General features: G+C 30.4%; 42 protein-coding genes and 1 other RNA gene. 3 read left to right on the forward strand and 40 right to left on the reverse strand.

The genetic code is table 11. From position 1 onward, the window contains the following. Positions 1–94: 94 nt before the first annotated feature. On the reverse strand, positions 95–544 hold the full coding sequence (dtd, locus tag DWZ53_RS08575) for a D-aminoacyl-tRNA deacylase (protein WP_118433510.1): 450 nt from the start codon (positions 542–544) through the stop codon (positions 95–97). 78 nt (positions 545–622) lie between these two features. Here dtd and DWZ53_RS08580 point away from each other — a divergent pair, with 78 nt between their 5' ends. Then, on the forward strand, positions 623–1,885 hold the full coding sequence (locus DWZ53_RS08580) for a replication-associated recombination protein A (protein ID WP_118433512.1): 1,263 nt from the start codon (positions 623–625) through the stop codon (positions 1,883–1,885). 4 nt (positions 1,886–1,889) lie between these two features. Here DWZ53_RS08580 and miaA read toward each other — a convergent pair whose 3' ends face one another. The 20 genes from miaA to gpsB all read right to left on the reverse strand — a co-directional run bounded on the left by miaA (position 1,890) and on the right by gpsB (position 21,600). Beyond that, positions 1,890–2,810 (reverse strand): tRNA (adenosine(37)-N6)-dimethylallyltransferase MiaA, encoded by a 921-nt coding sequence (gene miaA / locus DWZ53_RS08585; protein WP_118433514.1) that lies wholly within the window; start codon positions 2,808–2,810, stop codon positions 1,890–1,892. Beyond that, complete coding sequence (mutL, locus tag DWZ53_RS08590; RefSeq protein WP_118433516.1) at positions 2,810–4,618, reverse strand: DNA mismatch repair endonuclease MutL; 1,809 nt, start codon at positions 4,616–4,618, stop codon at positions 2,810–2,812. Before mutL ends, miaA begins: the two co-directional genes overlap by 1 nt. Before the next feature lie 4 nt (positions 4,619–4,622). Further along, the gene (mutS, locus tag DWZ53_RS08595) at positions 4,623–7,136 is read right to left on the reverse strand and encodes a DNA mismatch repair protein MutS (RefSeq protein WP_118433518.1); all 2,514 of its coding nucleotides are present in this window, start codon (positions 7,134–7,136) and stop codon (positions 4,623–4,625) included. 56 nt (positions 7,137–7,192) lie between these two features. Further along, positions 7,193–7,681: an outer spore coat protein CotE gene (gene cotE / locus DWZ53_RS08600; protein ID WP_118433520.1), complete on the reverse strand. Its 489-nt coding sequence runs from the start codon at positions 7,679–7,681 to the stop codon at positions 7,193–7,195. Positions 7,682–7,737: 56 nt separating this feature from the next. Beyond that, positions 7,738–9,249, reverse strand: coding sequence for an IMP dehydrogenase (locus tag DWZ53_RS08605; RefSeq protein WP_118433522.1), 1,512 nt, complete (start codon positions 9,247–9,249; stop codon positions 7,738–7,740). Between the two features lie 72 nt (positions 9,250–9,321). Next, entirely contained in the window at positions 9,322–9,660 is a 339-nt protein-coding gene (locus DWZ53_RS08610; RefSeq protein WP_118433524.1) for a YlbF family regulator, read from the reverse strand. Next, positions 9,638–11,086: a tRNA (N6-isopentenyl adenosine(37)-C2)-methylthiotransferase MiaB gene (gene miaB / locus DWZ53_RS08615; RefSeq protein WP_118433526.1), complete on the reverse strand. Its 1,449-nt coding sequence runs from the start codon at positions 11,084–11,086 to the stop codon at positions 9,638–9,640. Before miaB ends, DWZ53_RS08610 begins: the two co-directional genes overlap by 23 nt. A gap of 84 nt (positions 11,087–11,170) precedes the next feature. Then, entirely contained in the window at positions 11,171–11,416 is a 246-nt protein-coding gene (locus tag DWZ53_RS08620) for a hypothetical protein (protein WP_118433528.1), read from the reverse strand. A 64-nt stretch (positions 11,417–11,480) separates the two neighbouring features. Beyond that, complete coding sequence (locus tag DWZ53_RS08625) at positions 11,481–11,741, reverse strand: stage V sporulation protein S (RefSeq protein ID WP_118433530.1); 261 nt, start codon at positions 11,739–11,741, stop codon at positions 11,481–11,483. A gap of 59 nt (positions 11,742–11,800) precedes the next feature. Continuing rightward, the gene (locus DWZ53_RS08630) at positions 11,801–12,589 is read right to left on the reverse strand and encodes a TIGR00282 family metallophosphoesterase (RefSeq protein ID WP_118433532.1); all 789 of its coding nucleotides are present in this window, start codon (positions 12,587–12,589) and stop codon (positions 11,801–11,803) included. Positions 12,590–12,631: 42 nt separating this feature from the next. Further along, on the reverse strand, positions 12,632–14,188 hold the full coding sequence (rny, locus tag DWZ53_RS08635; protein WP_118433534.1) for a ribonuclease Y: 1,557 nt from the start codon (positions 14,186–14,188) through the stop codon (positions 12,632–12,634). 141 nt (positions 14,189–14,329) lie between these two features. Then, entirely contained in the window at positions 14,330–15,352 is a 1,023-nt protein-coding gene (gene recA / locus DWZ53_RS08640; RefSeq protein ID WP_118433536.1) for a recombinase RecA, read from the reverse strand. 42 nt (positions 15,353–15,394) lie between these two features. Further along, positions 15,395–15,850 carry a CinA family protein gene (locus DWZ53_RS08645; protein WP_118433538.1) on the reverse strand — a complete coding sequence of 152 codons (456 nt, stop codon included), beginning with the start codon at positions 15,848–15,850 and terminating at the stop codon, positions 15,395–15,397. Beyond that, positions 15,850–16,443 (reverse strand): CDP-diacylglycerol--glycerol-3-phosphate 3-phosphatidyltransferase, encoded by a 594-nt coding sequence (gene pgsA, locus DWZ53_RS08650; RefSeq protein WP_118433540.1) that lies wholly within the window; start codon positions 16,441–16,443, stop codon positions 15,850–15,852. The genes DWZ53_RS08645 and pgsA overlap by 1 nt, the downstream gene beginning before the upstream one ends. Continuing rightward, a complete protein-coding gene (locus tag DWZ53_RS08655; RefSeq protein ID WP_118433542.1) occupies positions 16,443–17,420 on the reverse strand; it encodes a RodZ family helix-turn-helix domain-containing protein in 978 nt (325 codons plus the stop codon). The genes pgsA and DWZ53_RS08655 overlap by 1 nt, the downstream gene beginning before the upstream one ends. A gap of 183 nt (positions 17,421–17,603) precedes the next feature. Further along, positions 17,604–18,749 (reverse strand): lactaldehyde reductase, encoded by a 1,146-nt coding sequence (gene fucO / locus DWZ53_RS08660; RefSeq protein WP_118433544.1) that lies wholly within the window; start codon positions 18,747–18,749, stop codon positions 17,604–17,606. A 108-nt stretch (positions 18,750–18,857) separates the two neighbouring features. Further along, a complete protein-coding gene (locus DWZ53_RS08665) occupies positions 18,858–20,189 on the reverse strand; it encodes an MATE family efflux transporter (protein ID WP_233541871.1) in 1,332 nt (443 codons plus the stop codon). A 119-nt stretch (positions 20,190–20,308) separates the two neighbouring features. Next, complete coding sequence (locus DWZ53_RS08670; RefSeq protein WP_118433548.1) at positions 20,309–20,851, reverse strand: TetR family transcriptional regulator; 543 nt, start codon at positions 20,849–20,851, stop codon at positions 20,309–20,311. A gap of 84 nt (positions 20,852–20,935) precedes the next feature. Further along, positions 20,936–21,261, reverse strand: an RNA gene (gene rnpB, locus DWZ53_RS08675) — RNase P RNA component class B. A gap of 6 nt (positions 21,262–21,267) precedes the next feature. After that, positions 21,268–21,600 carry a cell division regulator GpsB gene (gene gpsB, locus DWZ53_RS08680; protein ID WP_118433550.1) on the reverse strand — a complete coding sequence of 111 codons (333 nt, stop codon included), beginning with the start codon at positions 21,598–21,600 and terminating at the stop codon, positions 21,268–21,270. 148 nt (positions 21,601–21,748) lie between these two features. Here gpsB and recU point away from each other — a divergent pair, with 148 nt between their 5' ends. Both recU and DWZ53_RS08690 read left to right on the forward strand, forming a co-directional pair. Next, positions 21,749–22,336 carry a Holliday junction resolvase RecU gene (gene recU, locus DWZ53_RS08685; protein WP_118433552.1) on the forward strand — a complete coding sequence of 196 codons (588 nt, stop codon included), beginning with the start codon at positions 21,749–21,751 and terminating at the stop codon, positions 22,334–22,336. Further along, complete coding sequence (locus tag DWZ53_RS08690) at positions 22,337–25,015, forward strand: transglycosylase domain-containing protein (protein ID WP_118433554.1); 2,679 nt, start codon at positions 22,337–22,339, stop codon at positions 25,013–25,015. Between the two features lie 53 nt (positions 25,016–25,068). On the opposite strand, the gene nth is transcribed toward DWZ53_RS08690, so the two are convergent. The 19 genes from nth to DWZ53_RS08790 all read right to left on the reverse strand — a co-directional run bounded on the left by nth (position 25,069) and on the right by DWZ53_RS08790 (position 41,257). Beyond that, positions 25,069–25,722, reverse strand: a complete 654-nt coding sequence (gene nth / locus DWZ53_RS08695; RefSeq protein ID WP_118433556.1) for an endonuclease III — start codon at positions 25,720–25,722, stop codon at positions 25,069–25,071. Further along, a complete protein-coding gene (locus tag DWZ53_RS08700) occupies positions 25,715–26,299 on the reverse strand; it encodes a DnaD domain-containing protein (RefSeq protein WP_118433558.1) in 585 nt (194 codons plus the stop codon). Before DWZ53_RS08700 ends, nth begins: the two co-directional genes overlap by 8 nt. Before the next feature lie 8 nt (positions 26,300–26,307). Beyond that, positions 26,308–26,787 carry a PepSY domain-containing protein gene (locus DWZ53_RS08705; protein WP_118433560.1) on the reverse strand — a complete coding sequence of 160 codons (480 nt, stop codon included), beginning with the start codon at positions 26,785–26,787 and terminating at the stop codon, positions 26,308–26,310. A 108-nt stretch (positions 26,788–26,895) separates the two neighbouring features. Further along, complete coding sequence (locus tag DWZ53_RS08710) at positions 26,896–27,609, reverse strand: zinc metallopeptidase (RefSeq protein WP_118433562.1); 714 nt, start codon at positions 27,607–27,609, stop codon at positions 26,896–26,898. 59 nt (positions 27,610–27,668) lie between these two features. Beyond that, on the reverse strand, positions 27,669–27,941 hold the full coding sequence (locus tag DWZ53_RS08715; RefSeq protein ID WP_118433564.1) for an HU family DNA-binding protein: 273 nt from the start codon (positions 27,939–27,941) through the stop codon (positions 27,669–27,671). Positions 27,942–28,017: 76 nt separating this feature from the next. Next, complete coding sequence (gene spoIVA, locus DWZ53_RS08720) at positions 28,018–29,490, reverse strand: stage IV sporulation protein A (RefSeq protein ID WP_118433566.1); 1,473 nt, start codon at positions 29,488–29,490, stop codon at positions 28,018–28,020. A gap of 80 nt (positions 29,491–29,570) precedes the next feature. Next, positions 29,571–31,001, reverse strand: a complete 1,431-nt coding sequence (gene pyk / locus DWZ53_RS08725; protein ID WP_118433568.1) for a pyruvate kinase — start codon at positions 30,999–31,001, stop codon at positions 29,571–29,573. 46 nt (positions 31,002–31,047) lie between these two features. After that, positions 31,048–31,563 carry a spore maturation protein B gene (locus DWZ53_RS08730; protein ID WP_118433570.1) on the reverse strand — a complete coding sequence of 172 codons (516 nt, stop codon included), beginning with the start codon at positions 31,561–31,563 and terminating at the stop codon, positions 31,048–31,050. After that, positions 31,556–32,125 carry a hypothetical protein gene (locus DWZ53_RS08735; protein WP_118433572.1) on the reverse strand — a complete coding sequence of 190 codons (570 nt, stop codon included), beginning with the start codon at positions 32,123–32,125 and terminating at the stop codon, positions 31,556–31,558. The genes DWZ53_RS08730 and DWZ53_RS08735 overlap by 8 nt, the downstream gene beginning before the upstream one ends. Continuing rightward, the gene (locus DWZ53_RS08740) at positions 32,118–33,116 is read right to left on the reverse strand and encodes a D-alanyl-D-alanine carboxypeptidase family protein (RefSeq protein ID WP_118433574.1); all 999 of its coding nucleotides are present in this window, start codon (positions 33,114–33,116) and stop codon (positions 32,118–32,120) included. The genes DWZ53_RS08735 and DWZ53_RS08740 overlap by 8 nt, the downstream gene beginning before the upstream one ends. A gap of 136 nt (positions 33,117–33,252) precedes the next feature. Then, positions 33,253–33,423 (reverse strand): hypothetical protein, encoded by a 171-nt coding sequence (locus DWZ53_RS11225; RefSeq protein ID WP_199589170.1) that lies wholly within the window; start codon positions 33,421–33,423, stop codon positions 33,253–33,255. A 106-nt stretch (positions 33,424–33,529) separates the two neighbouring features. Then, positions 33,530–34,747 carry an iron-containing alcohol dehydrogenase gene (locus DWZ53_RS08745; protein WP_118433576.1) on the reverse strand — a complete coding sequence of 406 codons (1,218 nt, stop codon included), beginning with the start codon at positions 34,745–34,747 and terminating at the stop codon, positions 33,530–33,532. Between the two features lie 101 nt (positions 34,748–34,848). Beyond that, the gene (locus DWZ53_RS08750) at positions 34,849–35,751 is read right to left on the reverse strand and encodes a LysR family transcriptional regulator (RefSeq protein ID WP_158568222.1); all 903 of its coding nucleotides are present in this window, start codon (positions 35,749–35,751) and stop codon (positions 34,849–34,851) included. A gap of 193 nt (positions 35,752–35,944) precedes the next feature. Further along, positions 35,945–36,265 carry a hypothetical protein gene (locus tag DWZ53_RS08755; RefSeq protein WP_118433580.1) on the reverse strand — a complete coding sequence of 107 codons (321 nt, stop codon included), beginning with the start codon at positions 36,263–36,265 and terminating at the stop codon, positions 35,945–35,947. Continuing rightward, on the reverse strand, positions 36,234–36,572 hold the full coding sequence (locus tag DWZ53_RS08760; protein ID WP_118433582.1) for a hypothetical protein: 339 nt from the start codon (positions 36,570–36,572) through the stop codon (positions 36,234–36,236). Before DWZ53_RS08760 ends, DWZ53_RS08755 begins: the two co-directional genes overlap by 32 nt. A gap of 80 nt (positions 36,573–36,652) precedes the next feature. Continuing rightward, positions 36,653–37,654, reverse strand: coding sequence for a type II toxin-antitoxin system antitoxin SocA domain-containing protein (locus DWZ53_RS08765; protein WP_118433584.1), 1,002 nt, complete (start codon positions 37,652–37,654; stop codon positions 36,653–36,655). Positions 37,655–38,114: 460 nt separating this feature from the next. Then, positions 38,115–38,777, reverse strand: coding sequence for a UDP-N-acetylglucosamine pyrophosphorylase (locus DWZ53_RS08775; RefSeq protein ID WP_118433588.1), 663 nt, complete (start codon positions 38,775–38,777; stop codon positions 38,115–38,117). Between the two features lie 13 nt (positions 38,778–38,790). After that, positions 38,791–40,263, reverse strand: a complete 1,473-nt coding sequence (locus DWZ53_RS08780) for an LCP family protein (protein WP_118433590.1) — start codon at positions 40,261–40,263, stop codon at positions 38,791–38,793. A gap of 445 nt (positions 40,264–40,708) precedes the next feature. Next, complete coding sequence (locus DWZ53_RS08790) at positions 40,709–41,257, reverse strand: hypothetical protein (RefSeq protein WP_118433592.1); 549 nt, start codon at positions 41,255–41,257, stop codon at positions 40,709–40,711. Positions 41,258–41,306 lie beyond the last annotated feature (49 nt).

Consider the following 41,306-nt stretch of genomic DNA (forward strand, 5'->3'; position numbering starts at 1 on the left):
AGTGCTCGTTTATACTACCATCTTTTCTTGCCTTTGTAAAGTGTTTTTTAATATTTTTCTATATTTATTTTACTTAATAAAAACAATCTATCAATTATAATATTTCATCACTATCTAAAATAATTGTTGTAGGTCCTGCATTGACCAAAGTTACGTTCATCATAGCACCAAAAACACCTGTTTCTACATGAATACCATGATTTTTGACTTCTTCATTAAAATAATCATAAAGAGGTTTTGAAATATCTGGTTTGGCTGCTCTTAAAAAACTAGGTCTTCTCCCTTTTTTACAATTAGCATATAAAGTAAATTGCGAAATTGATAAAATTTCACCGTTAACATCTTTTAAAGATAAATTAAGTTTTTGATTTTCATCTTCAAATATTCTTAAATTAACTAACTTATCAACCATTTTTTTCACGATTTCTTTATTATCATCTTGAGTAATTCCTACCAGTACCATAAATCCATTATTAATTTGCCCATTAATCTTATTGTCAATCTCTACTTTACTATTTAATACTCTTTGAACGACTAATCTCATAATCCATCCTACCTTTTATTTTTTAAAAATGATATAATTATTATATCTAATTTTTTATATAAGAGAAAGGAATTTTTTATGTCTACTCTAGCTTATAAAATGAGACCAACATCTTTAAATGATATTATTGGTCAATCTCATATTGTTGGTGAAAATGGAATTTTTACACGTTTCGTTGAAAAGAAACATCCTCTATCAGTGATATTATATGGTCCACCAGGATGTGGTAAGACAACACTTGCTATGGCATTAGCTCATGATTTAAATATTCCCTATCGCATATTTAATGCTTCAACGGGTAATAAAAAAGAAATGGATGCTATTGTTGCAGAAGCTAAATTATCAGGAACACTGTTTGTTATTATAGATGAAGTACACCGTCTTAATAAAATGAAACAAGATAATTTACTTCCTTATGTTGAAAGTGGTTTATTAATTATTGCTGGGTGTACAACTGCTAACCCTTATCATTCAATTAATCCAGCCATTCGTTCTCGTTGTCAAATTGTTGAAGTCAAACCACTCACAAACAAAGACATTATTACAGGACTTAAAAATGCCCTTATTAGTGACAAAGGACTTAAAAATGAATTTTCCTGTGATCAAGAAGTGTTGGACTATATCGCAAGAATTTCTTCAGGAGATATTCGCTTTGCTTATAATTGTTTAGAATTATGCACAATTATATGTCAAGATCAGCACATTAAAAGTGAAGATGTTAAAAACGCCATACCAAATGCAAATGGTCAATTTGATAAAGATGAAGACCAGTATTATGATACTTTAAGTGGGTTACAAAAATCTATTCGTGGAAGTGATCCTAATGGTGCAATGTATTACTTAGCTAAGTTAATTGAATATGATGATATTGACTCATTAGAAAGACGTGTCATCACTTGTGCCTACGAAGATATTGGACTTGCTAACCCAAATGCATGTATGCGTACAGTCATGGCTTTTCAAGCCGCTAAAGTTATAGGTTTTCCTGAAGCTCGTATTCCTATTGCAAGTGCTATTATAGATTTATGTTTATCGCCTAAATCAAAATCAAGCGAAAACGCTATTGATAATGCTCTAGCAAATCTTAAATCACAGCCATTAAAAGCACCTCAATATTTAAGACTCACACCTGTAGGTTTACAAGTAGATGAAACTTACCCTTATGATCGTCCTGAGCTGTGGGAATACATTCAATATTTACCAGATCAAATTGCCCACCAACAATTTTATGTGCCATGGATGACAAGTCAATATGAAAAAGCTCTTGCGCAAAATTATCGTCGTATTTTACAACATGGTAGAACAAATGAAATAAAAAAATTAATTCATTCAAAAAAATAATGTCCTATAAATAAAAGGACATTATTTTTTTATAAACATTATCTATTGTTTCTTCAAAACAATTGAGGTTAACATCAAACCAATGAACAGGTACTTGGTTTTTAAACCAAGTATATTGTCTTTTAGCATATTGTCGTGAATGTTTTTTTATTAATTCTATCGTTTCTTCTTTTGATTGATGCCCTTGATAATAAGCAAACCACTCCTTATATCCTATTGCCTTCATACTCTGAAGATCTTGAGAATAACCTTTTTTCATGAGATTATCAATTTCACCCAAGAGTCCTTGTTCCACCATCAAATCAACGCGATGATTAATTCTTTGATAAAGCACTTCTCGATCTAGTGTTAATCCAACAAAATAAGCATCATAGAGTAAGCAATGTTCTTGTCTAGCAATCATTTCACTCTTTTTAGTTCCCGTACTTTCATAGATTGCTATAGCACGTAACACTCGCTGACGGTTATGGGGATGTAGTTGCTCTGCACTTTCTTGATCTATTTTTTTTAAATACTGATAAAGTTGATCATCACTATAGTGTTGATATTTTTCAATATAATAACTTTGATCAAGGGGACTTTCACTAAATTCATAATCATAAAGTGCTGCTTTAATATAAAGTCCTGTTCCACCAACAATAATAGGAACTTTGCTACGACTAGAAATATCATGAATACATTTTCTTACTTCATCTTGAAAATCCTTAACACTATAATTTTCATCTGGTTCTTTAATATCTATTAGATAATGAGGAATACCGTCCATTTCTTGTGAAGTAACTTTAGCTGTACCAATATCCATTGATTTATAAATTTGCATAGAATCGCCACTAATAATTTCACCATTGATTCTTTTAGCTAATTCTACAGACATTTTTGTTTTTCCAACCGCAGTTGGTCCTACAATTACAATGACTTTTTCCATTATACAACCCTCTTAAATAATTTTTCTAATTCATAAGCAGAATAATGAATAATTGTTGGTCTTCCATGAGGACAAACATAAGGATTATCACATCGCATTAAGTTATCAACAATAGTTTGCATTGCCTCAATAGAAAGATGACTATTCCCCTTTAATGATGCTTTACAGCTCAATGTTGCAATCGCATGTTCTTGAAGAGCAATAACATCTATTTGATTATGATGAATGACCTGATTCATTAAATCTTCAATAAATACATATTCATCTATATTATTCATCCACATTGGTAATTTTCTAACAATGAAGCCTCCACCATATGGTTCGACATCAATTCCTACTTGTTTTAACAAATCTTTTCTTTCTTCTATAATCATACATTCACTCAATGGGTATTCAACTGTAATAGGAACTAATAAGTCTCTCATTGTTAAATCTAAATTTTTATATTTAGCTAAGAAATATTCATAGTTTACTCTTTCTTGAGCAGCATGTTGGTCAATGAGATACATACCACTTTCATCTTCACCAACAATATAAGTTCCGTGAATTTGAGCCTTCACAAAAATTTTCTTTTTCATCTGTTTTAATGGTTGATGAATTGGTTTTTCAATTACCTTTTCTTCTTTTATTTCTTCCTGATCTTCATGATAAGTTTCTTTAGCTTCATGAATTACAGGAGGTTGAACATATTCGACTTGCGAAATAAATTCCTCTTTTTCTTTTATAGAAACAGGTTCAACAAGATCTTCTTGAAGATAATTAATATTGAGATCTAATTGTTCACTTTGAGGCTTATACACCGGTTTTTCTTCTACTTGATATGTCTGATTCACATTTTCCAAAGCTCTACAGATTCCTTGATATATCAAATCTCTAAGTTGATACTCTTTAGAAAATTTGACTTCTAGTTTAGATGGATGAACATTAACGTCTACCAAATAGGGATCAATTTCAATATCAATAACAGCTATGGGATAACGATTATCAGCCAAATATTTTCGATATGCTTTATTAACACTATCTATCGTAATTTGATTTTTTACGACACGATGATTAACCATTGTTACAATATGATTTTTATTTGCTCGATTGACTTCAATTTTGCCAATATATCCACTAATAGAAAATTCTTGATCTTCAAATTTTACAGGTATCATATTTTTTGTTACTGATAAACCATATATTTGATTAATAACTTCCAACAATTGACCATTGCCATTTGTCTTAAAAATCATTTTTTTATTATGTAATAAACTAAAAGCGATATGAGGATAAGATAATGCTAATTTTTCAACATAATTTTGAATATGAGCAAACTCTGCTTGCATAGATTTAACATATTTTAATCTTGCAGGAACATTTTGAAACAACTTTTCAACTTTAATAGTAGTTCCTTGTTTTAAATCACTTTCTTGTAAAGAAATATATTTTCCAAATTCATAAGTGACAATTGTCCCTTGATGACCATCACTTGTTTTTAATTCAAAATGACTAATCGATGCAATAGAAGGAATAGCTTCTCCTCTAAAGCCTAATGTTTGAATACAAAATAAATCCTGATCATCTTTAATTTTACTTGTTGCATGGCGCAAAAAGCATAACTTAGCATCTTCCTGATCCATTCCTAAACCATTATCACTTATTTGAATAAGCTGTAAACCACCATCTTCTATTTGAATATCTATTTTACTACTTTTTGCATCAATACTATTCTCTACTAATTCTTTAACAACATTAGCAGGTCTTTCAATAACCTCTCCAGCTGCAATCTTATTAGCTAGAACTTCATCTAATTGTTTTATTTTCATTTATTTACCTCTTTTGATCATTCAATTTTTTTAATTCAATTAAAGTTGATAGGGCATCAAGAGGTGATAAAGCCATAGGATCAATATTATCTAAATATTTTTCCACTTCACTTTCTTTAACAACTGTTTTAACAACCTCTGGTTGACTTAAATGATGTTCAATATTATTTTCCTCTAATGCATCTAATAAATGATCTGCACGTTCTAACACATTTTCAGGTAAATGCGCTAAGCGAGCAACATTAATCCCATAAGATTTATTAGAACGTCCTGGTTTGATTTGATAATGAAACACCAGTTTATCATGATCAACACTCGCACTAGCATGAACATTTTGAATACCCAAGTTCTTATCTTCTAAGAAAGTCAATTCATGATAATGAGTAGAAAATAATGTCATACATTTAATATGTGTGGCAATATATTCAACCATTGACTGAGCAATAGCCATTCCATCAAAAGTAGCAGTTCCTCTACCAATTTCATCAAATAGAATTAAAGAATTTTCACTAGCAAAACGTAAAGCATTATTGGCTTCTAACATTTCTACCATGAAAGTAGATTGTCCACTAATTAAATCATCACTTGCGCCAATACGGGTAAAGATTTGATCAAAAATAGGTAAAGTTGCATAATCTGCAGGAACAAAACTACCAATTTGTGCCATCACGACTATTAAGGCAACCTGACGCATATAAGTTGATTTACCACCCATATTAGGTCCTGTAATCAACATAACTGGATGATCTTTATCAATAAAAACATCATTAGCCACATAACTTCCATGACTCATTACTTTTTCTATAACACCATGTCTTCCTTGTTTAACTTCCAATTTTTTATTTTGATTGAAAACAGGACGAACATAATTATTTTCACTAGCAAGCATGGCTAAAGATTGATAAACATCGATTTGAGCAATAACTTTAGCGACATCTTGTATCATATGAACATCTTTTTTTATTTGATTTCTTACATCATTAAAGATAACATATTCTAATTTTTGGATTTTATCTTGAGCTGATAAAATTTTATTTTCCATATCTTTTAATTCAGGTGTAATAAATCTTTCAGCATTTGATAAGCTTTGTTTTCTTGTATAAGCAAATTCATCTTTAATTAAAGATAAGTTTCCTTTTGTTACTTCAATATAATAACCAAAAACACGATTATAACCAACTTTTAATCCTTTAATACCTGTCTTTTCACGTTCCTTTTGTTCAAATTCAACGAGCCATTGTTTACCATGATCTCTTAAATATCTTAATTCATCTAATTCATTTGAAAAACCTTCTTTAATAATTCCTCCTTCTTTTACAACTAAAGGTGGATTATCAATAATAGCTTGATCTATTAATTGAGTAATATGTGATAAATCAACCAATTGTTCAGCTAATCGATTTGTTAGAGGTTCATCTAAAGATAATAACTGGTTTTTCAATTCTGGAACAACTTTTAAAGAAGCACTAATCCATTTTAAATCACGAGCATTAACATTACCAAAAGCAATACGACTTGATAATCTTTCTAGATCATAAACATCTTTTAAAATTTCTTTAATGCTTTCTCTTTGAATAAATTGTTGAGTAAAAATCTCTACAATATCTAATCTTTGTTCTATAGTTTGTAAATTAAGTAAAGGACGATCCAAATAGTTTTTTAATAAACGGGAACCCATAGCACACTTCGTTTGATCTAATAACCAAAACAAAGAACCATATTTATCATGATCACGTGCATTAGCAGTCAATTCTAGTGATTTTTTAGTATATAAATCCATGGTCATATAATCTTCATTTTTAACTTCTTGGATCATTTGTAAGTGTTCCAAATCTCTTTTTTGTGTTTCTAAAAGATAATTAAGCAATAGAGAAGACACTTTGATTTGTTTTAGATCATGAATATTTTTAAACATATTTTCATAACGATCATTAAACTGATCATTTTCATAATAAGAAACCATCATATTATCAAACTGTAAACTTTCACTAGGTAAAACAACAATTTCTTTAACATCCATTGATGTTAATTGATTTTTAAGAGCATGTTCATTTTTTTCAATATTCACAACTAAAAATTCACCCGTTGTAATATCACAAAAAGCGATCACGTATTGAAAATCAAAAGTCATCATACTTGCTATGTAATTATTTTTATTCTTTGTCATCGATTCATCAAAAATCGTACCTGGTGTAATAATTTGTACAACACCACGTTCAACCAATCCTTTTTTACTTGGATCACTTAACTGTTCAACAATAGCCACACGATGACCATTATCAACCAATTTTTGAATATAACCACTAGCTGAATGAAAAGGAACCCCACACATTGGTACCCTTTCTTTAGCACCTGCATTTTTACCAGTTAAAGCTAATTCTAATTCTTTTGAAACCGTAATTGCATCATCAAAAAACATCTCATAAAAGTCTCCTAAACGGAACATCACAATATCATGAACATGTTCTTCTTTTATTTTTAAATATTGCATCATCATTGGACTATATTTTGGTTTCATTTTACTACCTCTTCTTTCAATACTGCCAACATTATAACATAGAAAGACATATCTTTCTATGTTATAAAATCGGTATTCACTTTGATTTCTTGATCTGAATCATTGACTATATTCTGCTTATTTTCTACCATAATCGTCGTTTCTCCTATGATTTTTAAAGCTAATTCTTTTTCTATCTCTAATTCAATGATTTGTTTATTTAAGTTAGCATGAATACACTTAGGTATTTTTTGACAGCTTACTTTTAATTCATCTTGATTATTTAATATATGCCCTGAACAATTTAAGTCTATCATTTCTTGGTACTGAACTACTTTCTTTAATAAATGGCTATCATTTAAATAACTATACCAGACATGCATTTCTAAGCTACCATAAATAATTGGTTTCCCTTTTTCAATTTTAGCTTCAAAACAATGATTACAAATCCAGCATCCTAATATTTTGTCAATATGTTCTACTTCAAAATGATATTTATCTACTGATCTTTTATGTCCCTTAGCAATCGTTGCTTTAGTCATAATTTCAAATATTTGATTCGACATATCATCACCCTTTATAACTTTATGTCTTAAAATAAAAAAAAGACTTCTAAGAAGTCTTAATTTTTATGTTGATTGTTTGATGAGTCTTTTAAGACAACATCATGAGCTCCACCTTCAACAATACTTGTTGAAGAAACAAGTGTAATTTTTGCTTTTTCTTGTAATTCTGGAATTGTAAGAGCACCACAGTTACACATTGTATGTTTAATCTTAGATAAAGTTAATCCTACGTTATCTTTTAAACTTCCAGCATATGGTACATATGAATCAACACCTTCTTCAAAAGAAAGTTTTTGATCTCCACCCATATCATAACGTTGCCAGTTACGAGCACGAGCAGATCCTTCTCCCCAGTATTCTTTCATATATTGACCATTAATACTTACTTTATTTGTTGGAGATTCATCAAATCTTGAGAAATATCGTCCTAACATGATGAAATCAGAACCCATTGCAAGTGCAAGAGTCATATGATAATCATGAACAATACCACCATCACTACAGATAGGTACATAAATTCCTGTTTCTTTAAAATATTCATCACGAGCTTTAGCTACTTCAATAGTTGCAGTTGCTTGACCACGTCCAATTCCTTTTTGTTCACGAGTGATACAAATAGATCCTCCACCAATACCAATTTTAACGAAATCAGCACCAGCTTCAGCTAAAAATCTAAATCCATCAGCATCAACTACGTTACCAGCTCCTACTTTAACTGTATCCCCATAGTTTTCTCTAATCCAATCAATAGTCATTTTTTGCCATTCAGAGAAACCTTCTGATGAGTCAATACATAATACATCAGCACCCGCTTCTACTAATGCAGGAACACGTGTTTCATAGTCACGAGTATTAATTCCAGCACCAACAATATAACGTTTATTTTCATCTAATAATTGGTTTGGATTAGATTTTCTTGTTTCATAATCTTTTCTAAACACAAAGTAATGCAATCTTTGTTCATCATCTATAATTGGTAATGCATTTAATTTGTTATCCCAGATGATATCATTACATTCTTTTAATGATACCCCGATATGACCACAAATTAATTTATCAAAAGGTGTCATAAAATCAACAACTTTTGTATCCATTGAAAGACGTGATACACGATAGTCTCTTCCTGTAACAACACCAATTAATTTACCATTTGCACTTCCGTCTTCAGTAACAGCCATTGTAGAATGACCTGTTTTTTCTTTTAAAGCAATAACATCAGCTAATGTAGATGTTGCTGATAAATTAGAATCACTTGGTACAAAACCTGCTTTATAATTTTTAGCACGTCTTACCATTGCTGCTTGACTTTCTACGCTTTGTGATCCATAGATAAAAGAAACCCCACCTTCTTTAGCTAAAGCCACTGCCATATTATCATCAGATACAGCTTGCATAATTGCAGAAACTAATGGAATATTTAATGATAATGTTGGTTCTTCCCCTTTTTTGAACTTAACTAATGGTGTTTTTAAACTTACATTTTTTGGTTGACACTCTGCTGAAGAGTATCCTGGTACTAATAAGTATTCATTAAATGTGTGTGATGGTTCATCAAAATAAAATGCCATTTTTGTTCTCCTTTTCTTATATTTTGTAAATTTCTATAAATTATAATTTTAGTTATTTCATATGTCAATAGTTTATTTCATTAATTGCCCATTTATTGATGTATTTATTGTTTGTAATAATTCATTTAATTCTTCTTTTAAATATAGACTATTGACAACTAAAGGATGATTTTCAAATGATGATCTTAATTCTTGATATTCTTCAATTGTTTGATAGACAGAATCATCTTGCTTTGCTTTTTGATTAACAATCTTTTTTTGTAATACTTTAATTTGTTTTTCTAACTCTTGTAGTTCTTGATGACAAGCAAGTTCTTTTTCAATTTTTTGATATTCTTTGACTAAATCCAAATTTAATATTTCTTGATTAAGTGCTTGAGCCAAAGTATCAATCTTGTTCAATTTGTTCACCTTTTAAAGCCCATGTTTTAGCTTCAGTTACTTTAACCATGACTCTTTTACCAATACAATCTGGATTTCCTTTAAAGTTAATTAATTTTTGATGTTTTGTATATCCTGTAAGCATTTGTGGATCACGTTTAGATGGTCCATCAACTAAAACTTCGACTTCTTGATTTAAGAATCTTTGATTTTGTTTCAATGCTTTTTCATTAACAACTTCATTTAAACGATATAAGCGTTGTTCTTTTTCTTCTAATGGAACATTATCTGCCATTTTGGCTGCTGGTGTTCCAGCACGAGGTGAATAAATAAAAGTATAGGCTAAATCATATTCACACTCTTGATATAAAGATAACGTATCTTCAAATTGTTCTTCTGTTTCATTTGGGAATCCCACAATGATATCAGTTGTAATTGCACAATCAGGAATTTCTTCTTTAATTGCATGGAATAATTCTAAATATTGTTCACGACTATAACGACGCCCCATTAATTTTAATACCTCATCATTTCCTGATTGAACAGGTAAATGGATAGCAGGCATAATATTATCATATGAAGCTATCATATGAATCATATCCTTTGAAAAATCCCAAGGATGACTTGTTGTAAAACGAATGCGAGGAATACCTGTTTTAGCTACTGCTTCTAGTAATGAAGCAAAAGATGAACCATCGTCTAAGTCTTTTCCATAACTATTCACATTTTGACCAAGTAAAGTCACTTCTTGATAACCATCTTTAACTAATTGGTTGACCTCTTCAATAATGTCATCCATTAAACGTGAACGTTCTTTCCCACGTGTATAAGGAACAATACAATATGTACAAAACTTATTACATCCATACATAATATTAACCCAAGCTTTATGTTTGCTTGCTCTTGTTACTGGTGTATCTTCGATCACATCACCTTCTTTAGACCATACTTCAACGACCATTTCTTTATTAAACATTGCTTCTTTTAATAATTCTGGTAATCGATGAATGTTATGAGTTCCAAATATTAAATCAATATGGGGATGTTTTTGTAAGATACGTTGAATGACAACTTCTTCTTGTGCCATACAACCACATAACCCAAAGATCAAATTAGGATTTTTCTTTTTTAAATTTTTTACATATCCTACTTTACCAAATACCTTTTCTTCTGCGTTTTCTCTGATTGCACATGTATTTAATAAAATAACATCAGCTTCTTTAATTTCTGTTGTTGGCTGATAAGCCATCATTTCTAAAATACCTGATAATGTTTCACTATCTCTTTCATTAGCCTGACAACCATAAGTATGAATGTAGTATTTCTTTCCTTTACCTACATTTACCATTTCTTGAGGGATAAAAAAAGCATCATGTATATGATGAACATCTTCTCCTCTTCTTTTTTTAGCCTCTTTTAAATTAGGCCCTTTAAAATATTGACTATAATCTTTCATTTTTTCACCACTTTTCTAGACTATTATATACATATTTAAATTTAATTTCCATAAAAAAATAAGGACTTAAGTCCTTATTGTTGATTAACCAAAGAATCCGTCTGGTTGAATTGAGAAATATAAAACTGCACCATCAGGTGTTTTTTTGAATAAACCTTTGCAATAACTTGCAGCTTCATCAGGTGTTAATTCAGTTTCACATTCGATTTCTGCTTTAATTCCTGTTTTTTTGATGAATTTACATTTTACTTTATCATCTTCATATCCATCGAAAAAGTCGATTAATTTTTGTGTTTGTGCTGTTTGCATTAATAATTTACATTTTGCCATAATATAACCTCCATCTAGCAATTACATTATACCTTTATTAATCAAAAAAATAAACCGTTTTCATTCATTTTCTTTCTAATAATAAACGAATTGCTGTGATTTGCTTGTCATCAACCATTAAATCATGAAATGAAGGAATACAAATAAGTTCTTTTCCTGTTGGTACGATATATCCCCTTGCTATAGCAATGGCCTTAACAGCTTGATTTAATGCTGCTGCACCGATAGTTTGAATCATTAATGATTCTTGTTCTCTCATTAAAGAGGCAATAGCTCCGGCTACATGATTAGGTATAGATGAAGATGATACTTTTATTATTTCCATATTTTTTCCTCCTATCACAGTATATGAAACGAGATGTTAAATATGAAAAAAGTGCATCTTTAAGATGCACAGTAATGATGATCATCATTAATTAAGATACGTTCTATAGAAACTGGACGGTTATCATCATTAAATTCTATAACTACACCAGCAAATTGTCCTGAATTATCAGACATTTTAAAAGGAGCATGATACCCTCTCATCTTTAAAATAACACTATCTAAATCACAACCTAAACTACTTAAATACGCACCTGTCATGCCAACATCAGAAATAAAGGCTATTTTTTGATCAATAATTCTTTCATCTGCAGTTTGAACATGTGTATGTGTTCCCAGTAAAGCACTCGCTTTATCTTTAGCATAATAAGCTAAAGCAATCTTTTCACTTGTTGCTTCACAATGAGCATCAATAATATGAATATCTTGTTCCATATTTAAAAACTCATCAAAACGATCAAAAGGATTTTGATAACGATTATCCATAAAAACACAACCTACTAAATTCGTCACTCTTATCTTTTTACCTGAAACATCAAATACCCTACTGCTTATACCAGGTAAAACAGCAGATTTATTATAAGGGACAATTAAACGATCAGCTTCATCAATATAATCTAATAATTCTTTTTTATCAAACGTATGATTTCCCATTGTCATACAATCAATTCCTTGAAAAGTAAAGAAATCATAATGTTTTTTGATAAGTCCTTTGCCATGACTGGCATTTTCCACATTAGCAATTGTAAAATCTATACGATAGTCTTTTTTTATACGATACAAGTAATCTTCAATCATTTCACGACCAATAGAACCAACGACATCACCTATAAATAATACTCTAACCATTTTAAACCTCCCATAAAAATAGGATTAACAAAATTGTTAATCCTATTTAGCTATTTCACTTGCACGAACTTCACGAATCACAGTCACTTTAATATGTCCTGGATAAGTTAATTCTTCTTCTATCTTTGTCTTAATATCACGGGCAATCTTATGACTTGCAATATCATCCACTTTATCTGGTTTAACAACGATACGCACTTCACGACCTGCTTGAATAGCAAAGACTTTATCAACACCATCAAAACTTTTAGCCATAGCTTCAAGTTTTTCAAGACGTTGAATATAATTTTCAATTGTTTCACGACGACTTCCTGGTCTTGCTGCTGAAAGCGTATCAGCTGCCGCTACTAAAATAGAAATCACACTTGTTGCTGGAACATCACCATGATGCGATTCAATCGCATTAACAATAGTTGGATGTTCACCGTGTTTTTTAGCAAATTTAGCACCTAATTCAACGTGGCTTCCTTCCATTTCACGATCCATAGCTTTACCAATATCGTGTAATAATCCAGCACGTTTAGCCATTTGTTGGTTTAAACCTAACTCTGCTGCCATAATTCCTGCTAAATGAGCAACTTCTAAAGAATGTTGTAATGCATTTTGACCAAAACTTGTACGATATTTAAGTTTACCAATTTGCATAATAATATCTTTATCAATTTTAGAAATTCCTAATTCAAAAACAGCATCTTCTCCTGTTTTACGAATATGTTCATTTAATTCTTTTCTTGTTTTTTCAACAACTTCTTCAATTCTTCCTGGTTGAATACGTCCGTCACGAATTAATGTTTCTAATGACAAACGAGCAATCTCACGACGAATTGGATCAAAACAAGAGATTGTAATTGCTTCAGGTGTATCATCAATAATTAAATCAGCACCAGTAGATTGTTCAATCGCTTTAATATTACGACCTTCACGACCAATAATACGCCCTTTCATTTCTTCACTAGGTAATGCAACAACACATACAGTTTTTTCCACTACCTCTTCTTGGGCATAACGATTAATCGCATTAGCGATAATGTCCCTTGAAATCATTGAAGCTTTACTTTTTGCTTCTTCTTCTTGTTCTTTAACATAGGCTGCCATTTCTAAACTAATTTGTTGTTCAACCTGTTTAAATAACTCATCTTTGGCTTCACTTGCTGACATAGCAGCAACCTTTTCTAACTCTGATACTTTAGAGTCTATTTTTTCCTTTAATTCAGCCTCTAATTTATCTATTCCAGCTTCTCGATTATTTAATTGTTTAACTTTTTGTTCTAAAACATCTTCCTTACCTTGAACTGCAATATCTCTACGCTCAATACCTTTTTCGCGTTCTAATAATTTGTTTTCTAGTTCTGTAATTTCATGTCTTTGTTCTTTAACTTCTTTTTCTGCTTCTAACTTTAATTCATAAGCCTGTGTCTTAGCATCAAGTATTGCTTCTTTAACAATATTATCTGCCTTTGAATTTGCATCATCAACAATTTTTGCTGCTGATACATTTGCTTTTGATATTTTCAATTTTGTATAAGCAAAATAAATTAAAAATCCAGCGATCACAGCTGAAACATAAGATAAAATAGTGGGTAACGACATATTTGGCATTTTTAACCCTCCATTTTCAAATATGTTTATTCAATCATTTGAATCTGTGTGCAAGGCACAATAATATTGTATAATATTTTACCATTATTTACAATGAAAACTATTTTCTAACAAGATGAAAAAATGATTAGAACATCAATTCTAATCATTTTCTTCTGTTTGATTAATTGAAGCTTTAATCGCTTCTGTTATTTCTTCCATTATTTCTGGATGTGTAGATAGGAAGTTTTTCGCATTTTCACGACCTTGACCAATCTTTTCACCCTTATAAGCATACCAAGCACCAGATTTATCAACAATATCTTTATCAACTGCTAAATCAAGAACTTCACCATCACGAGAAATTCCTTTACCATAAATGATATCCACTTGTGTTGTTTTAAATGGTGGCGCTACTTTATTTTTAACAACTTTAATATTCACTTTATTACCGACTACTTCTGTACCATTTTTGATTTGTTCACTACGTCTAATTTCTACTCTTACCGAAGAATAGAATTTTAATGCTCGTCCACCTGTTGTTGTTTCAGGATTACCAAACATAATACCAATCTTTTCTCTTAATTGGTTAATAAAGATAATGGTACAATCTGTTTTATTCATCACCCCTGATAACTTACGTAACGCTTTAGACATTAATCTTGCCTGTAATCCCATTTGATTATCTGACATTTCCCCATCTAATTCAACTTGAGGAACAAGAGCCGCAACTGAATCGACAACAACTAAATCAATCGCTCCCGAACGAACTAAAGTTTCAGCAATTTCTAAACCTTGTTCACCACTATCTGGTTGTGACAAAATTAATTCATCAATATTAACTCCTAAATTTTTAGCATATACAGGATCTATTGCATGCTCTGCATCAATGAAAGCAGCACGACCTCCTTGTTTTTGTACTTCAGCAATAGCGTGTAATGTAAGTGTTGTTTTCCCACTTGATTCAGGTCCATAAATTTCAATAATTCTACCTTTAGGATATCCACCTATTCCAAGGGCTAAATCTAAAGTTAAAGAACCAGTTGGAATAACGTCTACATCAATTGCACTACGATCACCAAGTTTCATAACAGAACCTTTACCAAATTGTTTTTCAATTTGTTTAATTGCTGCATCTAAAGCCTGTTGTTTTTTTTCTTCTGCTTTATCTATTTTTTCTGCCATATAAATTCCCTCCTATCTTTATATACATAAAAAAAATGAAAATTACTTTAATTTTTCAATAATTTTTTTAATTGCAAAGTCAATTGCCTGATTAGCAATATCACTTCGACTTCCTTTTAAATTTAAACCATATACAAATAATTCATCTTTCACTCTTAAACCAACATAAACTTCCCCAACCGGTTTATTTTCCATCGCATCAGGTCCAGCATTTCCAGTAAAAGATACACAAACATCACTATTTAATATAGCTTGACCATTAATAGCCATTAAAGAGGCAATTTCTTTTGAAACGACTCCATATCGTTCAATAACTTCATGTTCAATACCTAAAAGACGTTCTTTAGTCACACTTTGATAAGTAACTAAAGAACCCTTATAAACCTTAGAAATGCCAGGAATACTTCCTAGCATTGATGCAAATCGACCGACAGTAAAACTTTCTACTGATCCAATCGAAATATTCTTTTGTATTAAAATTTGTGCTAATTCATCCATCACATTGACTCCGTTAACATTTCTCTATTTTGAATAAAATAATCAATTCCACTAATAATTGAAATAGCACAAGCTATCCAAACTAAAATTTGATCAACAGGAATTGAAAAATATGAAAATGGAAAATTACATAACAATACAGCACATAAAGAAACCATTTGTGTAGCTGTTTTTAACTTTCCTAACTTTCTTGCTGCTATAACGATTTGTTTATTAGCCGCGACTAAACGAATCGCATCAACAATCGTATCTCTAGAAATCATAATAATCGGTACAATAATCGATACTCTTTGATCACTCGCTAAAAGCAAGAAAATAGTATTAACTAATAACTTATCAGCAATTGGATCAGCAAACTGTCCAAAAGTCGTAATCATTTTTTCACGACGAGCTATCTGACCATCAAAATAGTCAGTAATTGAAGCAACAATAAAAATAACTAAAATAATAATATTAATTAATGAAATTGAAGTATTAGCAAGATGATAAACAGGAATATGAATTCCTAGTGTATTATATGGGAACATATATATAATCACGAGTAAAGGAATCAGTAATACTCTTGTTACCGTTAATTTATTAGGTAGATTCATTATTTAACCAAGTTAAGTTTCAACTGTGCATTATTAGAAGTATAATCACTATCTTCTAATGGGATTTGTTGATCATTAATATAGAATCGATGTCCCCTATTAAATCCAAGTTTTAAATTCAAATTTTGAAAATCTGCAACATTAAATGTTAATTCAACAGTTTCTGGATCAGCATTCATTGAATTACTTGTATTATTTGAATTATAAATACGTGATTCAAACTCTGAATAATCTGCACCATTGACTTGTAAACTTGCCCATGAACGTCCTACAAATTCAAATTTAACTTTAAATGTTTGAGCACCTTCAGGTAATTTAAAATCATAATTCATAGATGCTGTTTTTGTAATTTGAACAGTTTGATCAGTTGTATCTGTTTTTTGTTTTGTTTGAGTATCTTTTTTAGTTGTTTTCTTCTTTGCTTTTTTCGTTGTCACATTGCCTTCTACAGTTGTATCGTTTGATTTATTAAATGTAGACGTATCATTTTGTTTTGTTGATAAAACAGCAAACCAAATCACAGCAATAATCGCTACAACTAAAATAGCTACAATACCATATTTAACAAAACGCAAAATGTAATGATCTTCATATACACCTTTTTTGCGATGAACAGGTTCTGGTTTTGGTGCTTGCATATTTTTAAAAGTATCAGACATTTTATCAACAAATGTCGTACCACCTTTTTTATCTTGTTCTTCTTTTTCCTTCTCTTTTTGTTTTTGTAAATCTTCTAATTTTAATTCTTGAGTTAAAGCAATATATTCATCAGCAATACTAGCATCAATATCTAAATAACGCGCAATTTTTTTAAGATACATTTTTACATATTGTTCATCACCAGTGAACTTATCAAAAGCACCTGCTTCTATATCTTTAATAATTGTGGTTGAAATTAAAGTAGCTTGCGATAATTCTTCAATTGTAACGCCTTTGGCTTGGCGGCCTGCTTTAATTTTTTCGCTAACCTTTTCCACAAAGACATCCTCCTTTTCATATCAACTTCATAAACACATTAAATTATATCATAAAAGTGTCATTAAACAATCACTAATTATAATATATTTTTACCTATTATCAATAGATTATATGCATCTTTTTAATTTATAAAATAAAAAAGGTGACTTGCTTTTTACAAGTCACCTTAAAACGAACTATTATTATAATAATGATTGGTATAATTCTTTGATTTCTTCAACTGAAGTATCTCTTGGATTACCTGGACAGCAAGCATCAGCTAATGCTGATTCACTTAAGAATTGTAAATCTTCTTCTTTAACAATTTCTTTTAAGTTAGCAGGAATACCAACATCTTTTGATAATTGTTTTACTGCATCTACAGCTGCTTGACGATATTCTTCTTGAGACATACCAGTTGTATCAACACCCATTGCTTCAGCAATATCTTTATATTTAGTTCCAGTATATGGAGCATTGTATGCCATAACTGTTGGTAAAATAATAGCATTAGCAACACCATGAGGAGTATCATATAAAGCTCCAAGTGGATGAGCCATTGAGTGAACAAGTCCTAAACCAACGTTAGAGAATCCCATACCAGCAACATATTGACCTAAAGCCATACCTTCTCTACCTTCAGGTGTATTATCAACTGCACCTCTTAATGATTTAGCAATAATTTCAATTGCTTTAATATGGAACATATCAGATAATTCCCATGCTCCTTTAGTAATATATCCTTCAATAGCATGAGTTAAAGCATCCATACCTGTTGCTGCAGTTAATCCTTTAGGCATTGATGACATCATATCAGGATCAACGAAAGCCACAACTGGAATATCATGTACATCAACACAAACCATTTTACGATCTTTTTCTACATCTGTAATAACGTAGTTAATTGTAACTTCTGCAGCAGTTCCAGCAGTAGTAGGTACTGCAAAAATTGGAGTACATGGATTTTTAGTTTCAGCGACACCTTCAAGACTTCTTACATCGCTGAATTCTGGGTTACGATCAATGATTCCTACAGCTTTAGCAGTATCCATTGAAGAACCACCACCAATAGCGATCATATAATCAGCACCAGCATCATGTAATGCTTTAACACCATGTTGTACATTTTCAATAGTTGGATTTGGTTTAATATCACTATATACTTCATAATCAAGACCTGCTTGATCTAATAAATCAGTCACTTTTTTTGTTACTCCAAATTTAATTAAATCAGGATCAGAACAAACCATTGCTTTTTTAAATCCTCTTGCTTTTGCTTCTACAGGAATAGATTCAATTGCTCCTTTTCCATGATAACTTGTTTCATTTAATACAAATCTGTTAGCCATTTTTTATTATCTCCTTTGCTCTTTATCTATCTTCATTCTACTGTCATGTGAAATAAAAAACAAGTTACAAATAAAGGCAAGTGTCACATTTTTTATAACCGCTATCATTTATTTTTTCAATTGACAATAATAGCGTTGATAAAAAACAAAAGAAACGATACCAGCTAAAGCTTCACCTAAAACAAGAGCAATCCAAACTCCAGTAATCCCCATAATATGTACAAGTAAATAAGCTAAAGGAACACTCACAATAAGTTGTCTTAAAAGTGTAATAATTAAAGATTGTTTTCCCATTCCTAAAGATTCAAAAACCCCTGACATCAAGATTCCAAAAATAGAGATGACAAAGCTTAATGATAAGATACGTAATCCGGTCATACCAATATCATACATTGCTTGACTTGCATCAAATAATGATAATAGAAAATGTGGGAAAAACATAAATAAAAGCGTTCCTAAACTTAAAATCAAACCAATCATCATACCTGCTGCTTTTAAAAGCTGATTCATTCTATCTTTTAATCCTGCTCCATAATTAAAACTCATAATCGGACGCATTCCTTGAACAACACCATTTGCCGGCATGTAAACAAAGGTTTGTAATTTATAATAAATGCCAAAGAAAGCAACTGCATTTTGTCCTATTGTTGCTAGAATCCCGTTTAATAAAGAAACCAACAATGAAGGTAAACACATCATGACACTTGAAGGAAAGGCAATACTATATAATTGTTTAAAAATATGTAAATCAATCTTTTTAAAAGACAAATGTATGCCTTGATTATATTTTTTAAATAAACAAATAGATAAAATCGCAGCTGACGTTTGACCAATAACGGTTGCAAGGGCAGCCCCTATAATTCCTAAAGCCGGCATACCAAAATAACCAAATATTAAAATAGGATCCAAACAAACATTAACTAAACAACCAAAAATTTGCATTATCATCGGCAACATCATGTTTCCAGTAGCCTGAAATAATTTTTCTATAGCCAAATGAATAAATTGTCCAAATACAAAAGTCACGACAATCATTCCATAGCTGACTCCATCTTTAATCACTTGAGGATTATGCGTAAATAATAATAAAAACGGACGAATTAAAAACAAACCAATCAAAACAAAAATCAATGAATGCAGCAGACTCATGATGACACCTTGACTAGCATAATAAGAGGCTCTTTTTTTATCATTGGCTCCTAAATAACGTGCTACAAATGCATTTAAAGCAATTCCTATTCCACAAGAAATCGCTAATGATAGATTTTGTAAAGGATAAATTAATGAAACAGCAGTTAAGGCTTCATTTGATACTCTTGCTACAAAGATACTATCAACAATATTGTATAATGATTCAATTAACATTGAAATCATTGGTGGTAAAGCCATTTGTAATAACAAAGGGAATACCGGTTTATATCCCATCGGGTTCTTTTCCATAGTTTCCTCCATATAAAAAAGCTATAGATGTCTATTTAATATCAGAAATAGAGAAATCTATAGCCTTTGGCAATTATTTTTTTCTTATATTAAAGGGTTCTTATTTAAATGTCAAGTAACTAATTTAAATAAGGTTTTAACTTAGCAGGTAAAGCTTCTATGAGTAAAACAACTAAATCATCAATTGTTAAATGCATATCTTTTAAGACCCATTCTACTGTCATATCAATAGAACCTCGACAATACATTTCTAATAAAAAATTGAGATGTGGATCTAAATCCTGATTAAGTTTCTTCTCAATCATTTTTTTATAAAAATCATAGATACAACAATAATCATAATGAATTAAATTATTATAATCATTAGATTTAAAAGCTTCTTTAAAAAAAGCATGCTCTTTTTCTATAAATTTAAATTTAAAATGCAACGCCTCATCTAAAGTGCAACCATTTCCCATTTGTCTAAAAGACTGTAAAACGAGTTTTTCAAAATACCAGTTAACTAAATCATACTTATCTTTAAAATAGCGATAAAATGTTTGTCTGGTCATCCCGGCTTTTAATACAATATCCGTGACTGTAATTTTATCTAATGGATTTTCTTTTATTAATTCCTTTATTGCACTTGCAAACAAATAACGTGTTTCATCATGTTTATCCATAATTATCCCCTTTAAGTTCATTCTATATTATATACATTCTAAACCAAAAAGAAAAGCACTAGAAACTAGTGCTTGTCATACTCATTAAATAAGCCAAGTTCTGTATTTCAGATAATCATTTATCTACGTTTTCACGTCCGATGATTCGTTCAATTCCAAATCAATCGATTCCCCTACCAAATTTGGGTTTCTGCCTTGCGGAGCTTTCCTCTTTTCACCTATAGTTTCCTATAGCATTGTCTCTGTGGAGCCATTTATGAATTTCAACCATAGTTACCCTTAGGTCTTGCTTCTGTCGTTAGTTTACACTACCCTCACTTATTGATTCGTGAGGCACAAACACTACAATCATCGCAGATTGTGGCAGCCTGGACTTTCCTCTACTATCAAGTAGCGATTACCTATCATGAGTATTATTATTTATTAGAAAAAACAGCTTTTTCTAATAAAGATAATCTTTTTAAAATATCAACATTAGATGAAACATTTTCTTCTAATGCATGAATATTATCTTCCTGCAATGCTTTTTCTCTTTCTAAACGAGTGTTTTCTTCTTTTAATTTTCTTACTTGTGATTCTAATTGATCAATTTTATCATAAGATTCATTTAATAATTTAGCAAAAGATTCATAATCTTTAACAATTTGATCTAAGTAATGATCAACTTCATCAGCGTTATATCCTTTAAAATCGACTTTAAATTCCTTATTTACAATTTTCTTAGGACTTAATGCAATTTTATATTCCATCTTTATTCACTCCCTATTATCATTTTACAAATTTATTAAGTTTTTGCAAGAGTTTTAAAACATGTCTTAAAAATAATATCATAGAAATTAGGTATCTTTATTATTATATGATATAATCAGTATGTAATTTTATAGAAAGAGAACAACTATGGTTAATTATCCAAATAAAAAGAAAGGTCAATATACAACAAGAACAATTGAAGGCAAACATGATACAGCAAGACGTGGTATGCATTTAGAGGAAGATATTAATCTAAGCAATGAATATTATTTATCACATGATATTGCTGTTATTCATAAAAAACCTACCCCTATCCAAATCGTTAAAGTTCAATATCCTGCTAGAACAGCAGCTAAGATTGTTGAAGCTTATTTTAAAACCCCTTCAACAACTGACTATAATGGTTTGTACAAAGGAAAGTATATTGATTTTGAAGCAAAGGAAACAAAGACAATGTCCTTTCCCTTTGTCAATATTTCTACTCATCAGATTAATCATTTAGATGCGATTATCAGACATCAAGGAATTGCTTTTGTCATTATTGCATTTACTAGAGTAAATGAGGTATACTTAATTGATGCATCATATATCATTGAAGCTTATCGTTATGGTAAAAGACAATCAATGAAATATGAGGCAATTAAAGAAAAAGGACATTTAATAAAACAAGGCTATTTACCAAGATTAGATTATTTAGACATTGTTGATCGTATTTATTTAGGAGGTAAACAATAAATGAAGTATAAAATGAAAGGTAAACCAAAATTAAATAAAAAAAGAGTCATTCAATCCATCATTATTGCTGTTGTCGTTTTAGCAGTAGGTGTTGTTGGCGTATTAGCATTTAGTGTCTATAAAGACACAGAAGCCTTTTCAGCAGAAAAATTAGCTTCTAGCGGTGCTAGTCAATTGATTGATAATAACGGTGATGTCATGTACACCTATGGCTCTGCTGAAAACGGAAAAAGAAAGAACGTCACATATAATGACTTACCACAAGTCTTAATCGATGCCGTTGTGGCTGCCGAAGATTCACGTTTCTTTGAACATAATGGATTTGACTTACCACGTATTGTTAAAGCAGCCATTGGTAACTTAGCATCCGGTGGGATTACAAGTGGTGGTTCAACAATTACGCAACAGGTTGTTAAAAAGTCATACTTCCCTGATGCCCAAAGAACTTACTCACGTAAATTTAGTGAAATCATCTTAGCGATTCGTGCTGATAAAGCTTTAAGTAAAGAAGAAATCATTACTCTTTATTTAAATAAGATTTATTTTGGTCGTAGTACAAGCTCAATTGGTGTGGGGGCTGCCAGCCTTTATTACTTTAATAAAGATGTTTCTGAATTAACTTTACCAGAGGCAGCATTGCTTGCTGGAAGTTTAAATTCACCTTATAACTATGATCCTTATTATAATCTAGATAAAGCAACAGAAAGAAGAAATAGAATTTTAAATTTAATGGTCAAACATGGCTATATCTCTCAAGAAGAAGCTACTGAAGCAAAAGCTGTCAAAGTAGAAAATATGTTATGTGCCAGCAATATTCAAAATGATTCTTATTTATCTGCTTATGTAGATATGGTTACAAGAGAAGTTATTGAAAAAACAGGACTTGATCCTCGTTCAACACAAATGAATATTTATACTTATTGTGATCCAGAAACACAAAAATTATGTTATGACTTAAATACTGGGGTTACTTATAACTACAGTGATGAAGACTTAAATATGGGTGGTGCTGTTCAATCCAGCCAAGATGGTCGTGTCGTTGCCGTATTAGGTGGTCGTAACTTTGTTCAAACGGGAACAAATTATGCAATGACTAAACAACAGCCAGGTTCATCAGTAAAACCTTTCTTAGACTATGGATTAGCCTTTGAATACTTAAATTGGTGTACTCAACATACAATCAGTGATGAAGCCTATACTTATGCTGGTACAAATAAATCAGTTAAAAACTGGGATGGTCAATATCATGGTGATGTTACGATTCCAGATGCTTTATATAATTCTTGGAATATTCCAGCCTTAAAAGCATTAGATGCCGTTCAAAAAGAAGTTAAAAAATCAGATATTGTTAAAGCATTAGAATCAGTTGGAATTGATATGTCTAAAGAAGAATTTAATACTGCTTATGGTATTGGTGGATGGGCTACTGGTATTTCACCAATAGAAATGGCAAGTACTTATGCTACAATTACTAATGGTGGTATGTATGTAGAAAGTCATACTGTTAATTATGCTGAAGATGTCCAAACTGGTAAAAAATACATGATTGATGAGGAAATTCAAGACGCTAAAAAACAAAGTTCTTATAGCGCTGCTTCTTCATTTATGATTCGTCAAACAATGATTGATTATACTAGTAGAGGTTCAGGAAGTTATGCTTCACTAGCTGGATTAAAAAATGTCGGATCTAAAACAGGTACTTCTAACTTTAGTGGAAGTTCATATGTTCGTGATGGTAAAGATAGAGATGCATGGATGACTGCTTTCTCTCCTGATTATGTCGTATCTGTATGGATGGGATTTACTCCTGATGGTATTAAAAAAGGAAAGAATACCAGTGATTATAAAGCTTATCCAAATAAAGTTGTTTCTGCAATTATGAGACATCTTGCTAGTGGTGGTTATAAAAAATCATATCCAAGTAAACCAGATGATGTTGTTCAAGCACAAATCGTTAAAGGTGTTTATCCTTATGTATCACCTTCAAGTGATACACCTAGTGATATGATTCTTACTGCTTGGTTTAAAAAAGGAACAACACCTAAGTCAACTCATGACAGTTCTTCATTGAACTTATCTCAATTAAGTTCATTTGAAGCAAGTTTAGATAGTTCTAATAAGATTGCTGTTAAGTTTGCTCCGTATAGTCCAATAGAAGCAACAACAAATGATCAAGCTAATGAAGGAACAAAGATGTATGGAAAGGTTGTCTATACTGTTCAAATCGTAGATAGTAATAGCGGTGCCACATTACATACTGAAAATTTAAGCAGTAATACTGGAACAATTAATTATACAGTAAATGGACAAGTTAAAGTGATTGGTTACTATAGTTATAGTAATGCTCCAGGAAAAACATCAAATAAAATTGAAAAAACATTAGGTAAAACAGAAAGTCAATTATCAGAATTACAAGGTACAGTGACTGCAGATGGTTCTACTGTAAGTGAGGGAAGTACGATTTCTGCTACATCCGTCTATGTAGCCATTACTCCTCAAGATAATTCGCATACTTTTAAGATTACTTTATATTCAAGTACTGGTGAAGAAATTACAAGTTCTAGTAGTAAATCAGCAACGATTAATTCTCTTGTTTCTGGATCATCTTATTCAATTGTTATGAGTGAATCTGATGGTTCTAAAACAGTAACAAAGAAAATTAACTTTACAGTTAAATAGAAAAGGCAACGATTGTTGCCTTTTTGTTTTAAAAAAATAGTCCTTGATAAGGACTATTTTCGATTTAACATTTGTTGTTGTTTTTCTTTATCTTTACACATATCAATAAGCTTACATTGTTTACAAGATGGATTGATTGCTTTACAAAAATAACGACCAAAGAAGATAAATTGATGGTGCGTTTTGGTCCAACGACTTCGATCAATATAACGCTTCATATTTCTTTCTACTGTTTCTACACTCGCATCATTTTTAGCAAATCCTAATCTTTTAGCAATTCTTTCAACGTGGGTATCTACTGCAAAAGCAGGAATATGAAAACCTACTGATAAAACCACATTCGTTGTTTTTCTTCCTACTCCTGGTAAACTCTCTAAAGCTTTTCTACTACAAGGAACTTCACCATGATATTGTTCAACCAACACTTCAGACATCCGTTTTAGGTTTTTAGCTTTATTACGATATAAACCGATTGTTTTAATATAAGTTTCTAGTTCTTTAATATCAGCCTGTGCCATGCTTTCCACATCAGGAAAACGTTTAAATAAATCTTTGGTTACAAGGTTCACTTTTTTATCTGTTGTTTGCGCTGATAACATCACAGCAACAAGTAACTGATAGACATCATCATGAATCAGTTCACAGTATGCATCTGGGTAAAGTTCATCTAAGTAATCAAGGACTCTCTGTGTTTTTTCTTTATTCATCTTCCCACCATTTATAGTGACTGACAGCAACTTTTCTTGGTTCTGGTTCTTGCTCTACATAACGCTGTTTAACGCCATTTTTAGCCCAATTATTCAAGATACCTTCAATATATCTAAAATTAAGAATTTGACTTTTTACAGCTTCTTTTAACGCTAATAAGATTCTTTCATCACTATATCCTTGTTCTTTCCATTCTTTTAAAATATCCATTTCCATCGGTGAAAGAGCACGAGCAAATTGCTTTTCAAATTCATCCAACAAATTCACTTCTGGTACTTCTTCTTGTTTTGACTCTAGCAGTCTTTCTACTAGTCTATTTAATTGTATCGTTCCATTACGATTAAAAATAAACTTCTTTTTAAGTAAAGAAGATAAAACATGATCTAATTCTTTATGTGATAAAGAAGAGTACTGTACTAACAATGAAGGAGAAATCATTTTAACATGTACATCTTTTAATACATATATCAATAATAAAATATAAATCTCTTGATCAACTAATCCTAATTCTTTTCCCTTTAAAATAAGTAATCTTTCTACTTGAATACAACCATTATCTTTTAAATACTTTAACATTCTTTCACCTACAATTTATACGCTTTAATAAATTCTCCATTATTTGCACTATAATAAGCATATATTAAAACATTATCTTGCCTATATGTAGCAACATAAACAAGCATCCCATTTTCATAACCTAATTCTATACGTTGAGGATTTTGTTGATACTTTTGATTAAATGATGCTTTAATTTGATTTTTAGAAATAATCTTCTTATCAAAAGATTCTACATATTTTAGTTTTTCATCATAAACCACATATTTAACCTTTTTCTTTTTTACCTTTAAAATATAATAAGTTTGATCACTATTATATTCATAAAAAACATTCTTATATTGGTAATGATGTTCTTGGCATATTTCATTACGAATACTTGTCATTTCATTTTGTTTTGTAGCATAAGGAACATGGATCCATAGCATATAAAAGCAAACATATATAAAAATAATCGCAAGTAATATAAATACTATTTTAAATCGATGTTTTTTTAAAAAAGCCTTCATTGACATTCTCCTTTGTTAGTTCATTATACTCTTTTTTATATAAAATAAAAAGACTTATGTAAAGTCCTTTATCCTTTAAAAATTAAAAAAGAGAACAAGCGTTCTCTACTAATCATCCCTTCTACTACTTCCGATAACCATTAAAACAATTCTAAGCAATGATAAAAGCGTAGAAATAACAGAAGCCACATAAGTAAGAGCTGCTGCCGTCAACATCTTTTTAGCACCACTATACTCACCATCAGATAAATAACGATCATTTAAAATCGTAAGTGCTCTAGATGAGGCATCAAACTCTACTGGTAAAGTCATAATTTGAAATAATAAAATACCACACATTAAAAACACACCTATCCATGCTATTTTAGTATTAGCTATAGCTAAACCTAAAAATAAAACAAACCAGCCTACTCTTTGACCTACATTACAAAAAGGAATAATAGCATTTCTAAAAGTAAGTGGTAAATAACCCTCTTTATGTTGAATGGCATGCCCACATTCATGAGCAGCGACTGCTAAAGCAGCAACTGTTGTTTGATCATAAATACCATTCGATAGTCTTAATACTTTATTTCTTGGATCATAATGATCACTTAATTCACCAGAGATATGTTCAATTCTTACATCTTGTAAACCATTTTGATCAAGGATTTCACGAGCTACCTGATAGCCTGTCATTCCTCTTGAATTATAAATCTTTGAATACTTACGATAAGAACGTGTCACTTTACCTTGAGCAAGAAGCATTAATACCGTTCCAATTAAAATCAGGAAAAATCCTACTTGGTTATATAACCCCCAACCATAATAACCATAATACATTTATATCACCTCTTCATTTATTATACACATAATTATGAACTTAAAATGAAAAGATGCAATTAATTCATTGCATCTTTTAAACGATTACTAGGTTTAAATGTCACTGTTTTACTAGCAGGTATAATCATTTCTTTTTGAGTTTTTGGTGAAATTCCTTTTCTTGCTTTACGATCATTTACTTTAAAAGTACCAAATCCAGAAATTAAAACTTTATCTCCTTCAACAACACTTCTTGTAATTGTATTAAACACAGTATCAACTAACATTTCTGCTTCTTTTTTTGTCATATTTCTTTCAATTGAAACCGATTCAATTAACTCTTTTTTATTCATTATACAACCTCCAAAATTAAAATCCGAGATTTAGTATAACATTAAAAAACATCGCTTTCAAGCACTTTTATTAGCTTTATAACACAATCGCTATGACATTACTTTTCCCCTTATTAACAATTTTACTTAAGATATCATGAAGACGAATACTAGCATTTTCAGGAATCGCATTAAGCTTAAAATACATGCCCTCTTCTATTAAATCACCCAGTTTTCTACCAAAGACATCACAATCAAAAACAGCCTGTTTATCATCCCCATTATTTTTTAAATAAGAAACAAAACTTTCTGCTTGTTGTTTTGAACCGATAATCGGTTCAAATGTGCTTTCAATGTTCACTCTAATCATATATGTTGTTGCTGCATTACTTTTAAGTTTCATTCCATAACGAGGACCCTGTTTAATAATTTCTGGTTCACTTAATTCAATATCATCTAAACGTGGTACTGCATAACCGTAACCGGTTTGTTTAACCATTTTTAAAGCACTGGCAACCCCTTCATATTCCTTTTTAATCTTTACTAAAGAAGCAATATAACTTAATAATGAAGCCTGATCAATATCTTCACCAATCACTTCTTTTAATAAATCTTGATATAAACCATCTCTTTCTTCTATTTTTAACTGCGTAGATGCATTGGCAGTATCTACCCCACGAATATAAGCTTTACTCACAAAATCATAATCATTAATACTATCAACAATTTGATTTACATCTTTGAGCTTCTTTATTTTAATTAATGATTCTTTTAATGATTGATCTAATGTTTGTTTTAACCAATGATCATGATCCAACAAAGCTAACCATTTAGGTACTTCTACTGCTACTTCACGAATAGGAAATTCATTCAATGCTTCTTTTAATAAAGAAACAACTTGTGATTCCATCATATTCGTCACATCTATTGCCATGACAGGAACATCATATTGACTTTGATAATCACTGACAACATCTTGACATCTTTGACTTTGAGGATCTTTACTGTTAACAACCACTATAAATGGTTTACCAATATGTTCTAGTTCATCAATAATATCACGGGTTGCCTGTTGATAATTTTTAGCTTCTAAATCAACAATACTGCCATCACTGGTTAATACAATACCAATCGTAGAATGATCTTGTATGACTTTTTTTGTGCCAATTTTAGCAGCTTCATCAAAAGGAATACTATCATTATACCAAGGTGTCTTCACTAAGCGAATACCACTATCATCCTGATAACCACTGGCACCATCAATCACATAACCCACACAATCAACTAATCTGACTTTAACATGAAAATCATCATCAACAACCATATCTACAGCTTGATTGGGAATAAATTTAGGTTCAACCGTCATAATCATTTTACCTTTACCAGATTGTGGTAATTCATCGATTGTTCTTAATTTAACATCTTGATTTTCGATATAAGGAATAACCGCAATCTCCATAAATCTTTTAATAAAAGATGATTTACCACTTCTTACCGGTCCCACAACACCTAAATAAATATCACCGCCACATCTTTGTCCTATGTCTTTTAATATATTCTTTGTTTCCATTTATCATGACTCCTTTATACCACTATATGTCTTGATTAAAAGATTAGAACAAAGAAAAAAGGAGGTACCCCTCCTTTTCATTATTTTACTTTTACTAATTCTAAATAACTTGTTGCGCCTACAACACCTGGTGTTCCTCCAGTGACTAAAATTTGTTCTCCTGGTTTAACACCATTTTCTCTAGCAATAATACTTGCATAATCAATCATAGAAATACGTGAACTTAATGGTTTACATGGAACAGCTTTAACACCCCAGTTTAAAGCTAATGCTTTTGTTGTTTTTAAAGAAGGCGTTGGTGCGATAATACGAGATTTTGTACGATAACGAGCCATTTTACGGGCTGTAAATCCAGATTCAGTAAAGGCAATAATGGCTGCTACATTGAACTTATAAGCAATTTCAGCTACTGACATACAAATAGCTTCACTTGCATCATTAGGCGCAGTACGAATTGCTTCTCTTTGTAAGCTTTGATAATCTAAACTATCTTCTATCTTACGAGCAATCTTAGACATCATTAAAACCGCTTCTTGAGGATAAAGACCACTAGCCGATTCACCAGATAACATGATAGCATCTGTTCCATCATAAATCGCATTAGCTACATCAGAAACTTCAGCACGTGTTGGTCTTGGATTTTCTTGCATACTATCTAACATTTGGGTTGCTGTAATAACAAGTTTTCCTCTTTCTTTACATTTTCTAATAATTGATTTTTGAATAAGTGGCACATCTTCTGCAGGAACTTCTACTCCTAAATCACCACGGGCTACCATGATACCATCAGCTACATCAAGAATTTCATCAACATTTTCAACCCCTTCTTGATTTTCAATCTTAGCTAAAATTTGAATATCATTACGACCATTTTCAATTAATAATTTTTTAATATCAATAATATCTTGAGCTCTTCGACAGAATGAAGCAGCAACAAAATCAAATGGATGTTGCGCTCCAAATGTTAAATCTGAAATATCTTTAGGAGATAAATAATCAAATCCTAATTTAATACCAGGAACATTAATACCACGTTTATTTTTAACTTCCCCATCATTTGCTGCCACACAAACAATATCACTACCTTCAACATGATCAACTAATAATTCCACTTGACCATCATTAACTAAAATATAACCACCTGGTTTAACATCCTTATATAAATCTTTATAAGTAATGGTAAAACGATCACTGGTTCCCACAATATCTTCATTACAAATTACACAAGTTTGTCCTTTTTTAAATGTTGTCTTTCCATCAACAAAATCACCTGTACGAATTTCAGGACCTTTCGTATCTAGAAGAATTGCTACTTGAGTTGATAATTCTTCATTAATTTCAAGTAATGTATTGATCTTTTGTTCATGTTCTTCATGAGTTCCATGAGAGAAGTTTAATCTCATGACATTCATTCCCGCTTTTACAAGCTTAGTAAGCATTTCTTTGCTTTCAGAAGCTGGTCCAATTGTACATACAATTTTTGTTTTTGACATAATCTCGTTTTTCATCATATAAGTCGCCTTCCTTTTACTTTATATGTTTAGTATAAACCTATTTTTAACTTTTAACAATGAATATGAAATAGCAAAATAATGCAAGAAGGCATGCTAAAAAATCCAAAAATAAACCAAGTTTCAAAGCATAGCGATATTGTTTCAATTTAACACTGGCAAAATAGAGAGTAACTACATAAAAAGTCGTATCACTTCCAGTTTGAATAATTGAGCCTAACGTACTATAAAGATGATTAATGCCATAAGTTTGAAATATTTGATTTAAAATAACTAAAGAACCTTGGCTAGAAAAAGGGCGAATCAACATCATCATCAATATCTGTATCGGTAAATGCATTGATTTCATCATCGGCTTTAATCCCTGTTGTAAAAGTTCTAATAAACCACAAGTTTGAAAACATTGGCACCATAAAGTAAAAGCCATTAAAGTCGGTGCTAAAACAACCACTAACCCTAACCCCTCTTTCACTCCCTTTACAAACTCATCAAAAACATCTACTCCATTGATCATTCCTAAAATAAAACTCACTAAAATAAAACCAACCACAAGATTAATCATGACGTTCTTTAACCTTAATAATCATGATACCAACAATGGTAATGATAAAACCTATCACCATACTGTAACGAAAAAAGCCGGCTACATCTCTAGCATGATAGCTTTGTCTTAAAGTCATCATTGAAGAAGGAACTAAAGATAAACCTGCTGTATTGATGACAACTAAAGTGAGCATTTCTCGAGTAGGGTGATGACTTGGCGTAAGTTGATTTAGTGCTTGCATCGCTTTTAATCCACTCATAGTAGCTAGTGAGCCGACTCCTAGTAAATTAGCCATCATATTTGAAGAAAGATATAAAAAAATATCTTGATGATCAATGACATTTCCATAAATAAAACGTAATACTGGTTTAAATAAAAAAGATAAATACTTAATCATTCCTGAAGCTTCAATCACATTTAAAATTCCATTCCATAAACAAGCACTTAAAACTAATGTTTTAACTAAATCAAAGACTTGAAAAGGACTTTTTAATACTTCAAAAAATAGCTTTTCTTGACGTTGCATTAAAAATGCCACTGTCAAGAAAATAATCATCCCATATTTAAAAACTTTAGCCATAAATAAGATCCTTTAAAATATAATAAAGTGCATATTTAAACTGATAATGTGATAGTTGTTTACAAACAACTGTTTTTTGATTAACTTGAAGATAAAGTTGATTTTGAATAACTTGACAGGTGACTTGATCTTGAGGCTGTAATTCTAACTGTAAATCACGATCAAAAATATAAACTTCCTGGTCTATCCAATTTAACCCTTCATCATATATCTTCACTGACTGAAACTTTTTAAAAACTTCTTCATATTTATCTTTATGAAAAGCAAAATCATTACCACAATTAAAAGTCACAATAATTAAGTCCATCCCTCTTTTTTTAGCTCTGGTTACTAAAGTCCTTCTGGCTTTTTTAGTAAAGCCTGTCTTTCCTCCTAGACAATATGAATATTCTTTTAATAAACGATTTTTATTATTCCAGGAACCTTTACCATCCAATCTTTGATAAACCTGAGTTTTAACAATTTTATTAAAGATTGGATTTTGACAACAATAATCCATCAAGATAGCCATATCTTTAGGACAAGATATATTTCCGTCATCTTCCTCATCTAAACCGGTAGGATTAGAAAAATGACTGTTAGAAAGTTCTAATTTCATCGCTAAATCATTCATTTTTTCAACAAACTTATCTACTGAACCAAATGTTGCTTTGGCTAGCATCAATCCACAGTCATTTCCACTTCTAAGCAATAAGCCATATAAAAGATCTTGAATCGTTATTTTATCCTTTATATGTATATAAACACAACTACCATAAGCTTTATCTATTGTATGATCAACAATGACTTCTTTATCTAATTTATTATTTTCTATCGCCAAAATCGCCGTCATGATTTTAGAAATAGATGCTACACTTTGACTTTCATTTTCTCTTTTTCCTTCAATGACACTTTTAGAAAAACGATCATAGACAACATAACTCTTGCCACAAAATTGAACTTGACTTAAAGATACTTGAAAAATAAAAAGGATACTGAGTAAAATTTTCATTTTATCACCAGTATCATTTTATGAATCTATTCATGTTTTATGATAATGAAAGTTCATACACTTTTATCATAAAATAAACACATAATGAAATCATCATATCACCCATTTATTATATGTTATCATGATGATTTTATACCTAACGTGCATAACGAATCAAAGTTTTAGCCTTTAATGGTTTAAAGTATTGACGAACTTTGCCACCACAGGCAATGACTAATTGATTATTGTAGCCAAATTCTCTACCAATTGTTCCTTTTTCAACTTTTGATATATGAGTTAATTGTCCTTTTATGATTGCAAATTTCATTGTATACTTCCTCCTTTTCTACCTTTATTATAGAAAAAGAAGAAAATAAATGAGGACGTATATAAAAAATGAAAACCGGATTACCGGTTTTCATTAATATTATCTATTAGAAATCTACTTCTGTGTCGTAGTAGCAAGCTTTTAATAATTTAACCATTTCTTCTTGTGTTGGAATACGTGGGTTACTTCCTGTACATGCATCTAAGATTGCATTTTTAGCAATATCTTCTACACGATCTAAGAAGACATCTTCAGGTACAAATCCTTTATCTGCTGGTAAACCATCAGCACCATAATGAGCAATACAATGAGGAACATTTAATTCATCATTCATTTTACGTAAATGAGCAATTAATAAATCTACTTTTTCATCATCATTATTTCCACCTAAATGCATATAATCAGCAATCACACCATAACGTTTTTTAGCAGTAGGATCTTTTGCATTAAATTTAATAACTTTAGGTAAGTACATAGCATTAGCTGCACCATGAATAATATGTCCACCTTGATCTACGAATGCAGCACCAGTTTTATGAGCCATTGAGTGAACAATACCTAATAAAGCATTTGAGAATGCTTGTCCTGCTAAACATTGAGCATCATGCATATCATCTCTGGCTTTCATATCACCATTATAAGAATCAATTAAGTTAGCTTGAATCATTTCAATAGCATGAATAGCTAATGGATCAGTATAGTTACAATTAGCAGTAGATACATAGGCTTCAATCGCATGAGTCATAGCATCCATACCTGTATGAGCAACCAATTTAACTGGCATTGTTTCAGCTAAATCTGGATCTACGATAGCCACATCTGGTGTAATTTCAAAGTCTGCGATAGGATATTTAATACCTTTATCATAATCAGTAATAATTGAAAATGCTGTTACTTCTGTAGCAGTACCACTTGTTGATGGAATAGCACAGAAATGAGCTTTTTTACGTAATTTAGGAATTCCGAATACTTTACACATTTCTTCGAAAGTAATATCTGGATATTCATATTTAATCCACATTGCTTTAGCAGCATCAATAGGTGAACCTCCACCCATAGCAACAATCCAGTCTGGTCCAAATTCTTCCATTACAGCAGCACCTTTCATAACAGTTGTTACTGATGGATCTGGTTCAATACCTTCAAATAATTTTACTTCCATTCCAGCTTCTTTTAAATAGTTAACAGCACGATCTAAGAATCCATTTCTTTTCATGCTGCCACCACCAACACACACGATAGCTTTTTTTCCTTCTAAGTTTTTAAGAGCTTCTAAGGCTCCTTTTCCATGATATAAATCTCTTGGTAATGTAAATCTTTGCATAGGTCACGTCTCCTTCTTTCCTTATACATTAATGATAGCACTTACATCACGTGAAAAAAAGAACATAAAAAGGAATAGTTATATTCCTTTTTTGATATACCTTATTTAAATTGTTCCGTTAATTGATGTAAATATCGAATAAAATCCCCTTCTTCACTCGTAGGATTATATCCTTTTCTATATATCACTAAGTCAATATACTCATTTTTTTGATCTAAACATTCTTTTAAAATCAAACCATAAGCATCTAACATTTCTTTTGATAAAGGAGAAGCCCAAATATAGGTATCCTTGACATATCTTAAGATTTCATATTGACTAGCACGTTCATATATTTTAATGGTTTTATTAGCTTGTTGATAAGGATTATCTTGGTCTTGAATGCGGCTATCGCCATGAATAAGTTCAATTTGATCATATAAATCCGCCAAATATATATTCTTGTTTGCTAGAACATTATCTTTAGACATCAATACTAAATAATGAAAGCGAAATAACTCTTCCCATTTAATGCCTTTTAAAGCTAAGATATTTTCATAATAATTCATTTGATCAACAGGTATTCTAATAATTCCTAAATGATCTTCACCTTCATTGATATTAGAAATAGCCTGTTCTGTATTCGTTTCTCTATAATTAATATCAATATCCTTATCCTTTATTCTCTCACTTCTTAAAAAACGAATAAAAGCTTCTGAGATATAACTCACTCGAGGTACAGAGATATTTAAAGAAACTGTTTTTAAAGAATCTTCATGATACATATTTTCTAAAGCTTCTACCTCACTAACAATACTGATCGCTCGATCTAAAAACTGTCTTCCTTTTTTAGTAGGGGTTACCCCCTTACTATTTCTTTCAAAGATTTTAATATTCATTTCTGCTTCTATTTCTTTAATAATCTTTGATAGACGAGGCTGATTTAAATATAAGTGGGTAGCTGCTTTCGATATCGAACCATACTTATCTACTTCTATCATATATTTTAAATGTAATAAATTCATGATCATCACCTAATCTTTATTCTATCACAATATTGTAAAGTAAAGATATGATTTGTAAATTTATTACAAAGAAGAGTTTAGATTTGCTATATGAATTGATTGTACAAAAAGCATTATGTTATTAAAAGAAGCCCACATGGTGTGAGCTTCCAATATATACATATAAAATTAATATTTATTTCCTAAGTATATTTTAATTAAAAATATTTTCTTGATGAATGTAATTTTTTAAACTATACTCATCTCCGACAATTGTAACATCAAATTCTTTAACGCAATATTGAAGCCATTCATACAAAACAAACATATCTCCTACTAACTGTGTAACATAAATCATAGAAATTTTATGACAACTAACATACCCTGAATATTGTCTATGTTGGAAATCATTTTGTACCAAATATTTTTGAATATCAATCCATGCTTTCTTATAATTTTTTGAAGGGTAATACTTTTTTACCAGTGCATCACTTAAATCAAAATTAAGCGCCTTTTTGCTTTCTAATGAACTCATTTGTTTGCGCTCTCACTTGATAGAAATTTTTTAAAGCATCTTCCCTATATTCTGGACTATCTGGTGTATCTCCAAAAAAACTAATATACCATTCATCTACTATTTTTAAAAACCAGTTTGTATCTGGTAATTGCCATTGTGCTATCACAAATGTTCCAAAATCTTTTTTAACACCTTGGTAAACACCAGGTGATTTTACTTTAACACCTCTGTCAGTAAAATACTTATCAATCTTTTGATAACAACTCTCTAAATCAATATGATGTTGTTTTGCTTTTTCTTCACTCAAATATATTTCCATTAACATCGTCTTTTACTCCTTATTACAATGTAATCTATTGTGTCATACCCCTCACTATTTAAAATAATTTAATTTTTGACTTATTATTAGTTAATATTTATTTGATTATTGATGTAATGATTAACCCCTTCTAACGTATCAATTCCATAAACTTTATGAACTGCTTTAAAATACGTTTTGATTTGTTCTTTAGTAATTAAAATATTGGAGCGTTCTAAAAGTGAATATCCTTTTCTAGATTCTACCCAAGGTGTTTCTTTATGAGTAATTTGTTCAAGAACTTTTCCACTATAATTTCCAAATGAATTTAATACTAGATTTATTATGTCTTTTTCCTCGTTAGATAACACTTCAAATCTATTTTTTAAAATGATAAAACGATTATCATCTATGGGGTTGTATTTAAATTCCTTAAATAAATTATAAACATTTTCATACACTGGACCATGTACCCAAGCATAACAGTCCTCTTTAAATAATGGTATATCATATAGCGTCATATATATTCCTTGAATAAAGTAGAGTATTTTTTGTAAAGCAAGAGGTGTAAGTTCTATTGTTTCTTCAAATATATATGAAATAGTAGATAGTAATTTTGATGAAACATTAAACATATCATTTAATTTTTTAGCACACTTTATTGCTTTTTGATACGCTGTTTCTCCTATTTTATCTTTATTTTCATTAAGTTTATCAATCATATATTTCGGTGATTTAAGAGCTGATTTGACAATGTCTGAATACTCTTTTGAAGGGACTTGTCCCTTCAAATAACGAGTAATAGTAATCTCTCCAAAGCCTAATGCTAGAGAAAGTGGTGCTTTTCCAATATCGTATAAGTTCATAAGTTTTTCTATATCTTTAATTGTAACAATATCTTCCATTTGTCGATATTGATCATCAATTTCTTTTGTTTGTAAGTCTAATAATCCTGGTATTTCAATTTCTTCACCACAATTTTTACAATAAGCTGTTGTTATATCGAACATATATTTTTTGTCTTTAATAGTATATTCTGTTTTCACTATTTTTATTTCATGTTCTGTTTTTTTTCTACATTCTGGACAAAACACTAAATCTTTAGTCATTTTTATTCCTCCGTTTCATATTACTAGTACGTAAAATATTTATTCATTGGATACTCTTGTTCATGAAAAGATATTATAATGCAAAATCCATCATCTAACTTGTTAAATTTTATATATAATTTTTCATCTGAATAATTAGTATGTTTATTTCTTCTTATTTCACAAAAATCATCCTCTGTTAAACTGAGAATGATATTACTTCTCTCTTTTTCACTTATAATATAATCTCTAAATAACTTTTTATTCTTATCTCTTCTAGAAAATGAACATCTATTGTCGTAGATAGCTTTTTTTATTTCTAACAACTACTCTATTATGTTTTCTCGAGTAATAGGACCATCTTCTTTGTAATAATGTGTTTTTTTATATATCCTATCATCATTATATTCAATGATTGAATTATGTCAATATCCTATCATTGAATAAAAAATAAGTGCAACCTAGTTGCACTTATAAATAATTATTTCTTTTTAACAATATCATTTAAATCTTTAAAGATAGAATGATCAGGAATGACACCTCTTACTCTAGAAAGAGGATAAATGTTAGTATGTCTGCCAATGACTGTACCAGGATTTAATACACTATTACATCCTACTTCTACATAGTCTCCTAACATAGCTCCCATCTTCTTTAATCCTGTTTCGATTGATTCTTGATTGAATCGATCTTTAACAACAACTAAAGTCTTATCACTTTTAACATTACTTGTTATTGATCCTGCACCCATATGTGATTTATATCCTAAAATAGAATCACCTACATAGTTATAATGAGGTACTTGTACACTATCAAAGATAATGACATTCTTTAATTCTACCGAATTACCAATAACACAATCTTGACCGACTAAAGCACTTCCTCTAACAAAAGCACCATGTCTTACTTCTGTTCTAGCACCAATAATACATGGTGCTCCTAAATAAGCACTATCAAACACTTTAGCATCTTTATGAACCCATACATGTTCACTTACTTCTTGATAATCATCACCTAATGATTTACCTAATTCTATAATAAAGTCTTTAATATCTTTTAAAGCTTGCCAAGGGTATTCATATTTTTCTAATAAAGGACGAGCTTGGCTATGATTTAAATCATATAAATCTTCTATTTTATACATTTTTATTACCTTCTTATTTACCATTTAATACATCTTTAATTGCTTTTGTATTTTCACTTACACTTATTGCATCTGGAATCATGTAATAGAGATTACTTGATGGCATATAAGCTCCACCTGTTTGAGTTACACCTTTTCCAGTAAATTGTTTTTGAGTGAAAGTCCAAGCAGCATTATCATTGATTTGCATTTTAATTAAATCAGTAATGTCATTAGATTCCATGTTTGTTTCAAAACATCCCGTAATCGCATTTAACACACTAGAATAATTTTTAATAATAGCAGGTGACATCATCTTATTTAACATGCCCATTAAAACATCTTGTTGATGTTTTACACGCATGTTGTCACCTTCAACAAATGAATGTCTTTCTCGAGAATAAGCAAGCGCTTGAGCTCCATTCATATTTTGTTGACCAATAGTATAAGTATAACCACCAGCACTAAAATTACGATCTACATCAACAGTAATACCACCTAAAGCATCAACCATTGTTGTAAGTGAAGTAAAGTTAACACGAGCATAATAGTTAATATCAACACCTAAATAATTTTGGATTGTTTTCACTGTATTTTCAGGTCCAGCAATACCTGAGTGTGTTAACTTATCACTAGCACCCATATTAGCTAAAGGAACATAATAATCTCTTGGAATAGAACTTAATAATATTTTCTTAGTATTTGGATTTACTGTCATGATCATATTAACATCTGATCTTGCTACAGTTGAAATAGCTCCATAAGTATCAATACCAGAAATATAAACTGTAAATGGGGTATTGGTTACTGATACACGATTAGAGAAATCTTTAACTTTAACTTTAACATCGGCTGTCCAGATTTCTTTAGTTTCATTTTCAAAGTCAGGATGATTTTCTTCAAACATTCCATTTAATGCTGTATTCACTAAAATAGCATTAACAGTATGATTATATAAATCATCACCTAAATTAGCATAAGAAATCACTGAATCATAAGAAATACTTGATTCTTTTTCTTGTGCTTGTTTAATAACTTTATTCATATCATCTTTATTATCATTTTGTAAGCAATATTCAATTGATTCATTTTGTAAATCTTTTAAACTATTAATCTTACTGCTCTTTAAAACAACAATTGCATAATGAGTTGATTTTGTATTTGCACCAGTAATATCATCTAAAGCCGAATTACCTTTACTTACCATGACTGATCCAAAGATCATTAAAATACTTAATAATAAACTTATAATCTTTCCTACAATCTCTCTTGGTTTAGTACGATGTACATGATGGTGATGTCCCTCTCCATCATGATGACGTCTTTTCTTTGTTTTCATTAAAGCAAATGTAACTAAACATAATAAAGCTAAAAGCATGACAAGAATAGCTGTATAAACTGTTGGTATCACATTTAACTTAACAATAAAAAATAAGAATACACATGTTGAAATGACTTGTAAACCAAGGATTACAGGCCAAGATATCACTTTCTTTACTTTATCCATAAATACCTCTACTTTCTTGCTTCAAATTATATAACTTTTATAGGTGTTTTTCTACATGAATGTATGAAAAAACATTGCAAGTAGCAGTGTTTGACAAATTAATACAATATCATGACATATTATTTAGATAAACAGTGAATATTAATTACATTCTTTTCTAAAATAGGCATTATTACGTTTTTCTACTTTGTAATAAATCTTTAAAGCATCTTCTCTATATTCTGGACTATCTGGTGTATCTCCAAAATAACTTATATACCATTGATCAACAACTTTTAAAAACCAGTTTGTATCAGGTAATTGACATTGTGCTTTAACAAATGTACCAAAATCTTTTTTTACTCCCTGATAAACACCTGGTGATTTTATTTTAACACCATACTTTAAAAAATAACGATTTATTTTTTAATAAAAACTTTCTAATTAAAATTTGATTTTAGTTATACTATACATCATTTTTATAATTATTAATTATATCCATACATTGATCAAACAAAATATCATTATTTATAATTATAACAAATAATGATGTTTTTGCTCTTGTTATAGCTTGATAAAGCATTTGAGCACCGTAATTCCCAGAATCCCATATTCCTGCATCTAATCGATCTCCTATATAATTAAATTTGGCATCAATTATAACTGCCACCTTTTCAAATTCTTGACCAATAACCTGATGAGAATTACCAAGAGAAACACTATTCAAACGTGTAAAAATAGAATCACGATATATACTTGGGGTGTAATTAATAAAATTCCATCCTTGCCTTTTTAAATATTTCAAAAAAGTTTCGGTATCTTTGTATGTTTTAAATTTTGTTAAATAAACATTTTCATAATTCATCTCCATATGTTTATGACTTTTATCAAACAAATTATCAACAAAAAAATAAATTTCCTTATTTGCTCGTATTCTCCCTTTAATTTTATATTCTTTAATGACATAATCTTTAATCAGTTCTATTGAATTAGAATTTTTTTCTTTAGCATTCATTGTTTTGGATTGTCAACACTTTTTTGGACACTTTTTATGAGAACGCACG

The organism is Coprobacillus sp. AF33-1AC (genome assembly GCF_003475785.1).
In the GTDB taxonomy this organism is placed as follows: Bacteria; Bacillota_I; Bacilli_A; order Erysipelotrichales; family Coprobacillaceae; genus Faecalibacillus.

Coding starts and splice junctions, on each gene's coding strand:
- DWZ53_RS08705 (WP_118433560.1), bottom strand. CDS start 26,787: ATGAAGGCTTTTTTAAAAAAACATCGATTTAAAATAGTATTTATATTA.
- gpsB (WP_118433550.1), bottom strand. CDS start 21,600: ATGGAATATAAAATTGCATTAAGTCCTAAGAAAATTGTAAATAAGGAA.
- spoIVA (WP_118433566.1), bottom strand. CDS start 29,490: ATGGAAACAAAGAATATATTAAAAGACATAGGACAAAGATGTGGCGGT.
- DWZ53_RS08645 (WP_118433538.1), bottom strand. CDS start 15,850: ATGGATGAATTAGCACAAATTTTAATACAAAAGAATATTTCGATTGGA.
- DWZ53_RS08755 (WP_118433580.1), bottom strand. CDS start 36,265: ATGAGTTCATTAGAAAGCAAAAAGGCGCTTAATTTTGATTTAAGTGAT.
- rny (WP_118433534.1), bottom strand. CDS start 14,188: ATGCCAAATATGTCGTTACCCACTATTTTATCTTATGTTTCAGCTGTG.
- DWZ53_RS08710 (WP_118433562.1), bottom strand. CDS start 27,609: ATGTATTATGGTTATTATGGTTGGGGGTTATATAACCAAGTAGGATTT.
- DWZ53_RS08605 (WP_118433522.1), bottom strand. CDS start 9,249: ATGGCATTTTATTTTGATGAACCATCACACACATTTAATGAATACTTA.
- DWZ53_RS08620 (WP_118433528.1), bottom strand. CDS start 11,416: ATGGCAAAATGTAAATTATTAATGCAAACAGCACAAACACAAAAATTA.
- mutS (WP_118433518.1), bottom strand. CDS start 7,136: ATGAAACCAAAATATAGTCCAATGATGATGCAATATTTAAAAATAAAA.
- DWZ53_RS08730 (WP_118433570.1), bottom strand. CDS start 31,563: ATGATTAATCTTGTGGTTGGTTTTATTTTAGTGAGTTTTATTTTAGGA.
- DWZ53_RS08715 (WP_118433564.1), bottom strand. CDS start 27,941: ATGAATAAAAAAGAGTTAATTGAATCGGTTTCAATTGAAAGAAATATG.
- DWZ53_RS08665 (WP_233541871.1), bottom strand. CDS start 20,189: ATGGAAAAGAACCCGATGGGATATAAACCGGTATTCCCTTTGTTATTA.
- DWZ53_RS08775 (WP_118433588.1), bottom strand. CDS start 38,777: ATGTATAAAATAGAAGATTTATATGATTTAAATCATAGCCAAGCTCGT.
- DWZ53_RS08735 (WP_118433572.1), bottom strand. CDS start 32,125: ATGGCTAAAGTTTTTAAATATGGGATGATTATTTTCTTGACAGTGGCA.
- DWZ53_RS08580 (WP_118433512.1), top strand. CDS start 623: ATGTCTACTCTAGCTTATAAAATGAGACCAACATCTTTAAATGATATT.
- DWZ53_RS08690 (WP_118433554.1), top strand. CDS start 22,337: ATGAAGTATAAAATGAAAGGTAAACCAAAATTAAATAAAAAAAGAGTC.
- pyk (WP_118433568.1), bottom strand. CDS start 31,001: ATGATGAAAAACGAGATTATGTCAAAAACAAAAATTGTATGTACAATT.
- pgsA (WP_118433540.1), bottom strand. CDS start 16,443: ATGAATCTACCTAATAAATTAACGGTAACAAGAGTATTACTGATTCCT.
- DWZ53_RS08780 (WP_118433590.1), bottom strand. CDS start 40,263: ATGGATAAAGTAAAGAAAGTGATATCTTGGCCTGTAATCCTTGGTTTA.
- cotE (WP_118433520.1), bottom strand. CDS start 7,681: ATGTCGAATCAAATATTTGAAATTATGACTAAAGCAACGATTGCTAAG.
- DWZ53_RS08765 (WP_118433584.1), bottom strand. CDS start 37,654: ATGACTAAAGATTTAGTGTTTTGTCCAGAATGTAGAAAAAAAACAGAA.
- DWZ53_RS08700 (WP_118433558.1), bottom strand. CDS start 26,299: ATGTTAAAGTATTTAAAAGATAATGGTTGTATTCAAGTAGAAAGATTA.
- DWZ53_RS11225 (WP_199589170.1), bottom strand. CDS start 33,423: ATGAAATTTGCAATCATAAAAGGACAATTAACTCATATATCAAAAGTT.
- recA (WP_118433536.1), bottom strand. CDS start 15,352: ATGGCAGAAAAAATAGATAAAGCAGAAGAAAAAAAACAACAGGCTTTA.
- DWZ53_RS08740 (WP_118433574.1), bottom strand. CDS start 33,116: ATGAAAATTTTACTCAGTATCCTTTTTATTTTTCAAGTATCTTTAAGT.
- miaA (WP_118433514.1), bottom strand. CDS start 2,810: ATGGAAAAAGTCATTGTAATTGTAGGACCAACTGCGGTTGGAAAAACA.
- DWZ53_RS08625 (WP_118433530.1), bottom strand. CDS start 11,741: ATGGAAATAATAAAAGTATCATCTTCATCTATACCTAATCATGTAGCC.
- recU (WP_118433552.1), top strand. CDS start 21,749: ATGGTTAATTATCCAAATAAAAAGAAAGGTCAATATACAACAAGAACA.
- DWZ53_RS08630 (WP_118433532.1), bottom strand. CDS start 12,589: ATGGTTAGAGTATTATTTATAGGTGATGTCGTTGGTTCTATTGGTCGT.
- dtd (WP_118433510.1), bottom strand. CDS start 544: ATGAGATTAGTCGTTCAAAGAGTATTAAATAGTAAAGTAGAGATTGAC.
- mutL (WP_118433516.1), bottom strand. CDS start 4,618: ATGAAAATAAAACAATTAGATGAAGTTCTAGCTAATAAGATTGCAGCT.
- fucO (WP_118433544.1), bottom strand. CDS start 18,749: ATGGCTAACAGATTTGTATTAAATGAAACAAGTTATCATGGAAAAGGA.
- miaB (WP_118433526.1), bottom strand. CDS start 11,086: ATGAAAGATTATAGTCAATATTTTAAAGGGCCTAATTTAAAAGAGGCT.
- DWZ53_RS08790 (WP_118433592.1), bottom strand. CDS start 41,257: ATGAATGCTAAAGAAAAAAATTCTAATTCAATAGAACTGATTAAAGAT.
- DWZ53_RS08750 (WP_158568222.1), bottom strand. CDS start 35,751: ATGAATTTATTACATTTAAAATATATGATAGAAGTAGATAAGTATGGT.
- DWZ53_RS08670 (WP_118433548.1), bottom strand. CDS start 20,851: ATGGATAAACATGATGAAACACGTTATTTGTTTGCAAGTGCAATAAAG.
- DWZ53_RS08760 (WP_118433582.1), bottom strand. CDS start 36,572: ATGTTAATGGAAATATATTTGAGTGAAGAAAAAGCAAAACAACATCAT.
- nth (WP_118433556.1), bottom strand. CDS start 25,722: ATGAATAAAGAAAAAACACAGAGAGTCCTTGATTACTTAGATGAACTT.
- DWZ53_RS08745 (WP_118433576.1), bottom strand. CDS start 34,747: ATGCAAAGATTTACATTACCAAGAGATTTATATCATGGAAAAGGAGCC.